The 57,671-nt window shown below is 61.6% G+C and carries 49 protein-coding genes and 3 pseudogenes (1 of these 52 only partly in view); 48 read left to right on the top strand and 4 right to left on the bottom strand.

What is annotated here, in order from left to right:
• On the top strand, positions 1-1,846 hold the 3' portion of the coding sequence (locus tag ACTJLB_RS06400; RefSeq protein ID WP_027804319.1) for a potassium transporter Kup. The gene continues 32 nt to the left of window position 1, outside the view; the window shows 1,846 of its 1,878 coding nt (coding positions 33-1,878); the start codon falls outside the window, past its left edge; the stop codon is at positions 1,844-1,846.
• 200 nt (positions 1,847-2,046) lie between these two features.
• Here ACTJLB_RS06400 and ACTJLB_RS06405 read toward each other — a convergent pair whose 3' ends face one another.
• Positions 2,047-2,970 carry a helix-turn-helix transcriptional regulator gene (locus ACTJLB_RS06405; protein ID WP_440782796.1) on the bottom strand — a complete coding sequence of 308 codons (924 nt, stop codon included), beginning with the start codon at positions 2,968-2,970 and terminating at the stop codon, positions 2,047-2,049.
• A gap of 214 nt (positions 2,971-3,184) precedes the next feature.
• On the opposite strand from ACTJLB_RS06405, the gene ACTJLB_RS06410 reads away from it, so the two are divergent.
• From ACTJLB_RS06410 to ACTJLB_RS06455, 10 genes are all read left to right on the top strand, one after another.
• Positions 3,185-4,339 carry an ABC transporter substrate-binding protein gene (locus tag ACTJLB_RS06410; RefSeq protein ID WP_110406041.1) on the top strand — a complete coding sequence of 385 codons (1,155 nt, stop codon included), beginning with the start codon at positions 3,185-3,187 and terminating at the stop codon, positions 4,337-4,339.
• Positions 4,336-5,889, top strand: coding sequence for a sugar ABC transporter ATP-binding protein (locus tag ACTJLB_RS06415; RefSeq protein WP_440782797.1), 1,554 nt, complete (start codon positions 4,336-4,338; stop codon positions 5,887-5,889). The genes ACTJLB_RS06410 and ACTJLB_RS06415 overlap by 4 nt, the downstream gene beginning before the upstream one ends.
• Positions 5,873-6,856 carry an ABC transporter permease gene (locus ACTJLB_RS06420; protein WP_440782798.1) on the top strand — a complete coding sequence of 328 codons (984 nt, stop codon included), beginning with the start codon at positions 5,873-5,875 and terminating at the stop codon, positions 6,854-6,856. Before ACTJLB_RS06415 ends, ACTJLB_RS06420 begins: the two co-directional genes overlap by 17 nt.
• Positions 6,853-7,821 (top strand): ABC transporter permease, encoded by a 969-nt coding sequence (locus tag ACTJLB_RS06425; protein ID WP_088174434.1) that lies wholly within the window; start codon positions 6,853-6,855, stop codon positions 7,819-7,821. Before ACTJLB_RS06420 ends, ACTJLB_RS06425 begins: the two co-directional genes overlap by 4 nt.
• Positions 7,822-7,881: 60 nt before the next feature.
• Positions 7,882-8,952 (top strand): 2,3-butanediol dehydrogenase, encoded by a 1,071-nt coding sequence (locus ACTJLB_RS06430; protein WP_204520860.1) that lies wholly within the window; start codon positions 7,882-7,884, stop codon positions 8,950-8,952.
• A gap of 17 nt (positions 8,953-8,969) precedes the next feature.
• Entirely contained in the window at positions 8,970-9,875 is a 906-nt protein-coding gene (locus ACTJLB_RS06435; RefSeq protein ID WP_020066071.1) for an NAD(P)-dependent oxidoreductase, read from the top strand.
• Between the two features lie 34 nt (positions 9,876-9,909).
• Positions 9,910-10,194 (top strand): YciI family protein, encoded by a 285-nt coding sequence (locus ACTJLB_RS06440; RefSeq protein WP_408128156.1) that lies wholly within the window; start codon positions 9,910-9,912, stop codon positions 10,192-10,194.
• 27 nt (positions 10,195-10,221) lie between these two features.
• Entirely contained in the window at positions 10,222-11,082 is an 861-nt protein-coding gene (locus tag ACTJLB_RS06445; protein ID WP_440782799.1) for an intradiol ring-cleavage dioxygenase, read from the top strand.
• Positions 11,079-12,173, top strand: coding sequence for a maleylacetate reductase (locus tag ACTJLB_RS06450; protein WP_204520856.1), 1,095 nt, complete (start codon positions 11,079-11,081; stop codon positions 12,171-12,173). Before ACTJLB_RS06445 ends, ACTJLB_RS06450 begins: the two co-directional genes overlap by 4 nt.
• 105 nt (positions 12,174-12,278) lie before the next feature.
• On the top strand, positions 12,279-13,349 hold the full coding sequence (locus tag ACTJLB_RS06455; protein ID WP_440782800.1) for an SDR family oxidoreductase: 1,071 nt from the start codon (positions 12,279-12,281) through the stop codon (positions 13,347-13,349).
• 240 nt (positions 13,350-13,589) lie between these two features.
• Here the strand turns inward: ACTJLB_RS06455 and ACTJLB_RS06460 are convergent, their stop codons facing one another.
• A complete protein-coding gene (locus ACTJLB_RS06460; RefSeq protein ID WP_440782801.1) occupies positions 13,590-14,981 on the bottom strand; it encodes a PLP-dependent aminotransferase family protein in 1,392 nt (463 codons plus the stop codon).
• Between the two features lie 38 nt (positions 14,982-15,019).
• On the opposite strand from ACTJLB_RS06460, the gene ACTJLB_RS06465 reads away from it, so the two are divergent.
• The 11 genes and pseudogenes from ACTJLB_RS06465 to scpA all read left to right on the top strand — a co-directional run bounded on the left by ACTJLB_RS06465 (position 15,020) and on the right by scpA (position 25,271).
• Positions 15,020-15,265, top strand: coding sequence for a hypothetical protein (locus tag ACTJLB_RS06465; protein WP_440782802.1), 246 nt, complete (start codon positions 15,020-15,022; stop codon positions 15,263-15,265).
• 121 nt (positions 15,266-15,386) lie between these two features.
• Positions 15,387-15,869 (top strand): MSMEG_0572/Sll0783 family nitrogen starvation response protein, encoded by a 483-nt coding sequence (locus tag ACTJLB_RS06470; protein ID WP_012403844.1) that lies wholly within the window; start codon positions 15,387-15,389, stop codon positions 15,867-15,869.
• Positions 15,870-15,887: 18 nt separating this feature from the next.
• Entirely contained in the window at positions 15,888-16,904 is a 1,017-nt protein-coding gene (locus tag ACTJLB_RS06475; RefSeq protein ID WP_088174890.1) for a Nit6803 family nitrilase, read from the top strand.
• Positions 16,873-18,004 (top strand): annotated as a pseudogene (locus ACTJLB_RS06480) (MSMEG_0568 family radical SAM protein). The gene ACTJLB_RS06475 and the pseudogene ACTJLB_RS06480 overlap by 32 nt, the downstream one beginning before the upstream one ends.
• Positions 18,005-18,006: 2 nt before the next feature.
• Positions 18,007-18,570, top strand: coding sequence for an MSMEG_0567/Sll0786 family nitrogen starvation N-acetyltransferase (locus ACTJLB_RS06485; RefSeq protein WP_088174440.1), 564 nt, complete (start codon positions 18,007-18,009; stop codon positions 18,568-18,570).
• On the top strand, positions 18,567-19,553 hold the full coding sequence (locus ACTJLB_RS06490; protein ID WP_440782804.1) for a sll0787 family AIR synthase-like protein: 987 nt from the start codon (positions 18,567-18,569) through the stop codon (positions 19,551-19,553). Before ACTJLB_RS06485 ends, ACTJLB_RS06490 begins: the two co-directional genes overlap by 4 nt.
• Positions 19,550-20,722, top strand: coding sequence for an MSMEG_0565 family glycosyltransferase (locus ACTJLB_RS06495; RefSeq protein ID WP_440782806.1), 1,173 nt, complete (start codon positions 19,550-19,552; stop codon positions 20,720-20,722). Before ACTJLB_RS06490 ends, ACTJLB_RS06495 begins: the two co-directional genes overlap by 4 nt.
• Positions 20,723-20,745: 23 nt before the next feature.
• Positions 20,746-21,030 carry an MSMEG_0570 family nitrogen starvation response protein gene (locus ACTJLB_RS06500; protein WP_020066059.1) on the top strand — a complete coding sequence of 95 codons (285 nt, stop codon included), beginning with the start codon at positions 20,746-20,748 and terminating at the stop codon, positions 21,028-21,030.
• A gap of 22 nt (positions 21,031-21,052) precedes the next feature.
• Positions 21,053-22,345 (top strand): MSMEG_0569 family flavin-dependent oxidoreductase, encoded by a 1,293-nt coding sequence (locus ACTJLB_RS06505; protein WP_440782808.1) that lies wholly within the window; start codon positions 21,053-21,055, stop codon positions 22,343-22,345.
• A 2-nt stretch (positions 22,346-22,347) separates the two neighbouring features.
• Complete coding sequence (locus ACTJLB_RS06510; protein WP_440782848.1) at positions 22,348-23,163, top strand: Pnap_2097 family protein; 816 nt, start codon at positions 22,348-22,350, stop codon at positions 23,161-23,163.
• On the top strand, positions 23,160-25,271 hold the full coding sequence (gene scpA, locus ACTJLB_RS06515) for a methylmalonyl-CoA mutase (protein WP_440782809.1): 2,112 nt from the start codon (positions 23,160-23,162) through the stop codon (positions 25,269-25,271). The genes ACTJLB_RS06510 and scpA overlap by 4 nt, the downstream gene beginning before the upstream one ends.
• 333 nt (positions 25,272-25,604) lie before the next feature.
• Here the strand turns inward: scpA and ACTJLB_RS06520 are convergent, their stop codons facing one another.
• Complete coding sequence (locus ACTJLB_RS06520; RefSeq protein WP_087754633.1) at positions 25,605-25,823, bottom strand: hypothetical protein; 219 nt, start codon at positions 25,821-25,823, stop codon at positions 25,605-25,607.
• A gap of 704 nt (positions 25,824-26,527) precedes the next feature.
• Here ACTJLB_RS06520 and ACTJLB_RS06525 point away from each other — a divergent pair.
• The 18 genes and pseudogenes from ACTJLB_RS06525 to ACTJLB_RS06610 all read left to right on the top strand — a co-directional run.
• Positions 26,528-26,741, top strand: a pseudogene (locus tag ACTJLB_RS06525) (hypothetical protein); the annotation flags it as partial.
• Between the two features lie 149 nt (positions 26,742-26,890).
• Positions 26,891-29,398: a DNA ligase D gene (ligD, locus tag ACTJLB_RS06530; RefSeq protein WP_440782810.1), complete on the top strand. Its 2,508-nt coding sequence runs from the start codon at positions 26,891-26,893 to the stop codon at positions 29,396-29,398.
• 218 nt (positions 29,399-29,616) lie between these two features.
• A complete protein-coding gene (gene ku / locus ACTJLB_RS06535; protein ID WP_408171429.1) occupies positions 29,617-30,567 on the top strand; it encodes a non-homologous end joining protein Ku in 951 nt (316 codons plus the stop codon).
• Positions 30,568-30,596: 29 nt separating this feature from the next.
• A complete protein-coding gene (locus tag ACTJLB_RS06540) occupies positions 30,597-31,406 on the top strand; it encodes a tetratricopeptide repeat protein (RefSeq protein ID WP_440782811.1) in 810 nt (269 codons plus the stop codon).
• A gap of 640 nt (positions 31,407-32,046) precedes the next feature.
• Entirely contained in the window at positions 32,047-33,087 is a 1,041-nt protein-coding gene (locus ACTJLB_RS06545) for a porin (protein WP_440782849.1), read from the top strand.
• A gap of 191 nt (positions 33,088-33,278) precedes the next feature.
• Positions 33,279-34,022 (top strand): GntR family transcriptional regulator, encoded by a 744-nt coding sequence (locus ACTJLB_RS06550; protein ID WP_408423396.1) that lies wholly within the window; start codon positions 33,279-33,281, stop codon positions 34,020-34,022.
• Positions 34,019-35,566 carry an ATP-binding cassette domain-containing protein gene (locus ACTJLB_RS06555; protein WP_440782812.1) on the top strand — a complete coding sequence of 516 codons (1,548 nt, stop codon included), beginning with the start codon at positions 34,019-34,021 and terminating at the stop codon, positions 35,564-35,566. Before ACTJLB_RS06550 ends, ACTJLB_RS06555 begins: the two co-directional genes overlap by 4 nt.
• A gap of 16 nt (positions 35,567-35,582) precedes the next feature.
• Positions 35,583-36,017: a PaaI family thioesterase gene (locus ACTJLB_RS06560; RefSeq protein WP_088174451.1), complete on the top strand. Its 435-nt coding sequence runs from the start codon at positions 35,583-35,585 to the stop codon at positions 36,015-36,017.
• Complete coding sequence (locus ACTJLB_RS06565) at positions 36,017-36,916, top strand: VOC family protein (RefSeq protein WP_440782813.1); 900 nt, start codon at positions 36,017-36,019, stop codon at positions 36,914-36,916. The genes ACTJLB_RS06560 and ACTJLB_RS06565 overlap by 1 nt, the downstream gene beginning before the upstream one ends.
• Positions 36,903-38,438 (top strand): class I adenylate-forming enzyme family protein, encoded by a 1,536-nt coding sequence (locus ACTJLB_RS06570; protein ID WP_440782814.1) that lies wholly within the window; start codon positions 36,903-36,905, stop codon positions 38,436-38,438. The genes ACTJLB_RS06565 and ACTJLB_RS06570 overlap by 14 nt, the downstream gene beginning before the upstream one ends.
• Positions 38,439-38,476: 38 nt before the next feature.
• Positions 38,477-40,072, top strand: coding sequence for a UbiD family decarboxylase (locus tag ACTJLB_RS06575; RefSeq protein WP_440782815.1), 1,596 nt, complete (start codon positions 38,477-38,479; stop codon positions 40,070-40,072).
• 71 nt (positions 40,073-40,143) lie between these two features.
• Positions 40,144-40,980 carry an ABC transporter substrate-binding protein gene (locus ACTJLB_RS06580; protein WP_440782816.1) on the top strand — a complete coding sequence of 279 codons (837 nt, stop codon included), beginning with the start codon at positions 40,144-40,146 and terminating at the stop codon, positions 40,978-40,980.
• A 220-nt stretch (positions 40,981-41,200) separates the two neighbouring features.
• Complete coding sequence (locus tag ACTJLB_RS06585) at positions 41,201-41,788, top strand: UbiX family flavin prenyltransferase (protein ID WP_440782817.1); 588 nt, start codon at positions 41,201-41,203, stop codon at positions 41,786-41,788.
• A gap of 146 nt (positions 41,789-41,934) precedes the next feature.
• On the top strand, positions 41,935-42,663 hold the full coding sequence (locus ACTJLB_RS06590) for a GntR family transcriptional regulator (protein ID WP_087754649.1): 729 nt from the start codon (positions 41,935-41,937) through the stop codon (positions 42,661-42,663).
• 142 nt (positions 42,664-42,805) lie between these two features.
• Positions 42,806-43,801: an ABC transporter substrate-binding protein gene (locus tag ACTJLB_RS06595; RefSeq protein ID WP_440782818.1), complete on the top strand. Its 996-nt coding sequence runs from the start codon at positions 42,806-42,808 to the stop codon at positions 43,799-43,801.
• A gap of 73 nt (positions 43,802-43,874) precedes the next feature.
• Positions 43,875-45,149, top strand: coding sequence for an aromatic ring-hydroxylating dioxygenase subunit alpha (locus tag ACTJLB_RS06600; protein WP_440782819.1), 1,275 nt, complete (start codon positions 43,875-43,877; stop codon positions 45,147-45,149).
• Positions 45,142-45,645: an aromatic-ring-hydroxylating dioxygenase subunit beta gene (locus tag ACTJLB_RS06605; RefSeq protein WP_440782820.1), complete on the top strand. Its 504-nt coding sequence runs from the start codon at positions 45,142-45,144 to the stop codon at positions 45,643-45,645. Before ACTJLB_RS06600 ends, ACTJLB_RS06605 begins: the two co-directional genes overlap by 8 nt.
• A 13-nt stretch (positions 45,646-45,658) precedes the next feature.
• On the top strand, positions 45,659-46,666 hold the full coding sequence (locus ACTJLB_RS06610) for a D-2-hydroxyacid dehydrogenase (RefSeq protein ID WP_440782821.1): 1,008 nt from the start codon (positions 45,659-45,661) through the stop codon (positions 46,664-46,666).
• Between the two features lie 254 nt (positions 46,667-46,920).
• On the opposite strand, the gene ACTJLB_RS06615 is transcribed toward ACTJLB_RS06610, so the two are convergent.
• Entirely contained in the window at positions 46,921-47,802 is an 882-nt protein-coding gene (locus ACTJLB_RS06615) for a LysR family transcriptional regulator (RefSeq protein ID WP_440782822.1), read from the bottom strand.
• Between the two features lie 127 nt (positions 47,803-47,929).
• Between ACTJLB_RS06615 and ACTJLB_RS06620 the strand changes: the two genes are divergently transcribed.
• The 8 genes and pseudogenes from ACTJLB_RS06620 to ACTJLB_RS06655 all read left to right on the top strand — a co-directional run bounded on the left by ACTJLB_RS06620 (position 47,930) and on the right by ACTJLB_RS06655 (position 56,973).
• A complete protein-coding gene (locus tag ACTJLB_RS06620; protein WP_020066048.1) occupies positions 47,930-48,952 on the top strand; it encodes an ABC transporter ATP-binding protein in 1,023 nt (340 codons plus the stop codon).
• Positions 48,949-50,094: an ABC transporter ATP-binding protein gene (locus ACTJLB_RS06625; RefSeq protein WP_440782823.1), complete on the top strand. Its 1,146-nt coding sequence runs from the start codon at positions 48,949-48,951 to the stop codon at positions 50,092-50,094. Before ACTJLB_RS06620 ends, ACTJLB_RS06625 begins: the two co-directional genes overlap by 4 nt.
• A gap of 42 nt (positions 50,095-50,136) precedes the next feature.
• Positions 50,137-51,633, top strand: coding sequence for an ABC transporter substrate-binding protein (locus ACTJLB_RS06630; protein ID WP_087754657.1), 1,497 nt, complete (start codon positions 50,137-50,139; stop codon positions 51,631-51,633).
• Between the two features lie 5 nt (positions 51,634-51,638).
• Positions 51,639-52,583 (top strand): ABC transporter permease, encoded by a 945-nt coding sequence (locus tag ACTJLB_RS06635; RefSeq protein WP_027780164.1) that lies wholly within the window; start codon positions 51,639-51,641, stop codon positions 52,581-52,583.
• Positions 52,583-53,467: an ABC transporter permease gene (locus tag ACTJLB_RS06640; protein ID WP_440782824.1), complete on the top strand. Its 885-nt coding sequence runs from the start codon at positions 52,583-52,585 to the stop codon at positions 53,465-53,467. Before ACTJLB_RS06635 ends, ACTJLB_RS06640 begins: the two co-directional genes overlap by 1 nt.
• 66 nt (positions 53,468-53,533) lie before the next feature.
• Complete coding sequence (locus ACTJLB_RS06645; RefSeq protein ID WP_440782825.1) at positions 53,534-55,171, top strand: gamma-glutamyltransferase family protein; 1,638 nt, start codon at positions 53,534-53,536, stop codon at positions 55,169-55,171.
• 224 nt (positions 55,172-55,395) lie between these two features.
• Positions 55,396-56,687: pseudogene (locus tag ACTJLB_RS06650) on the top strand (ISNCY family transposase); the annotation flags it as partial.
• On the top strand, positions 56,632-56,973 hold the full coding sequence (locus ACTJLB_RS06655; protein ID WP_408473909.1) for a sensor histidine kinase: 342 nt from the start codon (positions 56,632-56,634) through the stop codon (positions 56,971-56,973). The pseudogene ACTJLB_RS06650 and the gene ACTJLB_RS06655, both read left to right, overlap by 56 nt.
• The last annotated feature ends 698 nt before the right edge of the window (positions 56,974-57,671 follow it).

Here is a 57,671-nt window from a genome sequence, read left to right on the forward strand (position 1 = left end):
TGCGCTGACGCTGGCTGCCATTGGAATTGTGTACGGCGATATTGGAACCAGTCCGCTTTACACAATGAAGGAGGTATTCGCGAAACATCACGGTCTTTCGCCTGTCCCCGTCAATGTGCTGGGGGTGGTCTCGCTGATTTTGTGGGGCCTGATAATCGTGATTTCGCTCAAGTACGTAACTCTTGTTTTGCGGGCGGACAACCGAGGGGAAGGCGGCATTATGGCGATGACCGCGTTAGCGCTATCGTCGGTCACTCAGAAATCCCGTTGGTACTACCCGGTGATGCTGCTTGGCATGGTCGGCGCAGGGCTGTTTTTCGGCGACGGTGTAATTACGCCAGCCATTTCAGTCCTGTCGGCCATTGAAGGGTTGGAAGTGGCCGCACCTGCTCTTAAGCCGTATGTTATCCCTGTGACATTGGCCGTTCTGGTTGCACTGTACTTGTTGCAGCGCAGGGGCACAGCCGGTATCGGAAAATGGTTCGGCCCGATTGTGCTGGTCTGGTTCATTACGCTTGCTGCGATGGGCGTTGCTAATATCGCTAAGAACCCGTTCATTCTGATTGCCTTTAATCCGCTCCACGCCCTCGGCTTTCTCATTCACAACGGGTGGTTGGCCTTCGTCGCCCTCGGTGCGGTTGTCCTGGCGCTCACTGGTGCGGAAGCGCTGTATGCTGATATGGGCCACTTTGGCAAGAAGACAGTTCGCCTGGCCTGGTTTTCTATCGTCGCTCCCGCGCTGGCACTCAATTACCTCGGGCAAGGCGCCTTGTTGTTATCGAATCCGGCAGCGGTTTCGAATCCTTTCTTTCTGCAGCTTGGCCCCTGGAGCGTCTATCCGCTCGTAGTGCTCTCGACGATGGCGACCGTTATCGCATCGCAGGCGACAATCTCTGGTGCATTTTCAGTGACCCAGCAAGCTATTGCACTGGGCTTCCTGCCCCGGATGCGCATCCGCCAGACCTCTGAAAGTCACAAGGGGCAAATCTACATCCCACTCGTCAATTGGCTTCAGCTCACGGCTGTCATACTGGCCGTTGTGGGATTCGGCTCGTCTTCCAATCTGGCTTCGGCCTATGGCATTGCTGCGACCGCTACGATGTTGACGACGACACTGCTGACGTTCTTCGTTGTTCGCTTCGGCTGGAAATTTCCGCTGTTGCTGTCGGTCGCAGCAACCGGATTCTTCTTGACGATTGACGTCGCTTTGTTCTCTTCCACGAGTTTGAAAATCATTAGCGGCGGCTGGTTTACGCTAACAATCAGTGCGCTGATGGTCATGCTCATGCTGACGTGGCGAAGGGGGCGCGAACTGGTATTCCAAAGCCTCCAACGCCAACTCATCCCTCTCGACGACTTCCTCCAGTCGCTCTTCATCAATCCACCACTGCGCGTACCTGGTACAGCCGTCTTCTTCCGTGCAGAAGGTGACGGCGTACCCCATGCGCTGTTGCATAACCTACTGCATAACCAGGTGCTGCATGAACGAACGATATTTCTGACTGTGTACGCCACGGACATCCCCAGAGTTCCGGATAGGGAACGCATCAAGGTGGTCCCGCATGGACACAACTGCTATCAAGTGAACGTCTACTATGGGTTCTCGGATGAGCGCGACATACCGCGCGCTTTGCAAGAAGGTCGGCATGCTGGGCTCTCGATTGACCCGATGCAAACCTCCTTCTTTATCGCCCGCCAGACAGTCCTCGCCACGCCGAAAGCCGGCATGGCGCTATGGCGGGAGGCCTTGTATTCCGCGATGTCTCGCAACGCTCGCGACGCGGCTGATTACTTCAAGATTCCGCCCAATCGGGTCATCGAACTGGGAGCGCAGGTGGAGATTTGAAGGGTAGTGCCAACTCGAGCGAAGAGTTTTGGGGTCCGTCCTTGCCATGACGGCCTGTCGGCGCTTATCGTGGAAACCGCAACCACGCCGAACGTATATTCGCGCAAAAGCACAACTTCTAAGGCTGCGGGTGCGGTATTCGAGCCGTGCCTTGGATGAGTGCAGGACGGGCTTCGAGATGTCTGGCCGCGTCCAATCGTTCAATATGACGTTTTCTTCGGCGACGGCGCGACCGACTTGCGGAAGGTTTCCAGGACCGTTGCTGCCTCGAAGGATTTCGTAGCTGAGCGTGTGCTCTTCATCAGCGCCTCGATGCGTTCCGCGGTATCCGTGGAGGGCGCGGGGGTGTACACCATGATGCGAGTACCCGGAGCATCGGGCACCTCGAGCGACAGTGCATCCAGCTCGAGTACGCCCGCAACGGGATGCTCGATCACCTTTCGCCAGTCGCTGCGCTTGAGCACGTCGTGCTCCGCCCACCATTTGCAAAACTCGGAGTCGGTGTCATTCAGTTCTTCGACGAGATCTCGAAGAAATACTTCGCCGGAGGGACGGAGAATGTAGTCTCCGCGGAACTGTGCGAGAACGCATTTCGCATAGGCGTCCCACTCTCGGAACAGCTTTCGGGCACCTTCCGCATGAAACGTGAACCATAGGAGATTGCAACGGCCGGCCGGCAGGTTTCTGAAGTCGGTAAACACTTTAGTTGCAGCCTCGTTCCACGTGACATAGTTCCAGTTGCCGTCGACCACATAAGCCGGCATGTTGCCTAATTGCTTCAGCATCCGGCGCACGGTGTCAGTCACGTTTTGCGCGATTGGATAAGGCCCGGGCGGCGTGTAATGGTTCGCAAGTTCAAAGAGGTGTGTCCGTTCGTGCGGCGAGAGTTTCAATGCATTAGCTATGCTCTCCACGGTTCGAAACGACACGTTGACTTCGCGGCCCTGTTCGAGCCACGCGTACCACGTGACGCTGATGCCCGCCTTCTCCGCAACCTCTTCACGACGAAGCCCAGGGGTCTTCCGGCGTGGTCCGGATGGGAAATCGATGTCTTCCGGACGCAGACGAGCTCGGCGAGTGCGCAAGAAATCGGCCAGTTCGTTTAACCGCTGCTGCTTTTCCACCGATTCGTCTCCTTGAGTTTTCCTATTCCTGTTACTGCCATTACTAGTAATAGCAGTTGCTAGTTTAGCGAAACGAACCGTGTCACTCTGAGCCCGTCGCTGGCGTTCACCATCCGGTGTTCGGTGAAACGATTATATGTCGTGATCCGAATGAAGATGAAAGGCCCGTGCATGAACGACCGGCAGGACGACAAAAACATTCACGGAGACATAAATGCATCTTTCGTTTCGCCTGATCCGCGCAACCGGGCTTGCTCTCGCTGCCGCGTTGATGATTCCGTCCATGAGCGCGCGCGCCGACTACGCAGGAGCCGCGCGAACCTTCCTTTTCAACCCCGCCGTTCAGATCCCTTTCTCCGATACCGCTAAATTCAAAAAGAAGCCGCCCTACGTGATCGGCTTCGCCAACGCGGGGCTTGGCGACAGTTGGCGCGTAGTCATGCAGCACTCGCTGATGAAGGCGGCGGCGGAGCACGCTGATGTCATCAAGCAGCTCATCGTTACTAACGGCAACATGGACGACGCGAAGCAGGCCGCCGACATCCAGGACCTGATATCGCGCGGCGTCGACTTGCTGATCGTCAGCGCGAACACCCAGAGGGCGCTCGATCCTGTCGTCTCGCGCGCGATGAAGCAGGGCATTCCCGTCGTGATGGTTGACCGCCGGATCTCTTCGGATAACTTTGTCTCCTTCGTGACGGGCTCGGATGCCATGATGGGGCGCGTGTGGGCGCAATGGATCGTCGAGAAGCTGCACGGCAAGGGCAACGTCGTCATGCTTGCAGGACAGGCGGGTTCGAGCGTCAGTGCCGACCGCGAGGCCGCGGCCAGGCAGGTGTTCTCGCAGTATCCCGACATCAAGGTGCTCGATACGGTCTACTCGGACTGGAGCCCTGTCAAGGCCAAGCAGCAGATGCAGGCGATGATCGCCAAGTACGGGCACACCATCAACGCGGTCTGGTGCGCTCATGGCTTGCCCGTCGCCGGGTCCATCGACGCGTTCATTGCCGCGGGCTTCAAGGCCGGCGAAATCCCGCCTCATACCACGGCGGACCTCAACGGCCCGCTCCAGCTTGCGTTGAAGTACAAGATTCCAATGCTGGAGATCGGCTATCCGCCGACCATGGGCCGCACTTCCATCGAGGTTGCGCTCAAGGTCCTCGGCGGTCAGACCGTGCCTAAGATCTACGAGATCAGTCCGCAGATCGCGCTGACGCGCGGGGACGAGACGGCGTCGGTGCCGCATCCGGACCAGTACATCGATCAGATCGTCGACAGCAAGGGGCCGCCCGATGTAATCATCGACGGCGGAATGGGCCCGGGTTACAACCCGGCGACCTTCAAGGTCAAGCTACCGGGTGAGAAATGAACGGGCACGCTGACATCAGCGCCGGGGATCTGCTAGAGGTGATTCGGATCACGAAGGAATTCCCCGGCGTGAAAAGCCTCGATCAGGTGTCGCTCGGTGTGCGCGCCGGTGAGATTCATGCGCTGGTGGGCGAGAACGGCGCGGGTAAATCGACGCTCACCAAGATCATGGCCGGCGTCTATGCGCCGGATTCGGGCGAGATACGTTTCGCCGGCCGGCCGTTGCAATGGAAATCGGCCGCAGACGCGAAACGCCATGGCATCCATGTGATCCATCAGGAGCTGGTGCTGTTTCCGCAATCTACGGTCGCTGAGAACATCTTCGCGGGCGCCGAGCCGCGCACGCGGATCGGGCTACTCGATCATGGCCGGATGAATCGGGATGCACAGGCGTTGCTGGGCGAACTGGGCGTGCGGCTCGATTCCCGCGAGCGCGTCGGCAACCTCTCCGTCGCCGATCAGCAGATGGTCGAGATCGCCAAGGCTATGGCTGGCGAGACGCGCGTGTTGATCCTCGACGAGCCCACTGCGGTCATCGCGGGCAAGGAAGTGCAATTGCTATTTGCGCGCGTGCGGGCGCTGCGGGAAAAGGGCGTCGCGATCGTCTATATCTCGCATCGGCTCGACGAGATATTCGAGCTGTGCGATCGGGTGACCGTGATGAAGGACGGCCGCAAGGTCGCGACGCAAAGTGTCGCGAACACCACGCGCGATCAACTGGTACGTCTGATGGTGGGCCGCGAAATGAAGGACATCTATCCGGACAAGCCGATCCTCGCGCCCGGCGTTCCGAACGTGCTGGAGGTGAACGGTCTGTGCGTGGGCAATCGCGTAGTCGACGCGTCGCTTACCGTGCGTGCCGGCGAAATCGTTGGCATCGCGGGCATGGTGGGATCGGGCCGCACGGAGCTCGCCGCAGGAATCTTCGGTGCGCTGAGAGCGCATCGCGGCACCGTCGACATAGGCGGTACCCGGCGCACCCGGATGACGCCGCGAACCGCCATCCGGCTCGGGCTGGGTTTTGTCACCGAGGATCGCAAGTCCCAGGGGCTGCTCATGCTGCTCGATGTCGCGCAGAACGTCACGGCCACCACCCTTGCGCAGGTGTCGCGCTTTGGCCTGATGCGCCCGGCGCTGGAGCGCGCAGCGGCACAGGCAGCGATCAACGAATACAGGATTGCAGGCACCCATCCCGCCGGCGGCGTCGCCACGCTCTCCGGAGGGAACCAGCAGAAGGTGCTGATAAGCCGCTGGGTGCGCGTGTGCAAGCGCGTGCTCATTCTCGACGAGCCGACCCGTGGCGTCGATGTCGGTGCGAAAGCCGAGATCTACCGCGTCATGCGCGAATTGACCTCGAGAGGTCTTGGAATCCTGATGATCAGTTCGGAGTTGCAGGAGGTGATCGGCATGTCGGATCGCGTGCTGGTCATGCGGGAAGGCCGCATCAACGGCGAAGTGAGCGGCGAACAGATGACCGAGCACGACATCATGCGCCTTGCCACGACCGAAACGTCACAAACCACAGGAGACGCGCATGAGCACGCTTATTGATCGAACCGGCGGCAGGGCAACCGGCATGCGGCGCCACATGGCGCATAACGCCGCTCCGTTGGCAGGGTTCTGTCTGCTGGTTTTGCTCCTGATCGCAGGCGCCTATGCCAGCGACCGCTTCGCGACCGTCGGCAACCTGCTGAATGTTCATCAGCAAGCCACGGGACTCGCCCTTGTGGCCCTCGGGCAGACGCTGGCTATTCTGACCGGCGGCATCGACCTCTCGGTGGGTTCGCTCATCAGCGCGAGCGCGACTCTAACGTCCGGCCTCGCGGACAACCCTCATGGCGGATGGACGAGCGCCATCGTTGTCGTGCTGCTGCTTTCAGCAGTAGTCGGCCTGATTAATGGCGGCCTCGTGCTGCGGCTCAAGGTCCATCCGCTGATCGTGACGCTCGGCATGGGCGCCGTTTTGCAGGGCGCGATTCTGTACTACTCGCTCGGGCCGGCAGGCAATGTTCCGGACGGCTTCGATTCGATTGCCTACGGCCGCTTCCTGAACATACCGGTGACGGCGACGATCATAGTACTGCTTTACTTTGCGCTGTCGTTTTTCATGCGCCGCACCCGCCTCGGACACTACATCTACATGGTGGGAGACGACGAACATGCGGCCAGCCTCACTGGCGTTCCCAAGGCGCGCGTGATCCTGTTCGTCTACGTCTTCTCCGCAGTCTGCGCGGGCGTGACAGGCATCTATCTGGCCGCGCAATTCGGTTCCGGACAGCCCTATCTCGGCGTGAACTACACGCTGGCGTCGATCACGCCCGTGGTGGTGGGCGGCACCGTGCTGACCGGCGGCCGGGGTGGCGTGATCGGCACGCTGATCGCCGTGTACCTGCTGAGCCTTCTTAACAACCTGATCAACTTCGCCGGGATCGCGTCGCAGTACCAACTGATTGTCCAGGGGTTAGCCGTCATCATCGCGGTGTCGGTCAATGCGCAGCGCAAACGGGTGACAGCATGAGTTCGGTTCTCTCCAAACGTCCGTCGCTTGCACGCTATCTCTCGATAGATACAGCGCGCCGCTACGGCATCTATGTCTTCTTCGCGGTCCTGGTCATTGCCTCCGGTGTGTTTTCGCCTACCTTCCTGCGGCGCGACAATGTCGTGAACATGCTGATGCAGTTCGCGCCGCTCGGCATCGTCGTCATTGGGCAGGTGTTCGTGATCCTCGTAGGCGGGCTCGATCTCTCCGTCGCTTCCGTGATGGCGACGGCCGCAGTCATAGCTACGGGCTTCGACGGCACGAACGCATCGGCACCCGCGATCTTCGGCGCGACCGTCGCCATGTGCATGTGCTCCGGCCTCTTGAACGGACTGCTTGTCACGAAACGGCAGGTCTCGCCGTTTCTCGCGACGTTCGCTACGGCCGTCGTACTCGAAGGTCTTCGCTTCGCCTACACACAAGGCGCGCCCTCAGGCAACGTCCCGCCCGTTTTTCACGAGATGGGTACCGGCTTTGCCGCGGGCTTGCCGGTCAACATACTGATCCTGGCCGCGTGCGCCACGGTGTTCGGCGTGTTGCTGCATCGGTCCACGTTCGGGCGGCGCGTCTTCATGGTGGGCGGCAATTCGGAATCGGCGCGTCTGGTGGGCGTACGACCGGATCTCGTGCGCATCGTCTGCTATGTACTCAGTTCGCTGTTGGCGGGACTGGCGGGGCTCATCCTGTCGGGCTTTGTCGGCATCGTCGACAACTGGGTCGGCAAAGGCTTTGAACTCGATTCGATCGTTGCGGCGGTCATGGGCGGCGTCGCGCTGTCAGGCGGGCGCGGTACTTTGCCGGGCGGCCTGATGGGCGCCGCGATTCTCATCATCGTATTCAACATCGTGTTGCTGATCGGCATGCCGGTTCAGGCGCAGACCATCGTCAAGGGCGTGATCATCATCGGCGCATCGGCCTGCTATGTGACCCGGCGGCGCCGCTAGCAGACCGGATTTCAGGAACGACGCTAGCGCGGGCGAGCGTCCAGCAGAGGAGGAGCAGGCATGAGAGCAGTCAGGTTTCATTGTGCACACGACATTCGCGTGGAGAACGTGCCGGACCCGAGCGGCATCGGCGCAGATCAGATGATCGTTAAACCGATGTGGTGTGGCATCTGCGGTACCGACCTGCATGAATACCAGGCAGGTCCGATCGTCGTCCCGACCGAGCCGCATCCGCTGACGGGGGCCAAGGCGCCGCAAGTGCTCGGCCATGAGTTCAGCGCCGAAGTGCTCGAAGTGGGGCGGGACGTGAAGAACGTGCGACCGGGCGACCGCATATCGGTCATGCCGCTGGCATCTTGCGGGCAGTGCTATTACTGCGTGCGGGGCATGCGTCACCTTTGCACGAAAATGGGGTGCGTCGGCTTGAGCTGGGACGGTGGGGGCATGGCGGAATATACCGTTCTCAATGACTATCACGCGAACAGGCTGCCGGATAACGTCAGCGACAAGCAGGGCGCCCTGATCGAGCCCGCGGCGGTCGCCCTCTATGCGGTGGATCGCGGCGGCGTGACGGTCGGCTCGTCTGTGCTGATCACGGGTGCGGGGCCAATCGGCGTGCTGGCGGCGCTCGCGTGCCATGCGGCCGGCGCCAGCCAGATCTTCGTGAGCGAACCGAACCCCGCCCGTGCCGCAAAGATGTCGGAGTTCGGCGTGACCACGCAGATCTTCGATCCCACGGAGGGCGAGTTGCCGGAGAGGATTCGCGATCTGACCGAAGGCGTGGGAGTAGACGTGGCGATCGAATGTTCGGGCAACCAGCATGCACTGAACGCATGCGTCGACGCCGTGCGATCAGCCGGTGCAGTCGTTCAGGCCGGCTTGCACGTGGGGACCGCCACCGTCGATCCGATGAAGTGGTCGCTCAAGGACATTCACATAGAGGGCACGTGGTGTTATCCGGTCACCATCTGGCCGCGCATCATCGGCATGATCGCGAACGGAAAATTCCCGGTGGAGAAACTCATTCACGACCTGATCGACGCGGACGACGTCGTGGCCAAGGGCTTCGACGCCCTGAGCGACAAAGGTGGCGACAAGATGAAGATCCTGATCAACCCGCAGACGACCTGACAAGCGAGCACGCACGAATGACTGATCAAAACAAGGTGAAAAAGCCTTCGATAGGCTGGATTGGCCTCGGCAAGATGGGCACACCCATTGTCCTCAACCTGCTCAAGGCGGGTTACGACGTGGTCGTGTACGACGTGGATCCGGGACGCCTCGGCGAACTCGCTACGCACGGCGTGAGGCCGGCGCCCGATATCGCGGCGCTCGCGGCATCGGCGCAACTCGTCTTTTCCATCATCCCCGATGACGCGGTTCTGTTGAAGGTCGCGCTCGGGTCGCAAGGTGTGTTCGCGAACCTGCCGGCGGGCGCCGTGTATGTCGACATGAGCACAGTGTCGCCGGCAGCATCTGCAGCCGTTCGCGACGCTGCGAAAGAGCGGGGCATAGGCTATATCGCGGCGCCGGTCTCGGGCAGCACCGTCCTCGCGGAGAAGGCCCAGCTCACCGTGTTCGCGTCGGGCCCCAAGGATGCGTTCGACGCGGCGCGCGGTGTATTCGAAGCGATCTCGGCACGCCAGTATTACGTTGGTGAAGACCAGCAGGCGCGCTACCTGAAGCTTGCCATCAATCATCTGGTGGGGTCGACGGCGGTGCTGCTCGCGGAAGCACTCACGCTCGGCAAGAAGGGCGGCCTCGACTGGACCGAGATGCTGACCGTGATCGGCGATAGCGTCGCGGCTTCGCCGCTCATCAAGTACAAGCTCGACCCGCTCAAGCAGCGCGATTTCAAGCCGGCGTTTTCAGCGCGGCAGATGCTCAAGGACATGTCGCTGGTGGTGGATGCCGGCGAAGCCGCAGGCGTGCCGATGGCGGCCGCCGCCCTGGTGCGCAAGCAGTTCGCCGAGTATGTGGACGCGGACGGCGCGGAACTCGATTTCTTCTCGATCGTGCGCGCGGTTGAATTGAGCTCCGGCTTGCACAATTGAGCGCCGCTCGCATCACAACTATCAGGAGTCGCATATGCATTACACCGTTTATTGCCTTGACCATGACGGCATGGTGGAACGCCGCCTGTCCCACTACGACGCCCACAAAGCCTATCTCGCGACTGCGCCGGTCAAAATGGTGATGTCCGGCCCGCTGCTTGCGGCGGACGAGAAGACGATGATCGGCAGCTTCTTCCTCTATGAAGCCGACGACATCGGCCAGGTTGTCCGCTTCAACGCGAACGATCCGTTCAACGAGGCCGGCATCTGGAAGAGCGTCGACATCCGCCCGTTTCTCAAGCGCGTCGACAACCGCTGATCCATGCTTCACGACCGATAAATCGCCATGCGTAATCTCGACGAAAACACCATCACTGATGCGGTACTCAGGCGCCACGAAGGGGCGTCCAATGTCCGTCTGAGGGCGGTTATGACGAGTCTCGTCCGGCATCTTCATGATTTCGCGCGCGAGGTGCAGCTGACCGAAGAGGAGTGGGAAGCGGGTATCCGCTTCCTGACTGAGGTCGGTCATATCACGGACGGCAATCGTCAGGAGTTCATTCTGCTCTCCGACACGCTCGGACTCTCAATGCTCGTCACCGCAATGGCGAACAGGAAGCCCGCCGGATGCACCGAGGCCACGGTCTTTGGGCCGTTTTTCGTCGGCGGAGCGCCAGTGCATCGCAATGGCGACGACATTGCCAACGGTGCCGGCGGCGAGCCATGCTTCGTCTCAGGCCGCATCATGGGGCTCGAGGGCGAAGCTGTGCCGAATGCGCGGATCGAGGTCTGGCAGGCAGATTCGGCTGGCTTCTACGATGTTCAGTACCAAGGCGATACGCACCGGGCGCGGGCAGTGCTGCACAGCTTGCCCGATGGTTCCTATCACTTTCGCTCGATCGTGGCGGAGCCTTATCCGATTCCGCACGACGGACCCGTAGGCAAGCTGCTGGCCGCGCTTGGGCGCCACCCGTGGCGGCCCGCTCATCTGCACTTCATGATCACCGCGCCCGGCTATGAGCGGCTCGTGACCCATGTGTTTCGCGATGGTGACCGCTACCTCGATTCCGACGCCGTGTTCGGCGTGCGCTCGTCGCTAATTGCAGACTGGATTCACCATGAAGAGGGCGTGGCGCCCGACGGCACGCGCATGCAGTCGCCGTTCAGCACGCTCGCTTTTGACTTTGTCCTGAACCGTTCATCATGACACCGAGCATCGCGACGCCATTCATCTATTCCACCCGCGCAACCCGCATTGTTTTCGGCGCGGGCTCGCTCGCGCGGCTCAGTGACGAACTCGACGAACTCGGCATCCGGCGCGCGCTCGTGCTTTCGACGCCGGAGCAATGCGCGCTAGCCGAGCGCGTGCGCGAGCTGGGCGGAGGACGCTGCCATGCGATATTCGATCGGGCAGTCATGCACGTGCCGGTCGAAACCGCCGAAGCCGGTGTCGAGGCGGCCCGCGATGCCGGAGCCGATGGACTGGTCGCGGCAGGAGGCGGCTCCACACTGGGCTTGGCGAAGGCAATCGCGCTGGAGACGAGCTTGCCGATCGTCGCGATCCCCACGACTTACGCGGGTTCCGAGGTCACCCCCATCTACGGGCTGACCGCGAGCAGCGAGAAGAAGACCGGCAAGAGTCATCGCGTTTTGCCGCGCACGGTGATCTATGACGCCACGCTCACGCTGAGCTTGCCGGTGGGACTGACCGCCACTAGCGGACTGAACGCCATCGCCCATGCGGCTGAGGGCTTGTACGCGCAGGACATCAATCCGGTCATGTCGATGTTCGCGGAAGAGGGCGTGCGCAGTCTTGCGCGAGGCCTGGTATCGGTATGCGAACGTCCCGACGATCTGGCCGCTCGAGAAATCACGCAATACGGTGCGTGGCTTTGCGGCACTGTGCTGGGCAATGTGGGCATGGCCTTGCATCACAAGCTGTGCCATACGCTTGGCGGCACCTTCAATTTGCCGCACGCGCAGACGCATGCCGTGGTCCTGCCCTACGCCATGGCGTTCAACCTGCCGTCGGCGCCCGATGCCGCTCAGCGCCTGCGCCGGGCACTCGATATGAGCGATCCAGTGGCTGCGCTCTTTGATCTCGGCCGGGCCCTGGGAACGCCCCGTTCGCTTGCCGAGCTCGGCATTCAGGAGGGCGATCTCGACCGTGCCGCGGAAATCGCCATGCGCTCGCCGTATTTCAATCCCCGCGCACTTTCCCAAAGTGGCATCAGGCAGGTATTGCAGATGGCGTTCGAAGGCGTCCGCCCGACCATGGCGTCGTTTGGTCCTCCGTAAAGTCCGGCTTGAATAGCCGACGGATACACAGTTTCACGCACGCGGCTGCAAAAGCACGAAGCAGGCAGTCGTTTCCAGAATATCTCAACGAGTAACGTTCATTTCATGAAAAATCGCGCTCTTATCATCGGGGCCAGCGGCATCGCAGGCAGCAATCTGGCCGATCGGCTGATCGAGGCCGGCTGGGGAGTCTACGGGCTATCTCGCGGCCGCACAAAAATGTCGCCAGCGGTTCAGCCGATCGTTGCCGACCTGGCATCGGCGGAGTCGGTGCGGGCCGCGCTTCACTCGCTCGACGTAACTCACGTGTTCTTCACCGCCTGGGCGAGGCAGGCGACCGAGCTCGAGAACATCCGTGTGAACGGCGCCATGGTCAGCAACGTACTCGATGCGCTCGAAGCCGGGCCGTCGAAACTCGAGCATGTTGCCTTGGTGACCGGACTCAAGCACTATCTCGGCCCCTTCGAGGCTTATGCGACAGGCGCCGTTCCGCAGACACCGTTTCGCGAAGAGCAAGGCCGTCAGAACGTCGACAACTTCTACTACGAGCAGGAAGACCGCGTATTCGCCGCGGCACAGCGTCAGGGTTTCACATGGAGCGTTCATCGGCCGCACACGATCATCGGATTCGCGGTTGGCAACGCGATGAACATGGGCACGACGCTCGCAGTCTATGCGACGCTTTGCAAGCAAGCGGGACTGCCTTTTGTTTTCCCTGGCTCGGCGACGCAATGGAACAGCCTGACCGACATGACCGATGCGCGTCTTCTCGCCCGGCATCTCGAATGGGCCTCGACGTCGGAAGCGGGTCGCAATCAGGATTTCAATATCGTCAACGGCGATGTTTTTCGCTGGAAATGGATGTGGTCCCGTATCGCAGACTATTTTGGCGTCGAGGCTGTCGCATTTGACGGAGAAGTGCGCCCTCTAGAAGGCCGCATGCGCGACGCGGGCACACAATGGAGGCAGATTGCCGCGCGCTTCGATCTCGTGGAGGCCGACATCGACAGGCTTGCATCGTGGTGGCATTCGGACGCCGACCTCGGCCGTCCGATGGAAGTGCTTACCGATATGTCGAAGAGCCGCAAGGCCGGTTTCCTGGACTTTCAGGCGACCGATGAGGCGTTCTTCGATCTGTTTGCCCGGCTGAAAGCGCAGCGGATAATCCCCGCGTGATAACTGACGGGACGCACATGTGGCCCGCTTTGTCGTCTGTCGTCCGAAGTATTCGACCGGTCCGGAAGCGCCGCCGCAATGAGACCTTTTTGAAAGCCGACCAGTCTCTTTGTCGGCTCGCCCGTCGAGAAAGGCAGACTTATGCACGCGTACTGGCGGTTCGCAGCACGCAAGTGCAGGGCCGCTATCTGCTTCGGGCTTTTGTCTGGGTTAACCAGCTTGAGGCACCGGCGCAGCGGCTTACATTAAAGGACTGCGTAGACGATGCGGGTGATGTAGCATCTCTGCCGTGACCTGCAGTGCCTGTCGACAACCCTCGCGATCTTGCGGGCCACCCAGACACACGCGGATCGTATTCGGCGGATTGCCGTCCGTCGAAAAAGCCGCCCCCGCCACCGCCCCGACGCCCTGATTGCGCAATTGCAGCGCAAGCTCCGACGCACTCCAGTCACACTGCGGCGGAATCGGCAACCACAAATGAAAGCCATCCGACTGCGCTTCGTAATGCCAGTCGGCCAGTTCCTGTGAGGCAATGGTCTGACGCACGTTCGCTTCCTTGCGGATCGCGTCAAGCATCTCGTGCGCGGTGCCGTCGTTGACCCATTGCGTCGCCAGCAGCACCGTGAAAGGACTCGGCATGACGGTCGTCGCGCGCAACGCGCCCGCGACGCGCTGCGTCTGCCTCGCTGTCGGCGCGCGCAGATACGCAACGCGCAGCCCTGCGCCGAAGGTCTTCGAAAACCCCGTCACATACCACGTCAGTTCCGGCGCAAGTGATGCCAGCGCAACCGGCCTGTTCGCCGGCAGCCAGCCGTATGCGTCGTCTTCGATGATGGGAACGCTGTAGCGCAACGCGACATCGGCGAGCGCTTCACGCCGCTGAGTGGAAAGCGTCAGCGTGCTCGGATTCTGCAAGGTGGGATTGCAGTAGAACGCACCGGGCTTGCCGGTCTTGCACAGCGCTTCGAATGCATGCGGCAACGGTCCTTCTTCATCACGCGGCAGTGGTTGCAAACGTACGCCGAGTTGCGATGCGATCGCCTTGATGCCGGGATACGCAAGCGTGTCGAGACATATCGTTTCGCCGGGCCGCGCGAGTTGCGATACCAGCGCCACGAGTGCGCTGTGGATGCCGGGGCACACCAGCACCGTATCGTCTTCGCATTCGGGCAGACGCTCTTTCAACCATGCACGTCCAGCCGCGCGATCGTCGGGCGTGCCGCCAAAATCCTGATAGCGCAGCAGCCGGTAAGGATCGGTGTGGGCGAGCAGATGCGCGGACGATTCACGCAGCCGTGCCGCAAGCTCGGGCGGCTCGGGCGGCATGTTCATCGACATCTCGACGCTGCTGCCGCCCGCGAGCGGCAAAGTCTGCGTGCGTCCGCGCACGAACGTGCCGCTGCCCGCGCGTGCATCGAGCAGGCCGCGCTTGCGTGCTCCCGCATAGGCGCGCGCGACGGTCGTGTAATTCAACTGCAATGCACCTGCCAGATCACGTAGACCAGGCAAACGGTCGCGAGGACGCAATCGGCCGCTCGCCAGATCTTCTTCGATCAGATCCGGTATCACGAGATATGCCGGTTTGCGGCTTTCAGTGAGCCGCTTGAGCCAATGATGCGTGAGACTGTCCATGCTGTATTCCCGGTGCGAAAGCGAATGCGTGAGCGTGAATGTCTTATTCAAAGTACCACGTGAATCGCGCAAAAAAATATCGGTTTTCATTCAATCAGAAACTTGATCGCATTGATTGGATGAATGCACGCTTGCGGGGTATCGCGCACCATCCGCACGCAAAAGGCGCTGCGTCGTTGGGCGAAACCGATGCATGCACATCTGTCGCCGATACCCAAAACCCCGTGCCGGACAAGGCTCGCAAAGATTTTTTCGGATCGCTCGAACAGTCGCGGTTTGATTGATTGGAAGTTGATCGCATGAACCGGGCCGGAAATTGGCATATCCGTTGCGTTAAGTGATTCGCCAATCGGGATATTTCCGGTTGAGCAATCCGATCAATTACGCGACTTATTGGAGAGCGATATGCCTGCCGTCAACAAACCTCTGCATCAGAAAGGCGACTACCTGGTCGACTACGAAGAAAAAGTCTTTCCTGACGTCAAGGCCGAACCCGGCGAGAAAGCGCTCGTCACTTTTCATACCGTCGCATTCGAAGGCTCGATCGGCTTCGTGAATCTGCTGCAGGCAACGCGTCTGCAGCGTAAGGGCTTCGATACGTCCGTGCTGCTGTACGGTCCTGGCGTCACGCTCGGTCTGCAACGCGGCTTCCCGACACTCGGCGACGAAGCGTTCCCCGGTCATCTGAACTTCAACAAGCAGCTCGTCAAGTTCATGGAAGAAGGCGGCAAGGTGTACGCATGCCGCTTCGCGTTGCAGGCGCTGTACGGTCACGGCGAGGCTTCGCTGATCGAAGGCATTCGCCCGATCAACCCGCTCGACGTGCTGGACCTGCAGCTTCTCCATCGCAAGGAGAACGCGCTGATCATCCATACGTGGACCGTCTGAGCGAGCCGGGTGCCGATCATGTCCGAGCAGCGAATCATCCGTGCAGCGGCGGTGCAGATTGCGCCCGACTTCGAGCGTCCCGGCGGCACGCTCGAGCGGGTTTGTACCGCCATCGACGAAGCCGCGGCGAAAGGCGTGCAACTGATCGTCTTTCCTGAGACTTTTGTGCCGTACTACCCGTACTTTTCGTTCGTGCGTCCGCCTGTCGCGTCGGGCGCCGAGCATATGCGGCTCTACGAGCAGGCCGTGGTCGTGCCGGGTCCCGTCACGAAAGCCGTGAGCGAGCGCGCGCGCCGTCATTCGATGGTGGTCGTGCTCGGCGTGAACGAGCGCGATCACGGCAGCCTGTACAACACGCAGCTCGTGTTCGACGTCGACGGGAGGCTCGTGCTGAAGCGCCGCAAGATCACGCCGACGTTTCATGAACGGATGATCTGGGGACAAGGCGATGCAGCGGGGCTGAAAGTCGCGCATACGGGCATCGCGCGAGTCGGCGCGCTTGCGTGCTGGGAGCACTACAACCCGCTCGCGCGCTATGCACTGATGACGCAGCACGAAGAGATCCATTGCAGCCAGTTCCCGGGCTCGCTGGTCGGTCCGATTTTCGCCGAGCAGATCGAGGTCACGATCCGTCATCACGCGCTCGAATCGGGCTGCTTCGTCGTCAATTCGACGGGCTGGCTGAGCGAAGCGCAGATCGAATCCGTCACCACGGACCCGAAGCTTCAAAAGGCGCTGCGCGGCGGCTGCATGACAGCCATCGTGTCGCCCGAAGGCCAGCACCTTGCCGAGCCGCTGCGCGAAGGCGAGGGCATGGTCGTCGCGGATCTCGACATGTCGCTGATCACGAAGCGCAAACGCATGATGGATTCCGTCGGCCATTATGCGCGGCCCGAACTACTGAGTCTTGCCATCAACGATCGCCCGGCGATGCCAGTCGCGCCGATGGCGACGTCGTTCGAACGCGCGGACGCCGCGCCTGAAATCACGAGTGGAGGTCAGGATGAATGCCAGCATGAACCTGTCGCCGGCTGAGCCGCGTACGCAGCGTCAGATGATGGAGCTGCGCACGGAGCTGCAATCGGCGGGGCTGCGCCTCGTCGATCCGAATGCGGGTGCGGCGAGCCGTCGTGGTGGCGCGGGTCCGTCCGACCACAAGGCCGTGACCGTGGATGGTGTCACGATCATGGTGCCCGTGCACACCAGTTCCGCGTGGAATTCGCCGTTCGTCGCGGGCGCGCCGGATGAAGCGGGCGCGAGCGCGTTGATGCGCGGTACGATTCCGATCGCCAGCATCAGCTTTCCGAAAGCGCCGCGCTTTACGCAGTTGCAAACGCTCGACGGTGTGCCGTACTCGCACATCGCGACGCTGCACGGCACCGATGTGCTCGCAACCACCGTGCTGCAAACCTGCATCCGTTACGAGAGCCGCAAGAAGACCTGCAAGTTCTGCGCGATCGGCCAGTCGCTTGCAGCGGGCCGCACGATTGCGCGCAAGACGCCGGAGCAGCTTGCGGAAGTAGCGCGCGCTGCGGTGCTTCTCGACGGCGTCAAGCATATGGTGCTCACTACCGGCACGCCGCCCACGTCCGACCGCGGCGCACAGATCCTGTGCGAAAGCGCATTCGCGATCAAGGCTGCCGTCGATCTCCCGATCCAGGCGCAGTGCGAACCGCCTGACGATGACGCATGGTTCGAGCGTATGAAAGCGAGCGGTATCGACACGCTCGGCATGCATCTCGAAGTAGTGACGCCGGAAGTGCGCGCGCGCGTGATGCCGGGGAAAGCCAGTGTGCCGATCTCGCGCTATCTGGAAGCGTTCAAGGCAGCCGTTGCCGTGTTCGGTACGGGGCAGGTCAGCACGTACATTCTCGCGGGTCTCGGCGATACACCCGAAGCGATCCTGTCGATCTCGCGCGAACTGATCGATATCGGCGTGTCCGTTCGTCGTGCCGTTCGTGCCGATCAGCGGCACGCCGCTCGAAGATCATCCCGCGCCTTCGCCTGAATTCATGAAGTCGATCCTGGTGCCGCTCGGCGCAATGCTGCGCGACGCGCAGATGCGTTCCGCCGATATCAAGGCCGGTTGCGGTAAATGCGGCGCGTGTTCGTCGCTGGCATCGTACGAGGATTGATCATGTTCTGCGAGACATTCGACGAACTCGATGCACTGCCGCTCGCCTTCACGCCTGCCGAGTACCGCGTGAAATGGGCGACGCTGCCGTGGGAGAGCAAGGAAGCGTATGCGTTGCGGCGCGCGGTGTTCTGCGTCGAACAAGGTATTTTCGTCGGCGACGATCGCGACGAAATCGACCGTGATGCGAAGCTGCTGGTTGCGCTGAGCTGCATTGCGGGCGTGCCGGAACAGGTGGTCGGCACGGTGCGGATTCACGAAACCCAGCCGCGCACGTGGCTTGGTTCGCGGCTCGCGGTGCATGCGGCGTTCCGTTCGCATGGCAAGCTCGGTTCGACGCTGATTCGTCTCGCTGTGAGCAGCGCCCATGCACTGGGATGCGATACGTTTCTCGCGCACGTGCAGAGCCAGAATGTGCCGTTGTTCAGGCGGTTGCACTGGCAGACGGTTGCGGAAGAAACGTTGTTTGGGCGGTCGCATCATCTGATGCAAGCGGACCTCACGCACTATCCGCCATGTTTTTCGCCGGAAAGTGGCTTCGTCACGTCATCGCGAGGCCGCTCATGAGTTTGCACGGGCTCGTTGAACGTCTGCGTGAAAGCCGTGGCTTTCGCCATAAGACGGATATCGCAGGCGTGGTGGCGTCGCTGGCGTCGCGTCTTCCGAACGGCACACGTGATCTCGCGCAAGCCGTTGCAGTCGGCGACGATTGCGCGGCGATTGCCGACGGAGACGGCTATCTGCTGTTGGCGATCGAAGGCCTTGTCAGCGATTTCGTCGAGACGATGCCGTGGTTCGCGGGCTACAGCAGCGTGATGGTCAATATCAGCGACGTGTATGCGATGGGCGGCCGTCCGCTTGCCGTTGTCGATGCGTTGTGGAGCGATGGGCTCGAATCGGCGGAACAGATTCTGGCGGGCATGGCGGCGGCATCGAGCGCGTATGGTGTGCCTGTCGTTGGCGGGCATAGCAATACGCGTAGTGCGGAGCCGCAGCTGGCGGTATCGATACTCGGCCGTGCGCGCGCATTGCTGTCGAGCTTCAATGCGCGGCCGGGCGACAGCCTCGTGATGGCCGTCGATCTGCGCGGCCGTTTCGAAGATCCGTATCCTTTCTGGAACGCTTCCGTGGGCGCACCAGCTGAGCGCCTGCGCGATGATCTCGAACTGCTGCCGCAGCTTGCTGAAAGCGGCCTGTGCGAGGCGGCGAAAGATATCAGCATGGCGGGCGCGCTCGGCACATCGCTGATGCTGCTGGAATGCTCGGGTGTTGGCGCGCGTATCGATCTCGATGCGATCCCGCGTCCAGACGGCGTGGACTTTGAGCGCTGGCTGAGCGCATTTCCGAGCTACGGCTTTCTGCTCTCTGTGTGCGATGAACATGTGGATGAGGTGCACGCTTGCTTTGCGCAACGCGGCCTTGCATGCGCGACGATCGGCAGCGTGGATGCGTCGCGTGAAGTGGTGCTCACGCAGCAAGGTGATTCGGCGTTGCTGTGGAACTTCAGGGAGAGCGCATTCATCGGCGCGCCGGTGGGAGAGCCGAAATGAACGGCACGGCAATGCGCATTGCGCTGTTCACGCATTCCGTGAATCCTCGCGGCGGCGTGGTACATACGCTCGAACTGGGGCGGGCGCTGCATGAAGCCGGGCAGGACGTCACGATCTTCGCGCCGTCCGTGGGCGGGGCGCCGATGTTCCGCGCATCGCCTTGCCGTGTGGTACTCGCGCCAGCCGCTGCGCACGGCAACGATACGGTGATGATGGTACAGACGCGGATCGACGCGTTGAAAGCGGCGGTGTTCGAAGAGGGCGCATCGGGCTTTGACGTACTGCATGCACAGGACGGCATCGGCGGCAACGCGCTCGCGGACCTGCGCGAAGCGGGATCGATTCGCGGCTTCGTGCGCACGGTTCATCATCTCGATGCATTCGATAATCCGCGCCTGAGTGCGTGGCAACGACGTGCCTATGCGGATGCCGACACGGTCCTGTGCGTCAGTGACACGTGGACGCGCAAGATGCGCGACGAGTTTGGCGTGACGGCATCAACGGTCAATAACGGCGTGGACGTAGCGCGCTTTCGTGACGTCGGCAGCACGGATGTTTGCGCTGAGTTCGGCCTGAGCGGCACACCGATGGTGCTAGCGGTAGGCGGCATCGAAGAACGAAAGAACACATTGCAACTGCTGGAAGCGTTCGCGTTGCTCCGGCAAACGCATGCCGAAGCGCAGCTTGTACTCGCAGGCGGCGCGAGCCTGCTCGATCACGATACCTACACGCAGAGCTTTATCGCGCGTGCGGCGCAGGTAGGGCTTCGTATCGGCAAACATGAGCCAATCGTAGTCACAGGCCCGCTCGAAGACGCAGCGATTCCGGCGCTGTTGCAACGCGCGGACGTCGTATCGATGATGTCTTTACGCGAAGGTTTCGGGCTGGTCGTGCTCGAAGCGCTGGCAGCGGGCACGCCCGTCGTCGTCTCGCAGATCGAACCGTTCACCGGCTATCTCGACGAACGCGTCTGCTGCTGGGCGCAACCCGATGACGCGACAAGTATCGGCGACGCGCTGCGCCGCGCGTTGCACGAACGCGGCGGCGTCGACTTCGAACGCGCGGTGCCCGAACTTCTTGCGCGCTTTAGCTGGCGCGAAAGCGCGCGTCGTCATATCGCGCTGTACGCAAATCACGTGCAGCGCATCATGCAGCCGCTCGGTGCGTGAATCTCTCATTCAAAGGAAATGTGATGCCAGTCATGCACTTCAAGGTCCAGTGGCCGGACGGCAGCGAGGCCAACTGTTATTCGCCTTCGACGGTGGTCGGCGAGTTCTTCGTTGCCGGTCAACGCTATGCGCTGGGCGATTTTGTCGAACGGGCGCGCGAGGCGTTGCATATCGGCTCCGAACGCGTCCGCGAGAAGTACGGCTTCGCATGCTCGGCGGCGATGGATCAGCTCGCGCAGATCGAAGAACTTGCGCAGCGCTTTGCCACCGACCCGCACGCGGAAGTCAAGGTCGTCGAACTAATTTGAATCCCGAACGCAGGAACGAATCATGTCGAACGCAAACACTGTCGCATCCGATGCGCTGACCGATGTCCCGCACCACACGGTGATCGTGGTGGGCGGCGGGCAAGCTGGTTTGTCGATCAGCTACTACCTCAAAGAGGCGGGCATCGATCATCTTGTGATCGAAAAGCATACGGTCACGCATACGTGGCGCTCGCAGCGCTGGGATGCATTCTGCCTCGTCACGCCGAACTGGCAATGCGCGCTGCCGGGCCATCCGTATCGCGGCGACGATCCGCACGGCTTCATGAAGAAGGACGAGATCATCGCTTATCTGGACGGTTTCATTGCGATGGTCGATGCACCCGTGCTCGAACACACGGAAGTCCGCAAGGTCCGGCGCCTGCCGTCGGGCGGCTACTTCGTGTCGACGTCGAACGGCGACTTCACGGCCGATCAGGTCGTCGTTGCCTCGGGTGGCTATCACACCCCCATCGTGCCGCGCATGGCGGAGCGCCTGCCCGCCGGCATCGTGCAACTGCAGTCGTCGCATTACCGCAATCCGCAGGCGTTGCCGGAAGGTGCCGTGCTCGTGGTGGGTTCGGGGCAATCGGGTGCGCAGATCGCCGAAGACCTGCATCTGGCGGGCCGCAAGGTGTTTCTCGCGGTTTGGGAAGCACCGCGTTGCGCGCGTTTCTATCGTGGCCGCGACGTGGTGGACTGGCTCGCGGACATGCGGTACTACGACATGCCCGTCGACCAGCATCCGCTGCGTGAAGGCGTGCGCGACAACACGAACCATTATGTGACGGGCCGCGATGGCGGGAGAGACATCGATCTGCGACGCTTCGCGCTTGAAGGTATGGAACTGTACGGCAGGCTCGACGATCTCCGCGACGGCTGCCTGCATTTCGCACCGAACCTGAGGGGCAATCTTGATAGCGCCGACGACACTTACAACCGTATCAACGCGAGCATCGACGCGTTCATCGACAAGCAGGGTATCGACGCTCCACCTGGCGCTCCCTATGAACCGGTATGGCGCCCGGAAGGCGAGCGCACGTCGCTGGATCTCGCGCAGAGCGGCATTACGTCGATCATCTGGTGCATTGGCTTTACGCCCGATTTCAGCTGGATCGATGCGCCCGTGTTCAATGGACGTGGATATCCTGCACACAATCGCGGCATCACGCCGCAAGCGGGCTTGTATTTCATCGGACTGCCGTGGCTGCATACATGGGGATCGGGGCGCTTCTCCGGCATCGCACGCGATGCCGGGCATGTCGTCGGCGCGATCCGGGTGGCGCTCGACCAGGCGTCGACGAGCCTCGCGGCGTGAGCATGATCCAACCTTATCGGGCGGGCATGCCGCAACTGAGCTACACGGGACTGTCGGAGAACTGGTTGCTCAAGGAGTGCGGCCATCGACATTGGGAAGCGCTCGCCGCTCACGCGGGCCGCGCGCAGCCCGACTTCCGTGACGACAACGGCGGCCGCTCTTATGCAGCCTTTACGGCGATCCGCTTGCAGACGCGCGGTCTCGATTCGATCGCCGAAAACGATACGTTCGAGATCCGCAGCACGCTTTGCAGAACAGGGCCTGTGCGCCATTTCAGTACGCACCATGTCGTTCGCGACGACCTGACAGTCGCGGAGATCGGGATGTCCTCTGCGTTCGTTACACGCGGCGAGGCGCGCAGCAATCGTTCGGCGGCGCGGGCGGCACTTGCTTCACTGACGGGTGAAATCGTGCCGATGCCCGAAGAGGCATTGGACATGACGCAGATTGGCAAACGACTTCGAGCAGACGACCGTGACGCAGTTCCCGGCCTCGGGCCTGCCACGCGCGAGCCGATCGAGTTCTTCCCGTGCCCGAATAGCGATTTCAACGGCGCTGACTTCCTGTACTTCGCGAGCTTTCAGGCCTTTATCGATCGCGCCGAGTGGCAATGGGGGCGCTTCGGCGAGCCGCCTGTCGTCTCGAGCCGTTCGCTGTTCTATTACGGCAACGTCGACGTGGGCGATACGTTGACCGTGCATATGGTCGGACAGGCGGAAGACGGGCAGGGCATCCGGCACTGGACGGAAGTGCGGCGCAGCAGCGACGGCGCGAAAATCGCCGACGTCACGACGGAAAAACGCTGGAGGCATCGATGAACACGCAACGGCGGCGTCGGTCAGATCGCGTGAAGCTCAAGCGCGTCTATACGCGCGCGGATATTGAAGGCATCGCGCATATCGACAGCATGCCCGGCGAGGCGCCGTTCGTGCGCGGTCCATTCGCGTCGATGTATACGCAAAAACCGTGGACGATACGCCAATACGCGGGGTACGCGCAGGCCTCCGATACGAACCTCGCGTTTCGCACCGCGCTGGCGGAAGGCGCACAGGGGCTCTCTGTCGCCTTTGATCTGCCGACCCAGCGCGGCTACGATTCAGACGACCCGGCTGTGAGCGCGGACGTCGGCATGACGGGTGTCGCAATCGATACAGTGGAGGACATGACTCGCCTCTTCGAAGACATTGCACTCGACCGCGTGTCTGTGTCGATGACAATGAACGGGGCGGTCCTTCCTGTGCTGGCTGCTTTCATCGTCGCGGCGGAGGAAAGCGGCGTTGGCGCCTCGCAACTGAGGGGAACGATCCAGAACGACATCCTGAAAGAGTTTATGGTGCGGAACACGAGCATCTTCGCCCCTGAGCCTTCATTGCGTATCGCCGCCGACGTTGTCGAGTATCTCGGCAAAAACGTGCCTCGATTCAATGCACTTTCGGTGTCGGGATATCACTTTCAGGAAGCAGGTGCGGACCCTGTGCTTGAACTTGCGCTGACAATGGCGAATGCGCGCAACTACATAACGGCCCTCGCAGGTCGCGGGATGCTGGCCGATGATGTCTGTCAGCGGATGAGCTTCTTCTTCGGCGTCGGTATGGACTTCTACGTCGAAATCGCGAAGCTGAGAGCGGCACGAATTCTGTGGGCGGATATTGCCTCGGCAAGCGGCGCAACGTCGGATAGGGCGCGTGCACTGCGGATGCACTGTCAGACATCGGGATGGTCGCTAACGGCGCAGAAACCGATGAACAACGTCATGCGCACGACGGTCGAGGCGTTGGCTGCCGTGTTCGGCGGAACGCAATCGCTGCACACTAACGGCTACGACGAAGCGCTTTCGCTTCCCTGTGCAGAAGCGTCGAGGCTCGCTCGCGACACGCAACTGGTGCTGCAGCACGAAACCGACGTATGCGATGTGGTCGATCCGTGGGCCGGTTCGTACATGATGGAGAACCTCACCGCGGAGATCTGTAAAAAGGCGCTAACGATGATGGCAGAAATCGAGCGCCGTGGTGGCGTGGTTGATGTCGTCGAATCGGGGTGGGTTCGGAACCAGATCCACAGATCGGCTTTGAATATCCAAGCGGAAATCGAGTCGGGAAAACGCACGGTTGTGGGCGTCAACGATTTCATGACGGGATGCGATGAAGACCTTGGAGAGCCACAGACTGTCGATGGCCGGCGGGTGCGCGTGCTGCAAACGCAAAGGCTTGCTCACATCAAGGCGAGGCGTGATCCAACGAGAGTACGCGACACGCTGGATGCGCTGACGCGGGCCGCCCGGGGCAGAGACGGAAACCTTCTTGAACTGACGGTGGCATGCATGCGAGCGCGCGCAACCGTCGGCGAGTGCACGCAGGCACTGGAAGCCGTATGGCCCAGATATCATATCGGCTTGCCGCTACTGCGCGACCACTACGGCGCAAACCTCGAAAGCGACAAGGACTGGCAGGACACATGCTGCGCGGTGGCCGACGCAACGAAGCGCCTGGGCCGTGCGCCACGCGTGTTGATTGCAAAGCTGGGACAAGACGGACATGACCGGGGCGCGCGCATTATCGCAGCGGCATTAAGCGATGCGGGCTTCGCGGTTTCCACGGGATCGATGTTCGCATCACCTTCCGATACCGTCCAATTGGCTGAAGGCGAGCGGGCTGACGTTATCGGCGTGTCCTCTCTCGCGGGCGCACAAAACGATCTGATTACCGCCTTGCGTGATCAACTGACTGGACGCGGTCTGCGGATACCCATCGTGGTGGGCGGGATCATCGACCAGGCGAGTCAACTGGTCCTTCAACGCACCGGAGTGGCGGCCTGCTTTCCGGCAGGCACGCCGATCAAAAAAATCGTAACGCTTCTGGCTGCGATAGCTGTAGCGTCTGCAGAAAAATGCGTCGAACGTGACCATCCGTTACACGAGAGTGCTTAACGAGTCGCGAACTGCTGTTCGGGAGCGATGGTTACAGCACCAGGATCGCCGCGCAGTGCGCGAAGTCTGGTGGTAGAGGACAACCTTGGTCCAATCCTGCGCGCGCACGTCGAAGGGTAAGTCGGCGTGAGGCGCGCCGTCGACTTCGCGCACGTTAGAAGAACGAGCGATGGCTTTGCGGGGCAACGAAGACGGTGATTCTCGCTGCGGTCGTATGTGGTGCTGGAAGAGGTAGGTTACCTTCAGGTTGTTGTCCCACCAGAGGTTCACATATTCAACGGCAACCCCGCGATGGCAGTATTGCGGGCTGTCTTGCTGCACAGTCGATGTGCTCTAGCTATGAGCATCGACCCATGCGCGAGCCCAATCCAACCCTGCGAGCTCAGCGTCCACCTCACTTTCAAAGTGGCCAAGGACACCTGAAGCATGGACAAGCTTGCCGCGAAGGGTGATGGTTCCGCTCGCCGCATAACGTTCCGTCTGCAACTGGCCCTCGAGCTCGACGATTGAGTGTCCCCACACTTGATACCCGTGGTAGCTCTGCGATTGCATTAGCGGACGACGCGAGCGGATAGTGCGTGGCCTCTCACGCGAAGGACGTTGCCTTCCGGTGTGACCTGCCGCGGAATTTCGGACATGTCCGGTGCGTCTTTAGGCAAAGTCCTTTGCACATTGCCCTGTTTCGCGACGAGCTTTGATGCAGGCGCCGATGTGGGCCTTGAATTCACCTTCTTTGGATGCAAAGCCACGTGCCGCCGCACGGCGAGCTTGTGCAGGGCAGTCGCCCTATGTGGCGCAGTCCCGCGCGCCTCCGGCGGATTCCAGACTTCCGAATATGTGCCGGCTCCGAATGCAGTCGGCGCGAGCGCCGCCGTCAACAACGCAAGTCCAAGTCTTCGCACGCTTTCCCCCTTGCCTAGTGGCCTCCGGAATGGTTTCGCTAACGCGCCCCAAGCATTCGAAGGCAGCGGACTCACTGGCCCAACGACGCGAGCTCGCCCAGCGCCGACTAACCCTTCGCCTCAAACGTCGCAATTTCCAGCATGGAAAGGCTCGCCGCTTGGTCCACACCCAACGACTGCTTCTTTGCTCCGGAAAACTTGGCGGTTCGACGTCACGAAATACCCGTCCGATACTGTACATCCATACAGGTTTTCGCGCAATGTCGTCTGCCATGCGTTGCGACATGCGGTGGCAAGGAGGTCGGAACGTCGTTTGCTGTCCGTAGTGTCTCTACCACCACGTAAGCAGTCACGATGGCAGGCGACAATTCCTACAAGCAGGGCAAAATAGTGAATCTCAGGCGTCTACTCAGTGGTGCATGACGATGGCAAACACACGTTCGAGGTGACGTGCGTCGAGGGTTATCACTTTCTACCAACACGTAGCGGCAAGGGCGCGCACTTCGAACTGAAGTACGCGGCAATGCATTCCCACAAGCATGGAGAGCTCCAGAGCACAGAAGCTCGAAGTTTGCTGCGCTCACCCTGGCAACCCGACGTCGAACATGCGGTCAGTCGCGGGCTTTCGCGTCGGGTACATCCCCGCGCGAGATGCAGTGTGCGCCCGACAGGGTAGTCGGGCATCGTCCATAACGCGGCTCCTGATTACACTGCTCAATGGCTACAGCACGCGGTTCGCAATCTCCAGCTCTAAGCCGTTACGGGAAGATGCGAGACTTCGCGCATACGCCCGAACCGGCGCCTGCGAAGCGGGCAACGCGCCAGCCAGCGCGTCTAAGCTTCGTCGTGCAGAAGCATTGGGCTAGCCGTCTTCACTATGACTTCCGTCTCGAGCTTGACGGTGTGCTGCTATCCTGGGCGGTACCCAAGGGCCCGTGCTACGACCCGAAAGAGAAGAGAATGGCCGTCCACGTGGAGGACCATCCGGTCGAATATGCAACCTTCGAAGGGACAATCCCGCCCAGGCAGTACGGCGCCGGTACGGTGATTGTGTGGGACCGTGGGACGTGGGAGCCTGTCGGGGACCCTCGAAAGGCAATGAAGGCCGGCAAGCTGGTCTTCCGCCTCCATGGCGAAAAGCTGGCCGGCCTATGGGAGCTTGTGCGCATATCCAAGCCGGAGGACAGCCAGGACCAGTGGATGCTGTTCAAGAAGCGCGACGAGTGGGCTCAGCCGTTAGCCGAGTATGACGTCATTAAGGCGCTGCCCGACAGCGTCACGACAAAACCGCTAGGCCTCATCGAAGAGCGTGAGCCAAAAGTATCCCGGCCCGCGCCGGTCACTCCGCCGGCGATAGACCTGTCGGCCGCAGTCCGCGCGCCGCTACCCGCAAAACTCGAACCGCAGCGCGCGACCCTGGCCTCGTCGCTACCTGCAACCGGCGACTGGATAATCGAATCCAAGCTGGATGGTTACCGGATGCTCGCCCGGGTCGACAAGGGGCGCGTACGGTTATTCACAAGCGGCGGCCACGACTGGACGAAGAAACTCGCGACGCTGGCGACTGAAGTCGCGAAGCTCCCCCTCTCCAGTGGATGGCTGGACGGGGAGATAGTCGTGCTCAGGGACGGGCTGCCGGATTTCGGCGCTTTACAGACTGCGATAGATGGCGCAGCGAATGACGAAATCGTCTATTTCCTGTTCGACCTGCCGTACTGTGACGGGAATGACCTGACGGGCGTCCCACTATGGGCGAGGCGCGCGCGACTGGCACAGCTTCTTGAGAAGGATAGCGACCGCATACGCTTCAGCCAGGATTTTGACGCACCAATCGTGCAGATGTTTGAAGCCGCAGCGGGACTCGGACTCGAGGGCTTGATGCTGAAGCGTCGCGACGCCCGATATGAGTCCGGACGGACCGAAGCCTGGCTGAAAGCGAAATGCCGGTTGAGGCAGGAGTTCGTTGTGTGTGGCTTCACCGCCAGGGGCGGTAAGGAAGGCGAAGTCGGCAGTTTGCTGCTTGGCTACTACGCAGGCAAAAAGCTTCACGACGCGGGTAGCGTGGGCACTGGCTGGAACGCTCGAACAGGCCGGGACCTCTGGCAGCGACTGCTTCCTCTGGAACGGGAGACGAGCCCGTTCGACGTCGCCGTATCAAAGCCAGGCCGCTGGTCCAGGCGTGCCGCCGGCGCTGAACGTTGGGTACATCCAGAGCTGGTTGCCGAGGTTGAGTTTGCGGAGTGGACAGGCGAAGGCGTTGTCCGGCAGGCTTCCTTCAAGGGCTTGCGTGTCGATAAGTCCGCGCACCGCGTAGTGCGTGAAACCGGCGAACCGCTGAAGCCAGCTCCTGTCTCGCAGGTAAAGGTCACGCATCCCGAGCGGGTCGTTGATCCTGCGAGTGGCGTCAGCAAACTCGAACTCGTCAGGTACTACGAAAGCGTCGCCGAGTGGATGCTGCCGCACCTTGTAGACCGGCCGATTGCAATGGTTCGCGCGCCGGCGGGTATAGCCGGTCAGATGTTTTTCCAGAAGCACGCGGAAAAGACCGCTATGCCCGGACTAAAGGCGCACGACCGCAATCTGTGGATGAATCATCCGCCCGTGCTCACGGTCGATACGGCAGACGCGCTCCTGTCGGCAGCGCAGATGAATGTCGTTGAATTTCACACGTGGAATTCAACGACCCAGCACATTGATACACCGGACAGGGTCATCTTCGACCTCGACCCTGGCGAGGGAGTGAAGTGGAAGCAGGTTCAGGAGGCCGCGCTTCTTACGCGGGCGTTGCTTGAGGAGCTTGACCTGCAAGCTTGGTTGAAGACGAGCGGCGGTAAAGGGCTGCACGTCGTCGTTCCGCTCGCGCCCAGACTCGACTACAAATCCGTCAAGTCGTTCTCGCAGGCGTTCGTCAGACATCTGGCAAAAACGATTCCTGACCGCTTTTCCGCAACATCAGGGGCAGCCAACCGAATCGGCAAAATCTATGTCGACTACCTGCGCAATGGCAAGGCGCAAACCACTGCCGCCGCCTTCTCCGCGCGGGCGCGGCCAGGAATGGGCGTTTCGATGCCCGTGTCATGGGAACAACTGTCTGACCTCAAAAGCGGTGCACAGTGGACGGTGCAAACGGCGAGGGAGTATCTTAGCTTTCAGACGCGAGACCCATGGGAAGCTTACTGGTCGGCGAGACAGTCGCTGGCGTCGGCGATAAAGCGCCTGCGATGAATTGCCTGGGATGCAAACGGCTGGCGCTGGCAGGAATGGGGGCTACAGGCAAGAGATTCGTTCAAGCGCGGCAGGGCGCCGACGTGCCCGTGGCGGTGTCCCAATGCGGACCGGTCACTCACCGGCACAAGACCTGCTCTGTCGCGTGCAATCGGTCCTGCGGACTTTGAATCATTGCAGCGCCGATAAATTACCGCGTCCGCTCACAGGAGGCTCACATGGCGGCTCGTTCCATCGCATCGCTGACACTGTCCTTCGGTCTTGTGTCCATTCCGGTGAAACTGTATTCGGCGACGGATAGCGCCGCGGGTGTGGGCTTCAATCTTCTGACGCCGGAGGGCGGCCGCGTAAAGCAGCAGTACATCTCAGAGGCCACGGGCGCCGTGGTGGCGCGCGCGGACATGAAGAAGGGATACGAGTTCGAGAAGGGGCAGTTCGTCGTCTTCGCTCCGGAAGAACTGAAAGCGCTGGAAGAAGGCGCGAGTCACGTCGTGGAGATTGTGTCGTTCGTTCCTGAGAAGTCAGTGGACCCCTTGTACTACGACAAGGCGTACTTCATCGCGCCTGACAAACGCGGTGGCAAACCGTACAGCCTGCTTCAGCTTGCGATGCGAGAAAGCGGACGCTGCGCGCTGGCAAAATGGTCGTACAAGGGGAAGACCCGAATCGTTCAGATACGGCCTGCCGAAGACGGCATGGTATTCCAGCAACTGCTGTTCGCCGATGAGGTGCGAGCGCTGAGCGATCTGCATATCGAACAGGTGACTGTCAGCGATACCGAGCTCAAACTTGCGCTGCAAATCATCGACCAGGTGTCGGAAGACGCCTATGACCCGACGGCTTACGAGGACGAAGAGAAGAAGCGGATACTCGAAGCGATTGACCGGAAGATTGCCGGAAAACAGATTGTTTCGCCTGAGGCACCGGCCGAAGAGTCGGGCGGTCAGGTGATCGACCTGATGGAAGCACTTCGCGCCAGTCTCAGCGCCAATAAGGACAAGCGTGAGGCACCTGTGAAGACAGCGGCGCCAAAGACGCCGGCCGCGAAAAAGACTCCGCCCGCTGAGGTCGAGGTACTCGCCGCCAAACCGCGCCGGCCTGTCAAGCGCGCGACACCGAAACCGGACGTCAAAGAGGCGCCACCAGCCAAGGTCCGGGCACGCAAGTGACAAGACGGAGCCAGTCTAACGATTACTCGTTGCGCAGCCTGCAGTCGCTGCTGGGCGTGTCGCGTCGGGTCCTCTCCGGGCTGATTGACGCCGGATTCGTCCACCCGTCGCGTGGCCGACGGAACGAGCTTCGATTCTCCTTCCAGGACGTTGTGCTGCTGCGCACTGCGTTCCAGCTGCAATCTGCCAAAGTCTCCGCACGAAAAATTCTGAGGGCGCTTGCCAAGCTGAAAGCCGAACTACCTGACGAGCTTCCCTTGTCCGGGATTCGAATCACGTCTGTCGGTGAGACCGTGGCCGTGAGGTCGGGACAGGCGCAGTGGGACGCTGATTCGGGGCAGCATCTGCTCGACTTCGAGGTCGCGCCTATCCGGGGGGAGGTGGCATTTCTCGACTCGGTACCGCGAAACCAGGAGAGCCGTGAAGAACAGGCGGAAGAATGGTTCGCACTGGCCGAACAGCTGACCGAAACCGACGCTGTCGGTGCAGAGCAGGCCTACCGGAAAGTGCTTGAGCTCTCGCCATCACCGCACTACGACGCATACACCAACCTGGGCGTATTGCTATGCGAGGCAGAGACGCGCTGCGATGAAGCATTGTCCATTTTTGAAGATGCGCTTGAGCACTTTCCCGAGGACGCGTTGCTGCACTTCAATCGGGCGGTCGTGCTCGAAGAGCTTAAACGCTTCGATGCTGCCGAAGCGGCTTATCAGCGATGCATAGAACTCGACCCGACGCATGCCGATGCTCATTTCAACCTGGCAAGGCTGAGCGAGATTCGTGGCGACAAGCAAGGCCTTGTCCGGCATCTCAGCGCTTATCGTCGCCTCGTCGGCTGAACCGGCTTCGATCGCGCGTCGCTATCAAATAGGCCCAGAACGCCTGAGGCTTCGACGAACTTTTTGTCGCGAGTTCAATTCGTTGGTGGCATAAGGATTCCTTCCTGCCCGCGATTTTTGTCGACTTGCCCGACCTTATCGCAACGCAACTTCCAGTGCAGCACGCAGTTTTCATCAGCGGATACTGCGAGACGTTCTCTGCCTTCGCCAGCGCGCGGTTCCGCGTCTTTTCGATTCTTTCATCGGTGACCCGTATCGGCGGAATTCTAGCGTCCATCTCTTACTGCGACACAACCAGAGATCGCCCGGTACCAATTCCACGAGGCGCTCTTCTCATGTCGCTCAACTTCCAGCAGCAACCTGCGCTCCCGACATCGCGCAAAAAACGGACTTTGGAAGACACATGTGAGACCCGCGCGTAAGCACCTCACGCCTGAGATGCCCAGAAATATTTGTTGTGCTTCTCTTTTTTGTCGATCTAAAGTCAACCGTCGAGCGCTCACTGATTGTTCGTGAGCACCTCACAGCAATATTTGTTGCACACTTCGTCGAGGAAATAAATCGACAAAGCGGTTCACACTGAAATTCTTAGTAATCCGACATAAACCATTCACCGAAACGGGAATCTGAAATGCGCAAGATGGCTTTGGCTTGTTCTGCAGCACTCGTTGCACTTGGCGCCGTGACAGTGACGCCGGCCCGGGCCGAGGTCACGCTGTACGGCATTCTCGATACGTACCTGGGTTATACGAACGCAGGCGGCAAGGGCGCGCAGACCGCGATGCAGAGCGGCGGTCTGTCGGCAAGCCGCGTAGGGATCAGAGGAAGCGAAGATCTCGGCGGCGGCCTGCGTGCAACCTTCGATCTCGAGAACGGCATCCTCACGAACTCCGGCGCGGCGACGGATTCGACGCTCGCTTTCAGCCGCAGTGCGTGGGTGGGTCTCGGCACGCCGTATGGTGAATTCCGTTTCGGCCGTCAGAACTCGGTGCTGCTGCTGATGCACAGCAAGTTCGACGCATTCTCCGGCGGTACGTATGGCTCGTTTCTTCACAACGCGTCGACGTTCGTGTTTCGCTACGACAACATGATCACGTACTGGTCGCCGAACATCGCGGGATTCACGTTCTCCGCGGGTGCGAGCCTGGGTGGTCAGACGTCGCCGCATGACGCGTTGAATGCCTACGTGGGATCGATCGATTATCAGCGTGGCCCGCTGTATCTCGGCGTCAGCCACGCGGAACAGAATGGCGCGAACGGAACAGTCAATACGAAGACGACGTTCGCCGGCGGCAGTTATCAGTTCGGCAGTGTGACGGGCTACTTCGGCTATTACCGCGGCAACAACCTCGGCTCGAATATTTCAACCAATGTCCAAGGCAAATATCACAGCGTCTATTCGCTATCGACGACCTACAACGTCACACCGGCGCTACGGCTCGCGGCCGGCGTCGGCTACGCGAAGGATAGTTCAGGCCAGGATAACAACGCGGGAGAAGTGAGCGTTGGCGCGTTCTACAGTTTCAGCAAGCGGACGCTGGTCTATGGAACGTTTGAACGGCTCGTGAACCGCCACGGCGCGACCTATGCGCTGATCGCCAACGGGCCCATCACGCCGAATACGCCGACGCGAGGAGAAGGCGTGACTGGCGCGCAGCTCGGCATACTGCATTCGTTCTGACGGCACGAAGGCGCAGTGAACGCCATGCAGATATGTCGTGCGGGAGAGGACCGGAAGCGCCGTGACATATCGCTGAACAGCTCAGAAGTCACGTTTTTTTACGTGCATTTTTTTAATGGCTGTTCTAAGTTAACTCATCACCTGCCCACGCGGGTCCTCGTGAGCAGCCTACGAGACGAAGGAGAGGTGTCGTGGAAGATCCTGCAGCTCCGACGGTGGAATTGATCGACTGTTCGAACGAAGCAAAACTGCTCAGTGAGCGCGCGTGTTCGGCGATCCGTCAGGACATTCTGTCCTGCGTAATCGAACCGGCCGCCACGCTGACGGAAAGCGCACTAACCGCACGCTATGGCATCGGCAAGGCAACCTGCAGGGTGGCGCTGCAGCGTCTCGCGCAGGAAGGCTTTGTGCGCATCGTGCCGCGTCAGGGCTACGTGGTAACGCCGATTACGTTGAAGGATGTGGAAGAAGTGTTTGCGCTTCGCCTTGAGCTTGAGCCGCTATCGGCGCGCCTCGCTGCAGGCAAGGCGGATATCGACCTGTTGAACCGGCTGGAGCGCGCGTGCCGCAACGACGATACGTCGCTTGGCATCGGCAGCCGGATTGGCATCTTCATGGATGCGAATGCGGCTTTCCACATGGCGATCGCCGAATGTTCGGGCAACAGCCGGCTGGTTCGCATGCTGGGTGGCCTGCTCAACGATATGGCGCGGCTCGTGTCGCTCGGCTTCGGCGTGCAGAACACCAAGCCGGAGATCCGCCATGACCACACCGCGATGATCAGCGCCCTCGCGAGCGGCGACGGCAAGCGCGCCGAGCAGATCGCGCACCGGCATGTGGCGACGTTTCGCGACATGACGATGGAAAAGGTAATGGCGAGCCTGCGCGACACGCATGCAGGCGCACCGATCGTCCCACTGCGAGGCGCACGATGAACGCTGTGACTACTCAAGCCATGTTCGAGAAGGCAACCACGGTACGCAACGCCGTGGAAGTGGAGCACGTTTCGAAGCACTACGGCAAGCTGGCGGTGCTCGAAGACATCAGTCTGACCGCGCCTTCGGGTTCGGTGCTGGCGATCGTCGGCGCGTCCGGATGCGGCAAGAGCACGTTGCTCAACATCATCGCAGGATTGGCACAGGCGGATCAGGGCGACGTGCGGATCGACGGAGTGGCCGGCGAGCCGACTCACGATACCCGCGTCGTCAGCTACATGTTCCAGGAGGACCGCCTGCTGCCCTGGCGCACGATCGTGGCGAACACGGAATTCGGTCTCGAAGCGGGTTCGCTCAACGCGGAACGGCGGCGCGAACGCTCGCTGGCCGCACTGAAGATGACCGGCCTTGAAGGATTCGAGCACGCCTACCCGCACGAACTCTCGGGCGGCATGCGCAGCCGGGTGGCGCTTGCGCGCAGCCTGGTCGTGAAGCCTTACATCCTGTTGATGGACGAACCGTTTTCCAAGCTCGACCCGCAGATGCGCTCGCAGATGCACGCGGAACTGCTGCGAATCCGCGAGCAACTGAAGATGACCGTCGTATTCGTCACACACGACGTGGAAGAAGCCATCGTGCTCGCGGATAAGGTGGTTGTCCTGCGTCCACGGCCATTCACCGTGAAGGGCATGCCGGGCATCAAGGTGCCGCTGCCCGTAGTCATCGGTCTGGATATGGCGGGGGAGATCACGGAGGTCGGTGACAACGTCGAAAACTGGTCGGTCGGCGCTCGCGTGCTCGTCAATCCGCTCAACAAGAAGAAAGGTCTGATGGGCGAAATGCTCGACGGCGGCATGGCGCAATACTGTCTCGTCAGCGCAGACCAGCTGATCGCAATGCCCGAAGGCGTGACGTTCGAAGAAGCGGCGTCGCTGCCGGTCGCCTATGGTACGGCCCACCGGATGCTCGTTACGCACAACACCATCAAGCCGGGTGATCGTGTAGTCATTCTCGGTGCGAGCGGCGGCGTCGGAACCGGCTGCGTGACGCTTGCCAAAATGCTCGGCGCCGAAGTGATTGCGGCCGCCGGCAGTGCGGACAAGGCTGAACGGCTCAAGGCGATGGGCGCCGATCACGTCATCAACTATCGCGACACCGATTTCTCGAAGTGGGTCATCGAGAAGTACGGCAAGCCGCAACGCCGCAGCTATGAAGGCGGTGCGGACGTCGTGATCAATTTCACCGGCGGCGATACGTGGGTGCCGTCGCTCAAATGCATCAAACGCGGCGGCAGCCTGCTCGTCTGCGGTGCGACTGCGGGTCACGATCCCAAGGAAGACCTTCGCTACATCTGGAGCTTCGAGATTCGCGTGATCGGTTCGAACAGTTTTTATGACGACAACCTCGCGGCGCTGATGGAATTGATCCGTACGAAGAAGATTGCCGTGCAGATCGACAAGGTGTTGCCGCTCGAACAGGCAGCCGAAGGCCTGCGCATGATTCGCGATCGGGAAGTGCTCGGCAAGATCGTCGTTACCCCATAAAAGTACGGAGACTCGAATGGCTGATAACCAGCAACTTACCGCGGAGCAGGTTCAGACAATGCTTACGCGTGGTCCTTACCACCAGTGGCTCGGTCTGCGTGTGCTCGAAGTCGGCGACGGCTCGATCGAAATCGCCGCGACGTGGCGCGAAGAGTGGGTCGTGAACCCCGAACGCCGGTACACGCACGGCGGCATTCTTGCCGCGCTGGTCGACCTCACGGCCGACTGGGCGCTGGTGTCGAAAACGGGCCGCGGCGTACCGACGATCGATCTGCGCGTCGACTATCACCGCGCGGCGATGCCCGGTGATCTCATCGCGCGCGGTAAGGTGGTGAAGTTCGGTAGCGCGATTTCGGTTGCGGAGGCGCATATTTACGACCAGTCCGGCGCGCTGCTCGCAAGCGGCCGGGGCGTCTATTCGACCGCGCCCGCACCCGCGCCGAAGGCATGATGAACACGGCGACATCGACGCTCGACCATGTCGTCGTGAACGCGATGTTCGAAACCGACGCCGCGGCGTCGTGTTTCGAAGCGCTTGGCTTCGCGTTGACCCCGCGCGGCTATCACTCGCTTGGCTCGGTCAATCACCTGATGATGTTCGATGGACATTATCTCGAACTGGTCGGCCTGCCGCCCGGCGCCACCACGTTGCGGCGCGAGATTCTCGAAAGCCGTCTGGGTATAGACGGTCTCGTATTCAAGACGGACGACGCGCAGGAAACCTATGCGCGATTGATCGACGCCGGCGTGCGTGCCAGTGAACCGCAGTCGTTCACGCGGCCCGTGGACATTGAAGGCGTCGAGCAGATCGCCCGTTTCCGGACAACCCGGCTCGCGGCCGAAGAATTGTCCGCCGGGCGCGTCTATTTCTGCGAGCACCTCACGCCGGAATGGGTCTTCCGTGCCGAATGGACGAAGCATTCGAACGGCGCGCAACGCCTGAAGGAATGCGTGATCGTGAGTGACGACCCGCAACTCGAAGCGCGCCGCTATGCGCTGATTGCCGGCGAGTCGGTTCTCACATCGCCGTCCTTCCACCACTCGCGCATTGCGTTGCGTGACTTCGATCTGGACTTTATCGATGGCGCGGCATATCGCACGCGCTATGGCGACCTCGTATGTCACGCAGCAGGGCGCGACAGCTATTTTGGCGCCATTGTCGTCGAGGTAAGCGACCTTGCGGCGATGCGCGCACGTCTGGACGCGCTCACGTCCCACGTCGACGAGAGCGTCCTGCGGCTGATGGCGCCGGTCCATGCGCAGAGCGGCGCGTCGTCCGTTGTCGTGCTGTTAGGCGAACTCAATACTGTCATTGAATTTATCGGAGCAGTTGAACATGCCCACGCCTGAGAATCTCGGCGATCTGATCGACGCCGACGGCGATCCGTGCAAGCTTGCAGTGATCGCGCTTGGGGAACCGGACGAAACAGGTTGCGCGTGGCACGACACGCGCATGACCTACGGGGAACTGGACGCGCTGGCTGACGGCGTCGCGCATGCACTGGTACGGCGCGGTCTGAAAGTCGGCGAGCGCGTTGCCATTCTTGCGGCGAATCGCGCCGAATATGTCGCGGCGCTGCTCGGCATCATGCGCGCGGGAATGGTCGCTGTGCCCGTCAACTTCAGATTTCCACCCGCGCTCTCCACTTTTGTGATTCGCGATAGTGGTGCACGTCTGGTGTTTTGCGACGCCGCGCGACTTGCCGACTGCCCGGACGATCTGCCGACAGTCGTATTCAATTCGACGGGCGAGGAAAGTTTTGCTTCGTTCGTCGAACGTGGCCCGTTCGAGACTTTCGTGCCCACGCCCGACATGCCGGCGATGTTTCTCTATACGTCCGGCTCGACCGGCAAGCCGAAGGGCGTGATGCTCTCGCACGGCAGCCATCTGTGGGTGGCGCGTACGCGAGCGCGTGCGCAGCCGCCGGCGGCGCATCGCTTTCTGGTGGCGGCGCCGATGTATCACATGAACGCGCTGACGCTCGTGCTGATGTCGTTGTACGGGCACGGCACGGTCATACTGCTTCCGCAATTCACCGCGCGCATGTACATCACGGCGATCGAGCGCTATCGGGTCACGTGGCTCACCTCCGTGCCGCCAATGATCGCGATGATGCTGCGCGAAAAGGAGTTGCTCGCGCGCACGGATCTCTCATCGGTGCGCTTCATCCGGATGGGCTCGGCGCCCGTCAGCGAAAGTCTGCTTGCGCAGATCGGCGAGGTATTGCCGAATGCGAAGCTCACTAACGTCTATGGCACGACCGAGGGCGGGCCGATCGTGTTCGGACCACATCCGCAGGGGATCGAACCGCCGTTGCTGTCGGTCGGATATCCGCATTCGGAAGTCAGCGTCAAGTTGCTCGACGCATCGCCGACAGGTGTGGCAACCGGCGTGCTGGCCGTCAAAGGCCCTGCCGTCATGCTCGGTTACCACAACCGGCCGGACCTGCCGCTACCGGTGACAGCAGATGGCTTTTATATAACGGGCGACGTATTTCACCGCGACGACCAGGGCTTTTATGCGTTCGTCGGCCGTGCGGACGACATGTTCGTGTCCGGCGGCGAGAACATTTTTCCCGGTGAAGTCGAGCAGATGCTGGAGACGCACCCGGATATCGTCCAGGCATGCGTGGTGCCGGTTGCCGACGACATCAAGGGAACCAAGCCGGTGGCATTCGTGGTGCGGCGCGCAGGCGCGTCGCTTACCGAAGAGGAAGCCAAACGGTTCGCGTTGACGCACGCCCCCGCTTATCAGCACCCACGGCGCGTATGGTTCGTGGACACGTTGCCGCTTGCGTCCACAAACAAGATCGATCGCGCAGTATTGAAAGCCACAGCGCTCGCGTCGCTACAGGATAGCGAAACCGCGTAAGTGAAAGCGACACGACATTCAACATCATGGAGTTCAGTATGAACGAGAATTTTCGCGAGTTCCTGGAACGGCTGCGCGCGGCACAGCAACTGGTAGATATCCGGCAGCCTGTTGATATCCGCCATGTGGGAACGCTGGCCGACCAGAGCGACAAGGCGCTGCTGTTTCATAACGTGATCGGCTACGATATGCCGCTGCTGTCGGGCATTATCCGCACGCAGGAACGCGCGATGATGGCGATGGGTTGCGACAACTACTCCGACATCGAGAAGATGCTGGCGCATGGCATCCAGAACCCGATTGCGCCCAAATATGTCGCCACCTCGGCCACGAAAGAAGTGATCTACAAGGGCGACGATGTCGATCTGTTCCGCCTGCCTGTGCCCATGTCGTCGATCTTCGACGGCGGGCCGATGATTACCGCGGGTATCGTGATCTCGCGCGATCCGGAGTACGGCCTGAACAGCGGCATTTACCGCTTCATGGTCAAGGAAAAGGCGCTGAGCGGTATCGACATCGTGACGCCGAACAATATGCGCATGTTCGCGCAGCGTGCCTACGAACAGGGACGTCCGTGCCCGATCTCCATTTCGATCGGCAACCATCCGATGGAAATCATGGGCGCCGGCTATCGCGCACCGATCGGTGTCGACGAAATGGCGATCGCTGGCGGCATCCGCGGCGCAGCGGTCGAATTGGCCCCGTGTGAAACGGTCGACTTGCCGTACATCGCCGATTCGGAGATCGTCATCGAAGCGGAAATTCTGCCGACGGGATGGACCCAGCCGGAAGGCCGCTTCGGCGAATTCACCGCATTGATGGGCGGCCTGCACTGGAACCCGGACGTACGCATCAAGGCAATCATGCATCGGCGCGATGCAATGTATTACTCGTTGCACATGCCTTGGGAGAACACGTGGCTTGCGGCGCCGACGCGCTATCAGGCCATTCGTAGCGCACTGCGCACCGCCGGCGTGCAGGTAAACGACATCAACGTGACGTTGGGCGGCCGCGCGTTCTGGCACGCGGTCATTTCGATCAGGAAGCAGGCGGGTGAGGGCAAGAACGCGCTGCTGGCGGCGCTTTCGGTGATGGATCTGAAACACGTGGTGGTCGTTGACGACGACATCGACGTGTTCAACGGCGAGGAGGTCGAATGGGCCATCGCGACGCGCGTGCAGGGCGACCGCGATCTGATCGTCATCCCTGGCGCGCGCGCGAAGCCGCTGGACCCGAGCTTGCCGGTCATGCCGCCGGGCATGGTGCCGACAGGTGCCAAGGTCGGCGTGGACGCAACGATCTCGGAAGGCATTCCGCACGAACGCTACGAACGTATTTCATATGCCTATGCGGATACGGCGAAGATCGCGGACTACGTGGACGGGAAGGCCGACTCCGTGCATGTGTCGGAGCCGGAACAACTGGAAGACGCCGCAACCGAAGCGCTAGCACTCCTCGGCGCCGCGCCGCTTTACTACACCGAGCTTGCCGAACGGCTGTCGAACTACGACTTCCGCACGCTGGCCCGCGCGCTCGGCGAACTGCATGAACGCAAGCAGTTGTGGAAAACGGCGGAAGGCAAGCTGTGCGTGCGCGGTTCGCGCTTCGACGCGGTGCCGCCGACGCGGCGCTGATTGCCGCGATGTCGTTCGGTGCGCTGCACGGGCCTCCAGCGTTCCCTTCACTCCATTAATGAGCTGATCTGATGCAACCCTACCTGCTTGCAAAGCGTGTGCTGTTTGCCGCCGTGATGTTCCTGCTCGCACTTTCTGCGCAGGCCGCGCCGCTGCGCATCGGTTACTGGACGAGCGGCGTGAGCCTCGGTCTCGGCGCCGTGCTGGAAACGGGCGATTTCCTGAAGAAGGCCGGTATCGACGACGCGCATTTCGTGCACTTCGCCGAGGTCAACGCACCTGCGAGCGGGCTCGCCGCCAATGTGATCGACATAAGCTTCAGCGTGCCCGGCGCTAGCGCGTTCAGCATCACGGCGAGCGGCGTGCCGATCAGGATTTTCGGTGCGACAGCGCCGGCCGATGTCACATTCGTCACGCCCGCCGACTCGCGAATCGAGTCGATCGCGCAATTGCGTGGGAAGAAAATCGGCATGTCGCCGTCGGGTAGTTCGGTTGCGTTGATGACGGCCGCGGTGTTGAAAGCAAATTATGGCTTCAATGCCAGCGAATATTCGCTGGTGCCCGGCAACGAGGCACGCCTTGCGCAGTTTCTCATGCAGCACCAGGTCGACGCCGCAGCGCTGCGCTCGGTTACGGTCGCGCAGTTGACGGAAGTGAAGACCCGGCGTCTCGGCACGCTGGTGGACGAATGGCACAAACTGACGAAATCCAATGCCATGCCGTATCTGGGCGTGGCCGCGGCACGCACGGAGTTGATCCAGCGCGACCCGCAATCCGTCGCCAGGCTGATCGTCGCGATTCACAATGCAATCGTGTGGGGCAACGCGCATCCGGACCAGGTCGCGGCGATCCTGCAAAAAGTCGCGAATCTGCCCGCAGACGATGCGCGGATTTATGCGGCGCATTAGGCCGAACTGAATAGCATTTCCTTCGAACCGATTGATATCGACACGCTCAAGCGCGAGCAGCAGATTTTCGCGGCGAGCGGTGCGATTAAAGGAACGCTTCCCAGCGACGTATTCGTTACCGGACCGTACGAGGCGGCAAAGAAGATCATCGCGGGTCAGAAGCCATGATGACGCATGCACGCCGGCCATGCTCGTTTGCGCTCGATAAAGGAGGGATCGCATGAAATCCACATCCGCAGCGCGGCGACGCCTCGTGGTCGGTATCAGCGGCGCGTCGGGCGTCATTTACGGTGTGCGGCTGCTTCGCCTGTTACGCGACCTGGAGGTGGAGTCGCACCTGGTGGTCAGCCGTTCGGCGCAGGTGACGCTGGCGCAGGAGACGCAGATGCGGCTTGCCGATCTTCAGGCGCTCGCGGACGTCAACTACCCGAACACTGACATCGGTGCGGCGATTTCGAGCGGCTCGTTTCGCGTCGACGGCATGATCGTTGCACCCTGTTCGATCAAGACGCTCTCGGAAGTTGCCACTGGATGCACCAGTTCGCTGCTTTCGCGAGCGGCGGACGTGATGCTCAAGGAACGTCGCCGTCTTGTGCTGATGGTGCGCGAAACGCCGTTGCATGCGGGGCATATCCGCAGTCTCGCTGCCGTCACGGACGCCGGCGCGATTGTCTATCCGCCAGTGCCGGCGTTCTACGCGCGGCCGGAAACGCTCGAGCAGATGGTCGATCATACGCTCGGGCGCGTGCTTGACCTGTTCGATATCGAATCACGAGCCGTACGCCGGTGGAGCGGCACTGCTGGCTGACAGATGGTGCGACAGGGTGTGCTTTTTTTGTGTTCAGTTTACTTCCCTATATGCATCTCCTAGAATGATTTGAGGTTGGTGAGGTGCCTACAGAATGACGTAAGCATAATACGCAGCCATTCCTGGATAGAGCGCACGGGGGCAACATGGTAGGGAAATTAGTTTCTGGGGGCAACGCCACGGCCGAGGGCAAGTTGCTGGGAGAGTCGACTTATCTGGCCATGCGGCAGGCGATACTGTCCTGCTCGCTGAAACCTGGCAGCATGCTGACCGAGGCTGCGCTGATGGAGCAATATGGCGTCGGCAAGTCGACGTGCCGGCTGGCGCTTGCGCGTCTCACGCACGAAGGGCTGGTGCGTTCGGTGCCGCGACACGGCTACGTCGTCGTGCCGGTCACGCTGAAGGATGTCGAGGAGGTGTTCGCGCTGCGGCTCATTCTCGAACCCGAGGCGGCGCGGCTCGCGGCCGGCAAGGTGGACGCAAAGGCGTTGATGCGGATCGATCGCGCTGCGCGCGGCAATACGGCGTCGAAGAATCACGGTAATCGGATCGGGTTTTTCCTCGATGCGAACCGGGAGTTTCATCTGGTGATCGCAATGGCATCGGGCAACGACCGTCTGGTGCGCAGCATCTCGGTGCTGTTCGACGAAATGGCGCGTCTGGTGGCGCTCGGTTTCAGCGACGAAGACGACAGCCCGGAAATCGCCGACGATCACCGCCAACTGGTCGAGGTGCTGTCGGCAGGCGACGGCAAGTCGGGCGCGCGCATTACGCGCCGGCACATCGAAAAGTTTCGCGACATGACGATGGAGCGTGTGCTACGCAGCATGAAGCAGGACTTCGAGCATGCGCCGCTGGTAGCGATCGGCAAGTAATACGGAGGATTCCGCCTTTGCTTCAGGCGGAATCTCTCGATGAATGGTTGCACCGTGCTTTATGTTTTGACAAGGACATTTAGTAATCCTTCAAAGACGACGCTGGGGATACCGGCTGCGTTGCTACTTCAGGCAAAGCACCATGAAATCATTTCGTTCCGTTCTAAAGGCAGCATGCGCACTCGTAATAGCCGGCGCGTGCCTTACCAGTGCGTATGCGGCGCCGCTGCGCGTGGGCTACTGGACCAGCGGCACCAGTCTTGGTTTCGGTGCCGTGCTCGAAGCGCAGAAGTTCTTCGAGAAACAGGGACTGCAGGTGCAGTTCCTCCATTTTCCGGACGTGAACGGACCGACTACCGCGCTGGCTTCGAACGCGATCGACCTGGCATTCGGCACCAGCCTCGCGGGAGCATTCAGCTTGAGCCAGCAGGGTGTGCCGGTCAGGATGGTGGCCGCTACGCAGATTGTCGATGCGGAAATCGTCGTGCTCGCGGATTCGCCGATCCACTCCGCGGGTGAACTGCGCGGCAAGAAAGTCGGCATGTCGCCCATCGGCAGTGCGACGACTGGCGTCGGCACCGCCGTGCTCGACGGCAATTACGGGCTCAAGCTTGCCGACTATCGCCTGGTTGCGGGCGACGAGCCGCGTCTTGCGCAGTTCCTCGTTCAGAAGAACGTCGACGCCGCCGTCATGCGTCCCACCACGGTGGCGCAGGTGCCGGACAGTGCGCAGAAAGTCCGCGTCATCACGACGTTGTCCGATCAATGGAAACAGATGACGAAAGCGAGCACACCGCCCTATATCGGTGTCGCCGTGATGCGCAGCGAGTGGCTCAAGGACAACCCGGCTGATGCTGCGAAGGTGCTTGCGGCGATGCGCCAGGCGCTAGCCTTCGCCGCGACCAATCCCGACGCTGTCGTGGCGATACTCAAGAAGGCCGGCAACATGAGCGACGAGGGCGCGCGTTTTTACGGCGACCACTGGACGACGATGAATACGGTCTCGTTCAAATCGGGCGACATCGACACACTGAAACGCACATTCGAAGTTTTCAGGGCCGCCGGCACGCTGAAGGGCGAGCTTCCCGCGGATCTCTTCTATCAGAAGCCCTATCTCGACTCGGAAGCAGTCAAATGAGCGGATATCGGGAGTCGGCCAGTGGCCACAGCCGCCGCCATGGTGTACGGGCCTTCATCAACGGAGCAGCAATATGACGGAAAAGTGCGACGGTGCGGTCGCGACCATTGAATTTCCCACTAGCCGGATCCGCTGGCCGGAAGAGCGCGTTACACGTGTGCCGCTACGTGTGTTCTCCGACGCGGCAACCTACGAGCGCGAACAGGAGGCCGTGTTTCGCGGGCCCACATGGAGTTTCCTCTGCCTCGACATCGAGATTCCGAACGCGGGTGATTACATCACGACCAAGGTCGGCCATACGTCGGTAATTGTCGTGCGCCAGCAGGACGGCATCATTGGTGCGCTTGTGAACAAGTGCGTGCACAAGGGCTCGGTGCTTTGCTACGAAGCGCAAGGGCACCGCAAGCGTCCGAACTTCGTTTGCCCTTATCACAACTGGGTTTACAACTTCGACGGCGAACTGACGAGCGTCGCATTCGAGAAGGGCGTGCAAGGCAAAGGCGGTATGCCCGAGGATTTCGACAAATCGAAGTTCCGTCTGAAGAAGCTGCGCGTGGAGACCATCCGCGGTCTCGTGTTCGGTTCGTTTTCCGAAGAAGCCCCTGCATTGAAGGACTATCTCGGACCGACAATGGTGCGGCACATGGAGCGCACGCTATATGGGCGGGTAAAGATACTTGGCCGCTATAGTCAGGTGATGCACAACAACTGGAAGCTCTACGTCGAGAATAGCCGCGACAACTATCACCCGAGCCTGCTGCATGCGTTTTTCTCGACCTTCAAGATCAACCGGCTGTCCGCGGAAGGCGGTACGTTGCAGGATGAAGATAGCCGGCATCACATCACCTTTACGAAGCGCTATACCGACATTGGCGATCAGGCATACGACTCCGGCGTGATTCGTGCAATGCGCGACGATTTCGGTCTGAAGGATCCTTCGTTGATCGATCAGTGGATGGAGTATCCCGATCAGATCACCAATGCGATCCAGAGCATTTTTCCGGGCTTCGTGCTGCATCAGATCATGAATTCCATCGGCGTGCGGCAGGTGGTGCCGCTCGGCGTCGATCGATGCGAACTGATCTGGACCGTGCTCGGCTTCGAGGAAGACACGCCGGAGCAGACGCTCATCCGGCGCAAGCAGAGCAATCTCGTCGGGCCCGCGGGTTTTGTGTCGATGGAAGACGGCACGATTGGCGCGTTCGTCGAAAAGGGTATTCGCGGCGATCTTGACGACGCTGCCGTGATCGAGATGGGCGGCAAGGGCACAGGCCCGATGGCGACCCGGGCGACCGAAACCTCGGTACGCGGTTTCTGGAAATTCTATAGAGAACTGATGGATGTCTAGCACGACGCGCTACCCTGACCTGGAGGTCGGCACCCAGACGGGCGCGAGTATCGCGCGCCTGATGGCCCACTATTGCAGTTCGATCGACAATGGCGATTTCGACCGCTGGCCGGAGTTCTTCACCGAAGATTGTACTTACCGCATTCTCACGCGCACCGATTTCGAAGCGGGCCGCGATTTCGGCATCTGGTTCTGCAACACGCGCGGCATGATGCTCGATCGAGTCAGTTCGATCCAGTCGGTTAATGTGTTCGAGCCACATGTCTACCGTCATGTACTTGGACCGACCGAAGTCGTCAGCGTCCAAGACGGGCTGATCGGTTGCGAAACCAGCTACATGGTCGTGCGAACCGGCTATGAAGGCGGCATGGTTGTGTTCAGCGTCGGACGTTATATCGATCAGATCGTTGTCGAATGCGGCCGCGCGTTGCTGCGCGAGCGCACGGTCGTCACGGATTCGTGCCGCTACGACACGCTCGTTGCGCTCCCTCTGTAAGGATGCTGCCCGGATGACCGAACCTGCCCGCCGTTACCGGCTGCACCTCGAAAGCCAGCGGCGTCAGTCGTCAGCCTTTCATCTTCACGAAGCCGTGTGGCAGGTCGCCTGCGCGCGGCATCCCGATCTCGCACAGCAAATCGACGTGACGTTCGGCTGGGACGGCGAGCGGTTCGCGCGTCCGCTCGACGGAGTCGACTTCCTGCTGGCGTCGAGATTCCCGCATGAGGTGGTGAACGACGCGCCACGTCTGCGCTGGATTCACACGACAGGTGCCGGCGTCGATCAGTTGATGCCGCTCGATCGTCTGCGCCGCGACCTGGTCCTGACGAACAGTAGCGGCATTCATAGCGACAAGGCGGCCGAATACACGCAAATGGCGTTGCTGATGCTGAATGCGCAAATGCCGGCCGTGTTGCAGGCGCAGCGGGAGCATCGCTGGGACGCCCGGCTGACCACATCCATTCGAGGCAAGACGGCGCTGATAATCGGCTTCGGCGATCTGGGCATGGCAGCGAGCCGCGCGGCGCGCGCGCTCGGCTTGCGAGTCATTGCACTGAACCGGAGTGGCGCGGCACCGGCGCGGGCGATGGAAGCAGTCGATGTACTCGCAACGATCTCCGCACTCGACGACTGGCTGCCTCAGGCCGACTTCGTCGTTATGACGGCGCCGCTCACGCCGGAGACACGCGAGTTGCTTTCCGCCGCGCGCCTCGCGCGCATGCGGCCCGGTGCGGGCGTCGTCAACCTTTCGCGCGCGGCGCTGATCGACCATGCGGCGTTGTTCGAGCGATTGCGTTCCGGAGAGTGCGGCGGCGCGCTGCTCGACGTATTCGATCCCGAACCGTTACCGGCTGACCATGTGGCGTGGGACGTGCCGGGACTCGTCGTCACGCCGCACATTTCGTGCGACGCGCCCGATTACAACCTGCGGGTGCTCGAACTCTGGTTTGGCAATTTCGCGCGATTCCTGCGCGGGGAACCGCTCGCGAATATCGTCGATCGTACCCGCGGTTATTGAGCCGGCAGATGGGACGCGATCAAGGGTGACAACCCCGGCTGAGCGAGGCTCCGGTGCAAATAGGGTCGGCGAATCGGACAAAAGTTGTTGAGCAAAACGGACTAATGACCCGCGATGACCAGGCTGAAGAGTCTCGAGATGTTCGCTGGTACCTGCGCTACAAGCTCAGCCTACGGGATCTGACCAGCCCGCGAACGTGACAACGCCCCCGCGTCAGCTGATGGCATCGAAACAACGGCACGCCAACAACCGCATCACGAACGATCGCGCGGCATCGCCTGCAACGTATCGACGATTTCGCGCATCAGCGCTTTTCTGTCATCCGAAGCTCGCTGCACCATGCCGACCGTGCGCAGCGCCGGCGGGCTCGAAATCGGGATCACGCGCAGCAGCGGGTCGTTCAGCCAGTTGCCGCGTATCAGCAGCGGCAGCACCGCGACGCCTACTTTCTCGCGCACCAGCGCGGCAATCGTCTCGATCGAATTCAGTTCGAGATACTCGTTGACCATCAAGCCCGCTTTCTCCAGCGCCTGCTCGACCACCTGCCCCGTGCGCACGCGCCGGTCGAAGCGCAGAAAGCCGTGCCCACGCAAGATGCGCTGCGGGTCATTATCGGCGATGTCGCGGTTCGCTACCAGCACCATCGGTTCGGTGTAGAGCGTGGTCCATTTGAGGGTGTCGGGCAGCGTCTCGTCCGCGCGCGCGACCACGGCCGCGACGTCCACGTCGCCCGCTTCGACCATGCCCGCCAGTTCGTCCGACCGCGCCGACAACAACCGCACGTCGAGCCGCGGGTGCGTCGCCTTCAGCCGCGCGACGGCGAGCGACAGCGCGCCGATCACCGACACCACCGCGCCGATCGTGACGGGGCCTTCCATCGCGTCGGTGGGCTTCGCTTCGAGGTCGGCGAGCAGGTCGAGGATCTGCTCGACCTTCGGCCAGATAGTCATCCCGTGCTGTGTCAGCGTGATCTGTCGCCCGCGGCGGTCGAACAACTGGCGGCCCAGCGCTTCCTCCAGCCCGCGCATCTGCAGGCTAACGGCCGCCTGCGTCAGCGCGACCTTTTCGGCAGCCGTCGAGAACGAGCCGGTGCGGGCAACGGCCCTGAAAGTCTTCAGCATGCGTAGCGTCGGCATTCGTTCGATCCATGAGAAAAACTTAAGTGTCGAAAAGAAAGTTTAATATTTTTTGTACGTTGGCAGCCAGATAATCGATTTCACAACGATCTGGAAGGACGAGCCACGCAATGCGGAGTAAACAGGCATGACCGCAGCAGAACGCCGGCCGGTTCTCGATGTACAAGGCTTCTCGCTGAGCTTTTCGAATTTGCCCGACGCACCGAACGTCGTCGACCGGGTGTCCTTTCTCGTCCACGCGGGCGAGACGCTGTGCGTGGTCGGCGAGTCCGGCTGCGGCAAGAGCGTGACGTCGCTCGCGCTGATGGGGCTGCTCGCCAGCCCGCCCGCACGTCGCGTCGCGGGCACGGCGCATTTCGAGGGCGTGGATCTGTTCGGGCTGTCTGAGCGCGAACTCGCCGACATTCGCGGCAACCGCATGTCGATGATCTTTCAGGAGCCCATGACCTCGCTGAATCCCGCCTACACGGTCGGCGAGCAGATCGGCGAGAGCATCCGGCGGCATCGCGGCGTCAGCCGCGCAGCGGCGCGTGAAGAGGCGCTCAAGATGCTGCGGCTTGTTCATATTCCCGCGCCCGAAACGCGGCTCGATGCGTTTGCGCATCAGCTGTCGGGCGGCATGCGCCAGCGCGTGATGATTGCGATGGCGCTCGCGAACAGCCCGCGCCTGTTGATCGCCGACGAACCCACTACCGCGCTCGACGTGACCATTCAGGCGCAGGTTCTGGCGCTCGTGCGCAATCTGCAGAAAGAGACGGGCACGGCGATGCTGCTGATTACGCACGATCTAGGCGTGGTCGCCGAAGTGGCGGATCACGTGGCGGTGATGTATGCGGGCAAGATCGTCGAGTACGGCACGGTGTCCGATCTGTTCGACGATCCGCAGCATCCGTACACGATCGGGCTGATGGGCGCGATTCCGTCCGTCGGCAAGCGAGAAGGGTCGCTCGCCACGATACGCGGCTCCGTGCCGACGCCCGAGCAGATGCCGCGCGGCTGCCGCTTTGCGCCGCGCTGTCCGTTTGCCGAACAGCGTTGCATCGACGCCGCGCCGCCCGAGCGAACGCTCGAAGGCGAGCATCGCGTCGCCTGCTGGCTCGCGCCTGTCGAGCAGCTCGTGAAGCCCGCGCAGCAAACGGAGCTGACATGAGGCCCGCGAATCCGTCACACCCCGCGTCGCACCCCGCGTCACACATCGCGACGCCCATCATCGAAGCCAGCGCGCTCACCAAACGCTTCGGCGGCGAGCGGCAGATGTTCACGCGCACGCCCACGGTTCATGCCGTCAACGAAGTCTCGTTCGCCGTGCACACGGGCGAGACGTTCGCGATCGTCGGCGAATCGGGCTGCGGCAAGTCGACGCTTGGGCGCATGCTGCTGCGTTTGATCGACGCGACGCAAGGGCGCGTGCTGTATCAGGGCGAGGACATCACGCATTGGCAGGGCGCGAAGCTGCGCCGCTTGCGCCGCGACATGCAGATCATCTTTCAGGACCCGTTCGCGTCGCTGAATCCGGGCATGACGGTCGGGCAGATCATCGGCGAGCCGGTTGCGTTTCATGGTCTCGCGAGCAGCGGCAGCGAGCGCCGCGAACGCGTCGCGCAGCTGCTGACCAAAGTCGGCCTGCAGCCGGCGTATGCGCAGCGCTATCCGCATGAATTCTCCGGCGGCCAGCGGCAGCGCATCGGTATCGCGCGGGCACTGGCGGGCGAGCCGAAACTGATCGTCGGCGACGAGCCCGTGTCGGCGCTCGATGTCTCCGTGCAGGCGCAGGTGATCAACCTGCTCGAATCGCTGAAGGCCGAACTCGGGCTCACGCTGATCATGGTCGCGCACGATCTCGCCGTGATCCGTCACATGAGCGACCGCGTCGCGGTGATGTATCTGGGTGAAATCGTCGAACTGGCGCAGGTCGACGAACTGTTCGACGCGCCGCTGCATCCGTACACGCAAGCGCTGCTGCGCGCGATTCCTGCCAGCAGTCCGCACGAGCGCCGCACGAAGCCCGCGCTGCAAGGCGATCTGCCCAGCCGGACGGCGCCGCCGCCCGGCTGTCGCTTTCATACGCGTTGCCCGCACGCGAAACCGCGCTGCGTGCAGGAGCGCCCGCTGTCCGAAACGCTGCCGGGCGGACGGCAGGTCGCGTGTCATTTCTGGCGCGACGTGCAGAACGCGGGCGGCGGCAGGCCGCTCGTCGCGAGCGTCAGCGCGAAGCTCAACGAGCGCCTGGCGATCTATCGCGAGAAGCAGAATCAGCCGCAGGCCGCACCGAGCGCCGAAGCGAACCGCTAACGATCACCTATGGCAACCCGAACCGCAACAAGGACACGACGCATGCGAAGAATGTTGATTGCCGCCGCGCTCGCATTGAGCGCTTCCGCCGCGATGGCGCAGACCACCATCCGCATCGGCCTGCAGGACGATATCGGCTCGCTCGACCCGGCCCGCAGCGTGCAGTTTGTCGACCGGATCGTGTTCGCGTCGCTGTGCAATTCGCTCGTCGATGTCGCGCCCGATCTGAAGATCGTGCCGATGCTCGCCACGTCGTGGACCACGGGCGACGACGGCAAATCGCTGACGTTCAAGCTGCGCCAGGGCGTCAAGTTCCAGGACGACGAGCCGTTCAACGCCGCCGCCGTGAAGGCGAACCTCGACCGCTACCGCACGCTGCCGACCAGCAACCGCAAGAGCGAATTGTCGTCGGTCGATCATGTGGATGTGATCGACGACAGCACCGTGAAAATCGTGCTGAAGCAGCCGGACGCCGCGCTGCTCGCCACGCTGTCGGACCGCGCGGGCATGATGCTCGCGCCGAAAACGCTGAGCGACGCGGCAGGCGTCGCGTCGCATCCCGTGTGCTCGGGGCCGTACAAATTCGTGCAGCGCGTGCAGAACGATCGCGTGGTGCTCGAGAAGTTCGCCGGTTACTGGGACGCGGACAAGTATCCCGTCCAGCGCGTGGTGTTCCAGCCGATTCCCGACAGCACCGTGCGTCTCGCGAATCTGCGCTCGGGCTCGCTGGATATGCTGGAGCGTCTCGCGCCGTCCGACGTCGCCGCCGTCAAGAGCGATGCGAACCTGCAGTTCAAGCCGGTGACGGGTCTCGGCTTCTACTACGTGACGTTCAACATCAACAACGGCCCGCGCGGCAACGGTCCGCTGAAGGACAAGCGCGTGCGGCAGGCGTTCGAGCTGTCGATCGACCGCGATGCGATCGACCAGGTGATCGGTGCGGGCATCTTCACGCCCGCGAACCAGGGCATTCCGAAATCGAGCCCGTACTACAACGCGTCGCTGCCGACCTCGAAGCGCGACGTCGCGAAGGCGAAGGCGCTGCTGAAGGCGGCGGGCCAGGAGCATCCGACCATTGAATTCGCGTATCCGAACAACACGGTCGCGAGCCAGATCACGCAGATGCTGCAGGCCATGCTCAGCGAAACGGGCATCACGCTGAAGCTGCGTCCGAGCGACTACGCGACGGAACTGAACGCAGGCCACACCGGCGACTTCGAAGCGATGTACACGGGCTGGTCGGGGCGCCTCGATCCCGACGGCAACCTGCATCAGTTCAACACCTGCGCGGGCAACCTGAACTACGCGCACTACTGCAACCAGCAGGTCGATTCGCTGCTCGATTCGGCGCGCACCAGGCAGACCCAGGCCCAGCGCAAGTCCGACTACGACGCCGCGGGTAAGATCCTCGCCGACGACGATCCCATCGTCTACATCTACGCGCAGCCCTGGCCGTTCGTGCTGTCGAAGAAAGTGCAGGGCTTCACGCCTTACGCCGACGGTCTGGTGCGCCTGCGCGGCGTGTCGATCAAGGGCTGAGCGTCATGCTGCCGATCATTGCGAATCGCCTGCTCGTGGCCGTGCCGACGCTGATCCTGGTGTCGATGCTGATTTTCGGCTTGCAGAAGCTGCTGCCGGGTGACCCGGTCCGCGCGATGGCGGGCGAGGATCAGGACCCGCAGCTGATCGCGACGCTGCGGGTCAAGTATCACCTCGATCAGTCCGTGCCGACGCAGTACGCGCTATGGATGCGCGATGTCGCGCACGGCGATCTCGGTTCGTCTTTGCGCACTGACGTGCCCGTGCGCGCGTTGATCGCGCAAAAGCTGCCCGTCACGATCCAGCTCGCGGTGATGGCGATGATTCTCGCCATTGGCATCGGCATTCCGGCGGGCGTGATTTCGGCGGCGAGCAGGGGAGGGCCGCTCGACTACGCGGCAAACATCTTCGCGCTGTCGGGCATGTCGATACCGAATTTCTGGCTCGGCATCATGCTGATTTTCATCGTGTCGGTGCGCTGGCATCTTTTGCCGTCGTCGGGTTATGTGTCACCGGGCGAGGACTTCTGGCTCAGCATCAAGACGATGCTGATGCCCGCGTTCGTGCTGGGCGCCGCGCTAGGCGCGCAACTGATGCGCCATACGCGCAGCGCAATGCTCGGCGTCTTACGCACCGACTACATCCGCACGGCGCGCGCGAAAGGCTTGCTGCGCGGCGCCGTGGTCGTCAAGCACGCGTTCCGCAATGCGCTGATTCCCATCGTCACCGTGCTCGCACTGCTGTTCGGCGAACTGCTCGCGGGCGCCGTGCTGACGGAGCAGGTGTTCACGATTCCCGGCTTCGGCAAGCTCGTCGTCGATGCGGTGTTCAATCGCGATTACCCCGTCGTGCAAGGCGTCGTGCTCGTCACGGCGGTCGCGTTCATCGTCGTGAACCTGTGCGCGGATGTGCTCTATATCCTGCTCAATCCCCGACTGAGGCGCAGTTGATGGCTACTTCAATCGATGTCCGATCCGCGTCGGCGGCCGCCGCGTTGCCGCGTCGCAAACGCAGGGGGCTCACACGCTTCATGCGCAATCGCGCGGCCGTGTTCGGTGCGTTTCTGGTGGCGCTCATCGTGATCATGGCGCTGTTCGCGCCGTGGCTCACGCACTACGACCCCGTGCAGGCGAGCTTCATGACCGTGCGCCAGGCGCCGTCGGCAGCGCACTGGTTCGGCACCGACGAACTCGGCCGCGACGGGCTGAGCCGCCTGCTGTACGGCGCGCGTGCGTCGTTGCTGGCGGGCGTCGTGTCGGTCGGCATTGCTGTCGTGCTCGGCGTGCCGCTGGGGTTGATCGCCGGTTACTTCGGCAGGTTCGTCGACGGCGTGATCTCACGCATCGCCGATGCGCTGCTGTCGATCCCGTTCCTGATTCTCGCGATCGCGTTGAGCGCATTTCTCGGCCCGAGCCTGACGAACGCGATGGCCGCGATCGGCATTTCGGCGATGCCGCGCTTCATTCGCCTCACGCGCGGCCAGGCCATCAGCGTGAAGGCCGAAGAATATGTGGAAGGCGCGCGCGCGATTGGCCTCGATCACGCGCGGATCATGCTGCGCTACATTCTACCGAACGTGCTGCCGCCCATCATCGTGCAGGCGAGCCTGACGGTGGCGAGCGCGATCATCGCCGAAGCGAGCCTGTCGTTTCTCGGGCTCGGACAATTGCCTCCCGCGCCGTCGTGGGGCTCGATGCTTAACACGGCAAAAGACTTCGTGAGCCAGGCGCCGTGGATGTCGATCTTTCCCGGCGTCGCGATTTTCCTGGCCGTGCTCGGCTTCAACCTGCTAGGCGACGGCCTGCGCGACGCGCTCGATCCGCGCGAATCGTGATGCTTTTCGCGCGCTACGGCTTTCGATGGCGCGCGGTCGAACCAGCAAAACCACCAGAGTGACAACATGACAAGCTTCAACTGGCAGAACCCTTATCCGACGCTGCGCATGCCCGTGTTCGCGCGCAACATCGTGTCGACGTCGCAGCCTCTCGCCGCGCAGGCCGGGTTGCGCATGCTGTGGAAAGGCGGCAATGCCGTCGATGCGGCCATCGCGGCAGCAGCGGCGATCACCGTCGTCGAGCCGGTGTCGAATGGACTCGGCAGCGACGCGTTCGCGCTCGTGTGGGACGGCAGCAAGCTGCACGGGTTGAACGCGTCGGGCGTCGCGCCCGCTGCGTGGAACGTCGATTATTTCAGGCGCAAATACGGCGAAAACAACGGCGTCGCCGTGCAGCCCGTGCGGGGCTGGGACACGGTGACGGTGCCGGGGGCGATCGCAGGCTGGGAAATGCTGCATCGGAAGTTTGGCTCGCTGCCGTTCGCCGATCTGATGGAGCCCGCCATCGAGATCGCCGAGCGCGGCCATGCCGTGGCAAACGTCGTCGCGCGCAAGTGGGCGGCCGCCGTGCCCGAACTGAAGAACCAGCCGGGCTACGCCGATACGTTCATGCCGCGTGGCCGCGCGCCCGAAGTCAGCGAACTGGTGAAGATGCCGGGCCACGCCAAGACCTTGCGCATGCTGGCCGAACACGGTCCGCGCGCCTTCTACCAAGGTGAAATTGCCGAACGCATCGCGGCGTTTTCCCGCGATTGCGGCGCGGCAATGACGCTCGACGATCTGCGCAACTACCAGCCCGATTGGGTCGAGCCGATCGGCAAGAACTATCGCGGCTACACGGTTCACGAGATTCCGCCGAACGGGCAGGGCATCGCCGCGCTGATCGCGCTCGGCATCCTCGAACAGTTCGACGTCGCCGCGCTGAAGCTCGACGGCATCGAATCGCAGCATCTGCAGATCGAAGCGATGAAGCTCGCGTTCGCGGATGTGTACCGCTACGTCGCCGATCCGCGCTCGATGGAAGTGACGCCTGCGCAAATGCTCGACGACGCCTATCTGAAATCGCGTGCAAAGCTGATCGATCCGAAGCGCGCGACGCACTTCGGATTCGGCATGCCGAAGGCGGGCGGTACGATCTACCTGTCGGCGGCCGACGAGCGCGGCATGATGGTCAGCTTCATCCAGTCGAACTATATGGGCTTCGGCTCGGGCTGCGTCGTGCCTGAGATGGGCATTTCGCTGCAAAACCGTGGCTGCGGTTTCTCGATGGACCCGAAGTCGCCGAATGTGGTCGAGGGCGGCAAGCGGCCGTTCCACACGATCATCCCGGCGTTCCTCACGCAGCAGGTGGACGGCAAGCAGGAAGCGGTCATGAGCTTCGGCGTGATGGGCGGCGACATGCAGCCGCAAGGGCACCTGCAAACCGTGGTGCGCATGCTCGATTACAGCCAGCAGCCGCAGGCGGCATGCGATGCGCCGCGCTGGAAGGTCAACCGCGATTTCTCCATAGATATCGAATCGACGCTCCATCCGCAGACCTCACGCGCGCTCGAAGGCCTGGGCCACACGATCAAGTCGATCGATGATCCGTATATGGATTTCGGTTCGGGCCAGTTCATCTGGAAGCTCGATCGCAACGAGCCTGAACGCGGCTATGTCGCTGCAAGCGACAGCCGTCGCGATGGGCTGGCCGCAGGGTTCTGAGCGTCGCATCGCGCGCCGACCGTTCCTGCGGCGAACCGCGAAGGCGTCAGCGGACGTCTTCGCCACCTTTATATACACACAGAAGCTCCGTGTTATTTGACATAATATAAATTATCAACGGAATGGATGTGAGTCCCAAGTTCAGATGTCGCGTTTCCGCTAAATAGAAATGTCGTATTTCGACATTAGTTTGATCGTCGACCATCCGTTTGGGAGCGCCGGCGATGAACGCGACTGGGACGATCACGATGACGATGCGTGAAGTGGATCGGTTCAAGGTCATTCAGGCCGTGACCGAGGCCCGGCTCAAGCCGGGCCAGGCGGCTGAGCGCCTGGGATTGTGTGTACGCCAGGTCGAGCGGCTGGTGCAGCGTTATGAGGCAGCCGGCGTGGCCGGACTGGTGTCGGGCAAGCGTGGCCGGCCGGGCAATCACCAGCTTCCTGCCGGCAAGGCGCAGCGGGCGCTGGCGCTGATCCGCGAACGCTACGCCGATTTTGGGCCGACGCTGGCGTGCGAGAAACTCGCCGAGTCTCATGGCGTGATACTAGCGAAGGAAACCGTGCGGCGCTGGATGCGTGAGGCCGGGCTGTGGATTCCGCGCAAACAGCGGCCACCGAAGCTGCATCAGCCGAGGAACCGTCGGGCGTGTCTGGGCGAACTGGTGCAGATCGACGGCAGCGATCACCGGTGGTTCGAGGAACGCGCGCCCGCGTGCACGCTGCTGGTGTTCATCGACGATGCGACGGGCCGGCTGATGGCCTTGCACTTCACGGCGACCGAATCGACCTTCAGTTACTTCGAGGCGATGCGCGCGTACCTCGACAGCATGGCAAGCCGGTGGCGCTGTACAGCGACAAGGCCAGCGTGTTTCACTGCAACAGCCATTCGGTCACGCCAGGCAAGGGTGTGACGCAGTTTGGCCGCGCGCTGTATGAGCTGAATGTAGATACGTTCTGCGCCAACAGCAGCCAGGCGAAGGGCCGTGTCGAGCGCGCCAATCTGACGTCGCAGGACCGGCTCGTCAAGGAATTGCGGCTACGCGGGATCAGCACGAAGGAGGCCGGCAATGCTTACGCGCCCCACTTCATCGCTGACTTTAACGGCCGGTTTGGCAAGGTGCCGCGGAGCACGTTCGATGCACACCGGCCGCTGCGGGTGGATGATGATCTTGATCTGATCCTGACGGTCCGTGTGCCGCGGCGCGTGTCGAAGGTGCTGACGGTCCAGTACGACCGGGTGATCTATCTGCTTGAAGACACGGTCGCCAACCGCAGTCTGATTCACAGTTATCTGGATGTGTTCGAGTATCCGGATGGGCGCATCGAGATCGGGGTGAATGGCGCTGCCCTGCCCTGTGTGCCGTATGACCGGCTCTCGGAGATCAATCAGGCGGCGGTGGTCGATAACAAGCGGCTTGGACACACGTTACAGATGGCGCAGTTGATCCAGGCGCAGCGTGATGACCGGCGGGCGTCGGGCTCGCCATCGCGGACCAACCAGGGCGAAGCGCCGCGGCCGTAGGAGCGTGCAGGTGACGGTCACTGGAGGCGATCGCGAGATATCTATCGCCGTCAGGAACCGCGGACCGGCCATACCGCCGACCTTCCTATGTCGCGTGTTCGAACCTCTTGAGCGCGGTCCAGGCGCTGAAACGCGGCCGGACTCAGAGGACAGCCTCGGCCCGGGCCTCTACATTGCAAGAGAAATCGCCCATGCTCACGGCGGCGATGTGGCCGCAAGGTCTGACGAATCGGAAACGGTCTTCACCGTTCGACTACCCCGTGGAGCTCCCGACGTCTGAAAAGACCCACCACACCAACGCTAACACTTTCGACTGGAGCGCCGATTGCGCTGATCCGCGCTGACGAGCCTCTCCAGTCATGTCTATGCAGCGACCCGAACCAGTTGACGAATGTCGCTCAGCGACGACCGACGTGGGGTGCATGCATTTGCCGTCAACGACAGGCAGTCCGTCGAGTTCCGATGGCTGCATCAATTATTTAATGTGCGGCTTCGATGACGCTCCAGATTCGTTCAGTGGAGTCGTCCGTGAATCGTCTGGCGATGACAGCATGGCACCTGGTGCACCGATAGTGCTCGAGAGCGAGCGTACCGTTACACTCAGCAATGCCTATCAATGTGAGGCTATCTTGCCGTTGAACATCGACGGGGCGGCCGTCAATGTTGGCGCATATATCGCAGACTTCCAAAGTGCCTCCTCACCTCGTCGTTGACGTTATCCAGTATTCGAACTGCCGTTTATGTAGCTACCCCCGGCTGTCCCTTTTTGGACATCACTGACAGCACTGGATCGACACCACTCGACGCCTTCTGCCTCCGAGCGGAACGCTGGCCCGCTAAAAGCGATTGCACTTTTCCCCGCTCCCAGCGTTCGCTCTACGGTGAGCGCCCAGTGCCAACCGCCGCCTTGTTCAAATACGTGAAGCGTTAAGCCGTGCGCATCCCTTGATTCCGTCATGTGCGCCTTCGTCGGCGGAA

The sequence above is a fragment of the Paraburkholderia sp. 22098 genome (genome assembly GCF_052045935.1).
GTDB lineage: Bacteria > Pseudomonadota > Gammaproteobacteria > Burkholderiales > Burkholderiaceae > Paraburkholderia > Paraburkholderia caledonica.

What these genes read in the sequence shown, in the direction of transcription:
- ACTJLB_RS06485 (WP_088174440.1), top strand. Translation starts at nt 18,007, where the DNA reads ATGTTCTGCGAGACATTCGACGAACTCGATGCACTGCCGCTCGCCTTC.
- ACTJLB_RS06425 (WP_088174434.1), top strand. Translation starts at nt 6,853, where the DNA reads ATGAGTTCGGTTCTCTCCAAACGTCCGTCGCTTGCACGCTATCTCTCG.
- ACTJLB_RS06580 (WP_440782816.1), top strand. Translation starts at nt 40,144, where the DNA reads ATGCAACCCTACCTGCTTGCAAAGCGTGTGCTGTTTGCCGCCGTGATG.
- ACTJLB_RS06635 (WP_027780164.1), top strand. Translation starts at nt 51,639, where the DNA reads ATGCTGCCGATCATTGCGAATCGCCTGCTCGTGGCCGTGCCGACGCTG.
- ACTJLB_RS06620 (WP_020066048.1), top strand. Translation starts at nt 47,930, where the DNA reads ATGACCGCAGCAGAACGCCGGCCGGTTCTCGATGTACAAGGCTTCTCG.
- ACTJLB_RS06645 (WP_440782825.1), top strand. Translation starts at nt 53,534, where the DNA reads ATGACAAGCTTCAACTGGCAGAACCCTTATCCGACGCTGCGCATGCCC.
- ACTJLB_RS06420 (WP_440782798.1), top strand. Translation starts at nt 5,873, where the DNA reads ATGAGCACGCTTATTGATCGAACCGGCGGCAGGGCAACCGGCATGCGG.
- ACTJLB_RS06510 (WP_440782848.1), top strand. Translation starts at nt 22,348, where the DNA reads ATGATCCAACCTTATCGGGCGGGCATGCCGCAACTGAGCTACACGGGA.
- ACTJLB_RS06495 (WP_440782806.1), top strand. Translation starts at nt 19,550, where the DNA reads ATGAACGGCACGGCAATGCGCATTGCGCTGTTCACGCATTCCGTGAAT.
- ACTJLB_RS06590 (WP_087754649.1), top strand. Translation starts at nt 41,935, where the DNA reads ATGGTAGGGAAATTAGTTTCTGGGGGCAACGCCACGGCCGAGGGCAAG.
- ACTJLB_RS06450 (WP_204520856.1), top strand. Translation starts at nt 11,079, where the DNA reads ATGACACCGAGCATCGCGACGCCATTCATCTATTCCACCCGCGCAACC.
- scpA (WP_440782809.1), top strand. Translation starts at nt 23,160, where the DNA reads ATGAACACGCAACGGCGGCGTCGGTCAGATCGCGTGAAGCTCAAGCGC.
- ACTJLB_RS06575 (WP_440782815.1), top strand. Translation starts at nt 38,477, where the DNA reads ATGAACGAGAATTTTCGCGAGTTCCTGGAACGGCTGCGCGCGGCACAG.
- ACTJLB_RS06560 (WP_088174451.1), top strand. Translation starts at nt 35,583, where the DNA reads ATGGCTGATAACCAGCAACTTACCGCGGAGCAGGTTCAGACAATGCTT.
- ACTJLB_RS06410 (WP_110406041.1), top strand. Translation starts at nt 3,185, where the DNA reads ATGCATCTTTCGTTTCGCCTGATCCGCGCAACCGGGCTTGCTCTCGCT.
- ACTJLB_RS06470 (WP_012403844.1), top strand. Translation starts at nt 15,387, where the DNA reads ATGCCTGCCGTCAACAAACCTCTGCATCAGAAAGGCGACTACCTGGTC.
- ACTJLB_RS06500 (WP_020066059.1), top strand. Translation starts at nt 20,746, where the DNA reads ATGCCAGTCATGCACTTCAAGGTCCAGTGGCCGGACGGCAGCGAGGCC.
- ACTJLB_RS06610 (WP_440782821.1), top strand. Translation starts at nt 45,659, where the DNA reads ATGACCGAACCTGCCCGCCGTTACCGGCTGCACCTCGAAAGCCAGCGG.
- ku (WP_408171429.1), top strand. Translation starts at nt 29,617, where the DNA reads ATGGCGGCTCGTTCCATCGCATCGCTGACACTGTCCTTCGGTCTTGTG.
- ACTJLB_RS06460 (WP_440782801.1), bottom strand. Translation starts at nt 14,981, where the DNA reads ATGGACAGTCTCACGCATCATTGGCTCAAGCGGCTCACTGAAAGCCGC.
- ACTJLB_RS06440 (WP_408128156.1), top strand. Translation starts at nt 9,910, where the DNA reads ATGCATTACACCGTTTATTGCCTTGACCATGACGGCATGGTGGAACGC.
- ACTJLB_RS06520 (WP_087754633.1), bottom strand. Translation starts at nt 25,823, where the DNA reads ATGCAATCGCAGAGCTACCACGGGTATCAAGTGTGGGGACACTCAATC.
- ACTJLB_RS06570 (WP_440782814.1), top strand. Translation starts at nt 36,903, where the DNA reads ATGCCCACGCCTGAGAATCTCGGCGATCTGATCGACGCCGACGGCGAT.
- ACTJLB_RS06490 (WP_440782804.1), top strand. Translation starts at nt 18,567, where the DNA reads ATGAGTTTGCACGGGCTCGTTGAACGTCTGCGTGAAAGCCGTGGCTTT.
- ACTJLB_RS06565 (WP_440782813.1), top strand. Translation starts at nt 36,017, where the DNA reads ATGAACACGGCGACATCGACGCTCGACCATGTCGTCGTGAACGCGATG.
- ACTJLB_RS06595 (WP_440782818.1), top strand. Translation starts at nt 42,806, where the DNA reads ATGAAATCATTTCGTTCCGTTCTAAAGGCAGCATGCGCACTCGTAATA.
- ACTJLB_RS06630 (WP_087754657.1), top strand. Translation starts at nt 50,137, where the DNA reads ATGCGAAGAATGTTGATTGCCGCCGCGCTCGCATTGAGCGCTTCCGCC.
- ACTJLB_RS06415 (WP_440782797.1), top strand. Translation starts at nt 4,336, where the DNA reads ATGAACGGGCACGCTGACATCAGCGCCGGGGATCTGCTAGAGGTGATT.
- ACTJLB_RS06435 (WP_020066071.1), top strand. Translation starts at nt 8,970, where the DNA reads ATGACTGATCAAAACAAGGTGAAAAAGCCTTCGATAGGCTGGATTGGC.
- ACTJLB_RS06555 (WP_440782812.1), top strand. Translation starts at nt 34,019, where the DNA reads ATGAACGCTGTGACTACTCAAGCCATGTTCGAGAAGGCAACCACGGTA.
- ACTJLB_RS06600 (WP_440782819.1), top strand. Translation starts at nt 43,875, where the DNA reads ATGACGGAAAAGTGCGACGGTGCGGTCGCGACCATTGAATTTCCCACT.
- ACTJLB_RS06455 (WP_440782800.1), top strand. Translation starts at nt 12,279, where the DNA reads ATGAAAAATCGCGCTCTTATCATCGGGGCCAGCGGCATCGCAGGCAGC.
- ACTJLB_RS06465 (WP_440782802.1), top strand. Translation starts at nt 15,020, where the DNA reads ATGTCTTATTCAAAGTACCACGTGAATCGCGCAAAAAAATATCGGTTT.
- ACTJLB_RS06640 (WP_440782824.1), top strand. Translation starts at nt 52,583, where the DNA reads ATGGCTACTTCAATCGATGTCCGATCCGCGTCGGCGGCCGCCGCGTTG.
- ACTJLB_RS06655 (WP_408473909.1), top strand. Translation starts at nt 56,632, where the DNA reads ATGACCGGCGGGCGTCGGGCTCGCCATCGCGGACCAACCAGGGCGAAG.
- ligD (WP_440782810.1), top strand. Translation starts at nt 26,891, where the DNA reads ATGGCTACAGCACGCGGTTCGCAATCTCCAGCTCTAAGCCGTTACGGG.
- ACTJLB_RS06615 (WP_440782822.1), bottom strand. Translation starts at nt 47,802, where the DNA reads ATGCCGACGCTACGCATGCTGAAGACTTTCAGGGCCGTTGCCCGCACC.
- ACTJLB_RS06545 (WP_440782849.1), top strand. Translation starts at nt 32,047, where the DNA reads ATGGCTTTGGCTTGTTCTGCAGCACTCGTTGCACTTGGCGCCGTGACA.
- ACTJLB_RS06505 (WP_440782808.1), top strand. Translation starts at nt 21,053, where the DNA reads ATGTCGAACGCAAACACTGTCGCATCCGATGCGCTGACCGATGTCCCG.
- ACTJLB_RS06585 (WP_440782817.1), top strand. Translation starts at nt 41,201, where the DNA reads ATGAAATCCACATCCGCAGCGCGGCGACGCCTCGTGGTCGGTATCAGC.
- ACTJLB_RS06475 (WP_088174890.1), top strand. Translation starts at nt 15,888, where the DNA reads ATGTCCGAGCAGCGAATCATCCGTGCAGCGGCGGTGCAGATTGCGCCC.
- ACTJLB_RS06605 (WP_440782820.1), top strand. Translation starts at nt 45,142, where the DNA reads ATGTCTAGCACGACGCGCTACCCTGACCTGGAGGTCGGCACCCAGACG.
- ACTJLB_RS06430 (WP_204520860.1), top strand. Translation starts at nt 7,882, where the DNA reads ATGAGAGCAGTCAGGTTTCATTGTGCACACGACATTCGCGTGGAGAAC.
- ACTJLB_RS06445 (WP_440782799.1), top strand. Translation starts at nt 10,222, where the DNA reads ATGCGTAATCTCGACGAAAACACCATCACTGATGCGGTACTCAGGCGC.
- ACTJLB_RS06625 (WP_440782823.1), top strand. Translation starts at nt 48,949, where the DNA reads ATGAGGCCCGCGAATCCGTCACACCCCGCGTCGCACCCCGCGTCACAC.